Origin of the sequence: Salinicola salarius (assembly GCF_003206135.1) — a bacterium.
Lineage (GTDB): Bacteria > Pseudomonadota > Gammaproteobacteria > Pseudomonadales > Halomonadaceae > Salinicola > Salinicola salarius.
In genome coordinates, this window is the sequence record NZ_PZJT01000004.1 from 1 (window position 1) to 42,423 (window position 42,423).

Consider the following 42,423-nt stretch of genomic DNA (forward strand, 5'->3'; position numbering starts at 1 on the left):
AAACATGCCAGCGACGATATGGTCCGTCGCTGGCATGTTTCGTTCGAAGATTTCGACCTTTCTTTCAGTCAATCTCTTCCAGTCACGCCGTGCCGCTCTTCAAACTCCGGGCGCAGCCCGGCTTACAAATCGTCCAGGAACCGCTCCGCATCGAGCGCCGCCATGCAACCGCTGCCCGCGGAAGTGATGGCCTGACGATAGACGTGGTCCATGACATCCCCCGCCGCGAATACGCCGGGTACGCTCGTCGCCGTGGCGTTACCTTCCAGACCGGACTGAACGCGAATGTATCCGTTGGCCATATCGAGCTGGCCTTCGAAGATGCCGGTATTCGGCGTATGGCCAATGGCGATGAACACACCCATGGCATCGAGCTGCTTGGTTTCGCCGCTCAGCGTGGAACGCAACCGGACACCGGTAACGCCGCTGCCGTCACCCAGCACCTCGTCGAGGGTGTGATTCCACTCGATCGCCATGTTGCCGTTCTCGACCTTTTCGTGCAGACGATCCTGCAGGATCTTCTCGCCGCGAAGGCTATCGCGTCGATGAACCAGCGTGACTTTCGACGCGATATTGGAAAGATAGAGCGCCTCTTCCATTGCCGTGTTGCCGCCACCGATCACGACGACATGCTGGTTACGGTAGAAGAAACCATCACAGGTCGCGCAGGCGGAAACGCCCTGCCCCATGAACTGCTGTTCCGAAGGCAGCCCCAGATATCGGGCGCTGGCACCGGTGGCAATGATCAGCGCGTCACAGGTGTAGGTGCCGTTGTCCCCCTTTAGCGTGAACGGCTTCTCGCGCAGCTCGACCTCATTGATGTGATCGAATAGCACTTCCGTCTGGAAACGCTCCGCATGCTTGCGCATGCGTTCCATCAGCTCGGGGCCCTGGACACCTTCCTCGTCGCCCGGCCAGTTGTCGACGTCAGTGGTCGTGGTCAACTGCCCGCCAGCCTGCATGCCCGTGATCAGCAACGGCTTGAGATTCGCCCGCGCGGCATAGACGGCAGCCGTGTAACCGGCCGGCCCGGAGCCCAGGATAATCAAACGTTCGTGGCGCGCGTCGCTCATGACTACCTCGATTCAATCAACGATTTGGTTGGCGTGTATCGATACTCAACGTCCTGTGGCATGGCCCGGCTTCGAGTCTTGCCAAGAGCCGGGTCATGCCACAGGACACTGCAATCGGCGGCAATGATACCAGAAACGACAAAGGCGGCCCGTCGGGCCGCCTTCGATGATCACGCCGCTTACAGGTTGCCGGCGTGAGTGCCCAGGTACTTGGCCACGCCTTCGGCAGTGTCCTTCATACCTTCCTGGCCTTCTTCCCAGCCTGCCGGGCAGACTTCGCCGTGAGTCTGGTGATACTTGAGCGCCTTGACCATGCGCAGCATCTCGTCGACGTTACGGCCCAGCGGCAGGTTGTTGACGGTCTGATGCTGGACGACGCCATCTTCGTCGATCAGGAAAGAGGCGCGCAGTGCGACACCGGCTTCCGGATGTTCGATGCCGTAGGCCTGGCAGATCTCGTGCTTGACGTCGGCCACGACCGGGAAGCCGACTTCACCGATGCCGCCAGCGTCCGGAGACGTCTTGCGCCATGCGTGGTGCGTGTACTGCGAATCGATGGAGGCACCGATCACTTCGACGCCAAGTTCCTTGAACTTCGCCAGACGATTGTCATGGGCGATGATTTCGGACGGGCAGACGAAGGTGAAATCCAGCGGCCAGAAGAACAGCACGCGCAGCTTGCCGTTGCTGTCGGACAGACGGAAGTCATCCTTGATGGAGCCATCCGGCATCACGGCTGCGGTTTCGAAATCCGGGGCTTGGCGTCCTACGAGTACGCTCATGAGTATCTCCTGTCGTGGTTTATCGTGAGGCTACGAATTTTGAGCGACTAGACTAATGGCTAATCACCCATACTCCAATTTAATTGCCGCAATTGAATGCATAGCAATTGACTATCAATGCTTTGCAATATCGCTATCAAGACCTTTCACACTGTATCGTCGTCTCACGCTACATCTCGTCTCACACTACATCGTCGTCACTGGCCAGGGTGACGGCTGCCAGCTCGCCCGTGTGCGTCGTTTCCACCACGACATGAATCGGCTGGCAGCAGACCACGCAATCCTCCCAGGTGTCATAGCCACCCGCACTCACATCCAGCAACAGCGAAAAAGGCGCGTCGCAATACGGACAGTGAACCGGCCAATCAATGATCGTCTCCTGTGGCATGAGCAACCTTTCGAAACGTGGGTGACGTCCACAGACTCCCGGACAGGCAGCGCTGCAGAGTGTGTCGGCACGGACTACGCTAAAAGCTGGTGGCAACGACAGGCATTTTCAAGGCCGTACCGGACGAGCATACCGGACGATAGTCGCGAAGCCTCCGATTGAAAATGCATGTTATCGTGCCCATGATTATTGTCGACAACCCAATTCGCCCGGCAATGCTGTGCAATCGCTTGCCGGATCGCCGAATGACCGAGCGATTTCGCTGGGCATGGCGAAACGGATTGGCAGCGATCCGATAGAAGAGCGGTGTACCGACACCCCATCGACAGGCGCCGGCGGCCAAAAAGCAGAAAAGGCCGACGTATCGCCGTTAAGGAACCGGACAGGCTCGCTGGCGCCGAGTATCGGGCCCAGCCGCCGCCATGAGGAGGACCACCCTGATGTCTACAGACTCGAGTCATACGCTGGCGACGCTCGACGTCAAAGGCACGACCTTTCACTACTACAGCCTGCCCAAGGCGGCCGAGACGCTAGGCAACATCGACAAGCTGCCGATGACGCTCAAGGTGCTGCTGGAAAACCAGCTGCGCTACGCCGACGACCCCACCGTGGCGAAGGAAGACATCCAGGCGTTGGCTGACTGGCTCAAGGAAGGCAGGTCGACTCGCGAGATCGGCTATCGCCCGGCGCGCGTGCTGATGCAGGACTTCACCGGCGTCCCCGGCGTGGTCGATCTGGCCGCCATGCGTGACGCGGTCAAGAAGCTGGGCGCCAAGGCCGATCGCATCAACCCGCTTTCGCCGGTCGATCTGGTCATCGACCACTCGGTGATGGTCGACCACTTCGGCGACGCCTCCGCGTTCAAGGACAACGTCGCCATGGAAATGGAACGTAACCGCGAGCGCTACGAATTCCTGCGCTGGGGCCAGAACGCATTCGACAACTTCCGCGTCGTGCCGCCGGGCACCGGCATCTGCCACCAGGTCAACCTGGAATATCTCGGCAAGACGGTGTGGACCAAGGAAGTCGACGGCAAGACCTACGCCTTCCCGGACACGCTGGTCGGCACCGACTCCCACACCACCATGATCAACGGCCTGGGCATTCTCGGCTGGGGCGTTGGCGGCATCGAAGCCGAAGCGGCAATGCTCGGCCAGCCCGTCTCGATGCTGATCCCGGAAGTGATCGGCTTCAAGCTGACCGGCAAGCTCAACGAAGGCATCACCGCCACCGACCTGGTGCTGACCGTCACCCAGATGCTGCGCAAGAAAGGCGTCGTGGGTAAATTCGTCGAATTCTACGGCGATGGCCTCGACGACCTGCCGCTGGCAGACCGCGCCACCATCGCCAACATGGCGCCCGAATACGGCGCGACCTGCGGCTTCTTCCCGGTCGACGACGAGACGCTCAACTACCTGCGCCTGACCGGCCGCGACGAAGACCAGATCGAACTGGTCAAGGCTTACACCCAGGCTCAGGGCCTGTGGCGCCAGCCGGGCGCCGAGCCGACTTTCACCGATGCGCTCCATCTCGACATGGGCGAGGTCGAAGCCTCTCTGGCCGGCCCCAAGCGCCCCCAGGATCGCGTCGCCCTGACCGACCTGAAAGCCACGTTCGAAAGCTTGATGAACGGCGACAAGCCGGACGCTTCCAGGGAAGAGCAAGGCAAGTGGATGTCCGAAGGCGGCGATACCGCGGTAGGTGCCCCGCCTGCCGACGGCGAAGCCTACCGGACCGGCCACGATTATCGCACCGGCGACAGCCAGGAAGTCGAGTACGAGGGCGAGACGTTCTCTCTCAACCATGGCGCCGTGGTGATCGCCGCCATCACCTCCTGCACCAACACCTCCAACCCCAGCGTGATGATGGCTGCGGGGCTACTGGCACGGAAGGCTCATGAGAAAGGGCTGACGACCAAGCCCTGGGTCAAGACCTCGCTCGCCCCTGGCTCCAAGGTAGTGACCGACTACCTGGCCGCCGGTGGCGTTCAGGACGATCTCGACGCGCTGGGCTTCAACCTGGTCGGCTACGGTTGCACGACCTGTATCGGCAACTCCGGCCCGCTGCCCGAGCCAATCGAGAAGGCCGTCAATGCCGGCGATCTTACCGTCGCCTCGGTGCTCTCCGGCAACCGCAACTTCGAAGGTCGCGTCCATCCGCTGGTGAAGACCAACTGGCTCGCATCGCCGCCCCTGGTGGTCGCCTATGCGCTGGCCGGCAACGTGCGCAAGGATCTCACCAAGGAACCGCTGGGCAAGGACCCGCAGGGCAACGATGTCTATCTGAAGGACATCTGGCCCTCCCAGGCCGAGATCGCCGAGGCGGTCGAGAAGGTCAAGACCGAGATGTACCGCAAGGAGTATGCCGAGGTCTTCGACGGCGACGAGATCTGGCAGTCGATCGAGTTCCCCGAGAGCGAGGTCTATGCCTGGTCCAAGGACTCCACCTACATCCAGCACCCGCCGTTCTTCGAAGGCATGGACAAGGAGCCGAAGCCGGTCAAGGACATACAGAATGCCCGTGTTCTGGCCAAGCTCGGCGACTCCGTCACCACCGACCATATCTCGCCGGCCGGCTCGATCAAGCCGGACAGCCCCGCAGGCAAGTATCTGCAGGAGCACGGCGTGGCGGTCAAGGATTTCAACTCCTACGGCTCGCGTCGCGGCAACCATGAAGTGATGATGCGCGGCACCTTCGCCAACGTGCGGATCCGCAACGAGATGCTGGAGAACGTCGAAGGCGGCTACACCCGTCACGTGCCCAGCGGCGAGCAGATGTCGATCTACGATGCGGCGATGAAGTATGCCGAAGACGACACGCCGCTGGTGGTGATCGCCGGCAAGGAGTACGGCACCGGCTCCTCCCGCGACTGGGCGGCCAAGGGTACGCGCCTGCTCGGCGTTCGCGCCGTACTGACCGAGTCCTACGAGCGTATCCACCGCTCCAACCTGATCGGCATGGGCGTGCTGCCGCTGCAGTTCCCCGAAGGCGAGAGCCGCGAAACGCTGGGCCTGACCGGCGACGAGACCATATCTATCGAGGGCCTGAAGGATCTCGCGCCAGGCAGCACGGTCAAGGTGACCATTGCCAGCGACAAGGGCGAGAAGAAGATCGACGCGCTCTGCCGCATCGATACCGCCAACGAGCTGGAGTACTACCGCCACGGCGGCATCCTCCACTACGTGCTGCGCAGCATGCTGTAAACCCGCTTCAAGCGGTCAAGCAAGTCGCGAACGAAGCCCCACCGGTCGGTGGGGCTTTTTCGTGTCGGGTCACAGGCAAGCCGCTTTGTCGCCATTGACGTTGCGATACCTCGACCGAACGCCGGGGTCCGGTTCGACGCATTGCCAACGGCTCGCTTGCCATAAAAAAACACCCCGAAGGCGGGATTGGCATCCAGCTTTCGGGGTGCAGTTCATCGAGGCGGGCTCGATAGGTCTTTCAGCGACGCTGACCTAGAACTCGCTCCATTCCTCCTCGGTCGCAACAGGGCGTGCGCTCGTCTTCGGCTTGCGCGACGGAGCCGGCAAAGAAGACTGCGGGATATCGTTGGTCAGACTGGCCGTCGTGGCCGGAGCGGCAGCACCGTTGACCCGGAACGTGGCAATCAGCTTCGCCAAATGCCTGGCCTGGCTCTCGAGCGAGGCAGCCGCGGCACTCGTCTGCTCGACGAGAGACGCGTTCTGCTGGGTCACCGAGTCCATCTGTGTCACTGCCACGTTGATCTGGTCGATACCGCTATTCTGCTCGCGCGTCGCCGTAGCGATCTCGTTCATCAGCGCGGATACCTGGCGAATCGCATCCACGGTCTCGTTGATGGTCTGTCCGCTGCGCTCTGCCTGCTCGGCGCCGACTTCGATCTTGGATGTGGTCTCCTCGATCATGGCGCGGATCTCTTTGGCGGAATCAGCGCTACGGCTGGCCAGCAACCGCACTTCGCTGGCGACCACCGCGAAGCCACGCCCCTGCTCGCCGGCGCGAGCCGCTTCGACGGAAGCATTCAGCGCCAGAATGTTGGTCTGGAACGCGATGGAGTCGATGACGCCGATGATTTCCTGAATCTTGCGGGAACTCGCCGCGATTTCACGCATCAGGTCCGCCGTGCGCTGAACTTCCTTGCCCCCGGTTTCGGCGGCCTGCGAAGCACTGGAGGAGAGGCGGTCGGCTTCAATGGCCGAATCGGTATTCTGGCGCACGGTGGAGGCCATCTGTTCCATGCTCGAGGCCGTTTCCTGGAGTGCGGAGGCCTGCTCTTCGGTGCGAGTCGATAGATTCTGACTGCCGCTGGCAATCTCGCCTGCACCGGTGAAGACACTATCGCTGCTGCTACGCAGGGACAGCACCAACTCGCTAAGCTTGACCTGCATGTTCTTCAGCGCACCGAACAGCTTGCCGATCTCGTTGGTTCCGCGATTCTCGATCTCGGCGGTCAGGTCGCCCTTGGCTATACGGTCGAAGTGATCGACGGCCTCCTGCAGCGGGTTCACGACGGTTCGAATCATCGCGATACGCACGAGCAATGCGGCGACCAGCGCCAGCAGGAGCAGCGCGATAGATACGATTTCCACGATCAGGGTCGACTGGGCATCGTTGGCGATCAGTTCGTCGCCACGTTCCTCGACATAGCGGACGAACGCACGGGACGCCTCATCGAAAGCGGCGAACTTATCGTCGAGACGTTGCTCTTCACGTCTGATCTCGTCCGGATCGCTGTTTGTCAGCAGAGGCTGCAACGTCTGGGGAACCAGATCGGTATACGCGGCCTTGATCGCATCGACATAAGGGTCGCGGCGGCTGTCCTGGCTCGTAGGGACTCGCTGGAACTCAGCGTACCGCTGCGTCGCTCTGTCCAATGCCTCCTGAGCACGCTGCTGCATCGCCAGGGCATCGTCATCTTCTGACTGCCGGCTGAGAGCAGCGGCTTTCTCCAGCATGACCCGTACGCTGAGCAGATTGACCTGTGTGCGGTTCAGTGTATTGGTCTGCTCGATATTGATTTCTGTTAGCTCGTCTATCACGCTCGAACTGATGCTGTTGGAGTAGAACCCTACTCCACTGATGGCTCCAATCATTGCCACCAGCACGGCTAGAGCCAGCGTCAGGCTTCTTCTGACAGATAGGTTCTTCATTTTTGCCTCGTCTCACCATGCATGCACGCAAGCGCCAATCGCATGCTTGAGTTACTCCTATCGGCATCCGTACTGGAAAAATGAGTCCCATCCCAAAATAATTCAGCATGCATCGGGTGGACCGTTCCTGATTCCTACGCCCCTCGCTTGCCGTCTGTCTTGGACTGCTCTTCGTGTCTGCTTCTCATGAAAACACCCCGAAGGTCGGACTGAGTGTCCGACTTTCGGGGTGTAATCGTCAGCGGCCCGACTTCTGAAGGGCGCTACTATCAGATCGAGCGACGACGATACTGACGGTAACGTGGATACCAGAAATGGCCGTGGATCGCGTCCCACAGGACTTCGTCGCTGGAGGAGAGCGCGACGCCATCCTTTTGGGCCTGCTTGCCGACGGCGAAGGCGATCGCCTGGCTGATCTCGCGGATATCGCCCAGCGCCGGCAGCAGTGCACCTTCCCCGGTCTTGACGATCGGTGCGCTGTCGGCGAGCGCATTGGAGGCCGCCATCAGCATGTTGTCGGTGACGCGTGTCGCATTGGCTGCAATCACACCGAGGCCGATACCCGGGAAGATATACGAGTTGTTGCACTGGGCGATAGGAATCGTGCGCCCATTGATCTCCACCGGCGGGAACGGGCTGCCCGTCGCCACCATCGCCTGGCCGTTGGTCCATTCCAGCACGTCCTGCGGGACCGCTTCGACCTTGGAGGTCGGATTGGAGAGCGGCATGACCAGCGGGTTCTCGCAGTTGGCGTTGAGGGTCCTGATCACCTCCTCGGTGAACAGCCCGCGCTGGCCGGAGACACCGATCAGGATCGTCGGTTTGACGTTGCGAATCACGTCGATCAACTGCCGCGCATCGCCATCGAAGCTCAACTCGGCGGGATCGTGTGCCAACCGCTGCTGGAAGCTGTGAAGCCCTTCCATGTCGGTGGTCAGCAGGCCGTCCTTGTCGACCATGAAGATCCGCTTGCGCGCCTCGGCTTCCGATAGCCCTTCGCGGGTCATCGCCACCACGATCTGCTCGGCGATCCCGCAACCGGCTGAGCCCGCGCCGGCAAAGGTGATCGTCTGCTCGCTGAGCTTGGCATTCTTGGCCTTGCAAGAGGCCAGCAATGTCGCCACGCAGACCGAGGCCGTACCCTGGATATCGTCGTTGAAGCAGCACAGCTCGTCACGGTAACGCTCCAGCAACGGCATGGCATTGGTCAGGGCGAAGTCCTCGAACTGCAGCAGCACGTTCGGCCAGCGACGCTTGAGCGCTTCCATGAATAGCGTGATGAACTCCGCATATTCGTCCGGCGATACACGCTTGTGGCGCCAGCCCATGTACATCGGATCATCGAGCAGCTTCTGATTGTTGGTACCCACATCCAGCGTGATTGGCAGCGTGTAGGCCGGACTGATACCGCCACAGGCGGTGTAGAGCGACAGCTTGCCGATCGGAATGCCCATGCCGCCGATACCCTGGTCGCCCAGGCCGAGGATACGCTCGCCGTCGGTCACGACGATCACCCGCACCTTGTCCTTGGTCGCGCTACGCAGGATGTCGTCCATGCGATGACGATCGGGGTAGGAGATGAACAGGCCGCGGTGGTTGCGATAGATGTTGGAGAACTCCTCGCACGCCTCCCCCACCGTCGGGGTGTAGATGATCGGCAGCATCTCTTCGAGATGTTCTTCCAGCAGGCGGAAGAACAGCGTCTCGTTGTCATCCTGAATCGCCCGTAGATAGATGTGCTTGTCGAGGTTGTTCTGACACAGCGTGTACTGATGGTAGGCGCGCTCGAGCTGCTCTTCGATGCTCTCGACGTTCTGCGGCAACAGCCCCACCAGGTTGAACTCGACTCGCTCTTCGTTGGTGAAGGCACTGCCCTTGTTGAGCAGCGGGGTTTCCAGCAGCGAAGGTCCAGCGTAAGGAATGTAAAGCGGGCGCTTGGCGTGATCGGACATGAATCGACTCTCGCGGTAACCAACGAATGAAACGCGCCTGTCGGACGGGCGAGCTCACCGGTCGTTGGTGCAGGCCCGATGGCGCATTGTCGTTATCGCTCACACGGCTGCCACGCAACCATATGAACGCCGAGCCAGCTCGCGGCTGGCCAAGGGTCGACCAGTATGCCATCTGCCGCCGCCGATGGCATGTCCGCCAGGGAACCCTCTGACCAAAAGACTACCCGCCAATAGAAAAGCCCCGCGCTGGCGGGGCTTTCGTCACGGCATCCGTGGGCCGTCAGCAACTGGCCGCGACGGGTTTGGCCGGGCCGGGAAAGAACAGCGGACGTAGCTTGACGCCAAACATGTTGCCGGCGAAGGCTGCCACCAGCCACAACCAGCCATGCAGGCTGCCGGACGCAATGCCGCTGAAGTAGGCGCCGATATTGCAGCCGAAGGCCAGGCGAGCACCGTAGCCGAGGAACAGGCCGCCGATCACCGCCGCCGCCACGGAACGCAGCGGAATGCGGAAATTCGGGGCGAACCGGCCCGCCAGTGTCGCCGCCAGTCCGGCACCCAGAATGATGCCGATATTCATTACCGTGGTGATATCGCTGAAGACACTGCCACTCAACGCCTGGGCATTGCCCGGATTCTGCCAGTATCCCCAGCCGGTGACGTCGCCGCCGACAGCCTGAAACACCTTGGCGCCCCACAGCGCGAACGCCGAGGTGATCCCCCACGGACGCCCGGCCAGCGACAGCGTCAGGAAGTTGAGCAGCGCCAGGCCGATTGCCCCTGCCAGGATCGGCCACGGCCCGGTCAGCCAGCGGCCGGGGCCGGCGGAGACCGAAGGTGCTTGTTCCAGCTGACCGTGACGTCGCTTTTCCATGGCAATGGTTAATGCCGCGATAGCCGCGAACAGCACCAGACTGGCTGCGATACCGCCGCCCGTACCGAAGAGATCGATCATCGAGGTCGGCTGGAAGGCCGGCAAACTCTGCCACCAGGCAAAATGCGCCGTACCGATCACCGAACCGACGATGAAGAAGAGCAGCGTGATGATCATGCGGGCATTGCCGCCGCCTACGGTGAACAGCGTCCCCGATGCACAGCCCCCGCCCAGTTGCATGCCGATTCCGAACAGAAAGGCACCGACGATCACCGACACACCGATCGGCGAGACGAAGCCCTGCACCGGATGGCCGAACAGCGTGCCGGCGCCCAGCGCCGGAAAGAACAGCACCACGGCCAGCGCCAGCATCACCATCTGTGCCCGCAGGCCGCGTCCGCGGCGTTCAGTGATGAACACGCGCCAAGCGGAAGTGAAACCGAACGAGGCGTGATAGAGCACGATCCCCAACGCACCGCCGACCAGCATCAGCCAGCCCTGATTACCACCGAACGCCAGGCCAACGGCCAGTGAACCCACCGCGAGCAATACCGCCGCGATCCACGCCTTGGGCGAAAGCCGTCCAATGCCCGGAGGCGCCGTACGTGTCAGCGTCGTCATAAGCGAAGCCCCTTTTTAGACTCAAATCGAATGGGCAATACTTTAGTCTTTTAGTCAGGAATACGAAAACGACAAAAAGTGCTTTTCTTAGACATTATGGCTATATAGAGAGATCCAAAAAAGCCGGCCCGAAGGCCGGCCTGTAGGTCACGAAAGGGGCTTACTGGAAGCGCCCCAGCCCTACCGCGACGCGCAGCTTTTCCATCAGCGCATTGGCCTCAGCGCGGGCTCGCTCGGCCCCTTTTATCAACACCTGCTCGATGTGAGCGGGGTCGTTCATCAACGCCTCGTAACGCTCCCGCGGTTCGCGCAGGTGGGCATTCAAGTACTCGAAGACCTCGTTCTTGGCATCGCCCCAACCGATGCCTTCCGCATAGCGCCGACGCATGTCCAGGCTCTCTTCTTCCGTGGCGAAGGCAGAGTAGATCTGGAACAGCGTGCAGGTATCCGGATCCTTGGGTTCGCCCGGCTCCAGCGAGTTGGTCTTGATCTTGCGCACCAGCTTGAGCAGCTTCTTCTCGCTGACGAACAGCGGAATGGTGTTGTCGTAACTCTTCGACATCTTGCGGCCGTCGAGACCACGCAGCACTTCGACCTTCTCGTCGACGATCGCCTCGGGCAGGGTGAAATAGTCGCCCTTGTAGATATGGTTGAAGCGCCCCGCCATGTCGCGGGCCATCTCGATATGCTGGATCTGGTCGCGTCCCACCGGCACCTTGTGGGCGTTGAACATCAGGATATCGGCGGCCATCAGCACCGGATAGCCGAACAGCCCCATGGTGATACCGCGATCGGCATCGCTCTGTCCATCGGCCTCGTTGTCGGCCACCGCTGCCTTGTAGGCGTGCGCCCGGTTCATCAGGCCCTTGGCGCAGACGCAGGAGAGCAGCCAGGTCAGCTCGGGAATTTCATGGATATCGGACTGGCGATAGAAGATCGCGTTGTCGGTATCCAGCCCCAGCGCAAGCCACGTGGCCGCGATCTCGAGCCGCGACTGCTGCACTCGCTGCGGATCCTGCGCCTTGATCAGCGCATGCAGGTCGGCAAGAAAGTAGTAGGACTGGACGTCGGGATTCTGGCTCTCGGCGATGGCCGGCTTGATCGCGCCGACATAATTGCCCAGATGCGGCGTACCCGTGGTGGTGATACCGGTAAGAACGCGTCGCTTGCTCATGAACTCTTCGAATCGCTAGGGGAAAGTGACAGTGCGGGCAGTTTACCTTGCCACCCTCCCCATAGCGAACACCCCCGACCCGACGGGGGTCGGTTCTCAGTCTTTCAGGAGCTGCTCCGGCGACACCACCTCGAGCCCGAAAGCTTCGCCCACGGCGGCGTAGGTCACCTGGCCGGCATGGACATTGAGCCCGCCCCGGAAATGGGGATCGTCGGTGAGCGCCCGCTTCCAGCCCTTGTCGGCCAGTGCGATCACGAACGGCAGCGTCGCATTGGTCAGCGCCTGGGTCGACGTTCGCGCAACGGCACCGGGCATGTTGGCGACACAGTAGTGGACGATGCCATCGACCACGTAGCTGGGCTCGGCATGGGTGGTCGGCTTGCTGGTCTCGAAGCAGCCGCCCTGGTCGATCGCCACGTCCACCAGCACGCTTCCCGGCTTCATCTCGGCGAGCATCGCACGGGTGATCAGCTTGGGCGCGGCGGCACCGGGCACCAGTACCGCGCCGATGATCATGTCCGACTCGCGCACGGCGGCTTCCAGCGTCTCGGTGGTCGAATAGACGGTACGGATCTGGCCCTGATAACGGTGATCGAGCACTTCCAGCCGAGGCAGAAACTTGTCGAGAATCGTCACCTCGGCACCCAGCCCCAGCGCCATCCGCGCGGCGTTCTCGCCGACCACGCCGCCACCGATCACGGCCACCTTGGCCGGCGCTACACCCGGCACGCCCGGCAGCAGAATGCCGGCACCGCCCTGGGCTTTCTCCAGGCTGTGCGCGCCCGCCTGAACGGCCATACGGCCCGCCACGCGACTCATCGGCGCCAGCAGCGGCAAGCCACCCAGATCGTCGGTGATGGTCTCGTAGGCGATGCAGGTCGCGCCGCTGTCGATCAGGCCGCGAGTCAGCTTCTCCTCGGCCGCCAGATGAAGGTAGGTGAACAGCGTCTGCGCCGGCCGTAGCCGGGCGACCTCTTCCGCCTGGGGCTCCTTGACCTTGAGGATCAGATCGGTGGAAGCCCACAGCGCCTCGACATCGGCCAACACCTCGGCGCCGGCCTCCCGGTAGGCATCGTCCGGATAGCCGCAGCCACTGCCCGCTTCCGCCTGTACCGAAACACGGTGGCCTCGCGCCACCAGTTCACGCGCGCCACCCGGTGTCAGGGCGACGCGATATTCATGGTTCTTGATTTCCTTGGGAACGCCGATGTGCATGGCCATCTCCTCGATCGCTGGTTGTCATTGAAGGGATCGAGCGAATTACAGCACAACAGCAATAAAGGCGGGATAGGGGAAGAAAAAAGACGAACAAGACCTGAATGACGAACGCTTTTTGAAAGAAAATCTGGATTTGCACCGATAGGTAGAAATATTTTCTATTTCGCCACTACAGCCCCGCCGTAGACCTCGGCGAATCGCGGCGGCATTCGCTTGGGCCGCCCGCTGGAGAGTTCAATGCAGGCGAAACGCGTCTGGGCGCGAAGCAGCGTTCGTGCACTGGCGACATGGCACAGTTGAAACCGCCGCGTCAGCGTCAAGCGGCCATCGCAGGCGACGATCCAGGTGGCAAGCTGGAGCGAGTCGCCCTCGAAGGCAGGTGCCAGATAATCCAGTTCGTGACGATGGACGACCATGCCGCGATCGAGCGCTCGATAGTCGTCGAGACTCAGCCCGAGCTGGCGGGAGTGGGTCCAGCTGGCGCGCTCGACCCAGCGCAGATATTCGGCGTTGTTGACGTGACCGTAATGGTCGATGTTCGACGCCTCGACCTGAATGTCGATCACGAACGGGCTGGGCAGATCCCATGTCATATGGACCTCCGAACTGTCAGCGGTAATTTCGACAATGTTTGGCGAGACTCGTGGCCGACCGGAAGCGATCCCGGAACGTCTCGCTTCCCCGAATAAACGTCTCGCTCCTTGAACGTCATGCCGGATCGTCGGCCGGGCGAGCTCGACCACATTGCCAGCAGCGATCGAAGACCCCTTCCAGCCGCTCACCGCAGCCGAGGCAATGCCACGGTGGCGCGACCACGACCGGTCCGTCGAGCGCTTCCCTGACCAGTCGGCTCGCCTGCGCTTCGGCCGCGGCGGCCACCCAGACCTCCGCCTCGCACTGATCGGGCGGCAACTCTCCCGCCCCGCCAGCCAGGGTCATGTTGCGCAACGTGGCGGAGATACCGGCGCTCTCGATCACGTTACGAACATGACTGACCAACAAGACATTGGGATGACGGAATACGCAGATCCGTTTGGCAGACATGTCAGCGGTATCGCGCCATTGCGATCATCAGTTGCGGAAGACCCGCACGCCGAGGGCTTTCAGGTAAGCCGTCTCGGGAATCGACGGGTGGATCGGGTGATCGCCAGCCTGACCGCCACGGTAGATGATCTGACCGTGGCGATCCTGATGACGCACCGCGCCACGCACGCACTCCACCAGACGCTCCTCGTACAGATGCATGGAGCAGGACGCCGACATCAGCAGCCCGTCACGACCCAGCAGCCGCATCGCTTCACGATTGAGGCGTGCATAGGCGCGTTCGCCATTGGCCAGATCCTTGCGCTTCTTGATGAAGGCCGGCGGATCGAGCACGATCACATCGAACTTTTCGCCCTCGGCGCGCAGCGCGGTCATGGCTTCGAACACGTCGCCGTGACCGACCGCCACCTGCTCGTGGAGCCCGTTGAGCGCGGCGTTCTCGGCAACCCGGTCCAACGCGACCTCGGAAGCGTCCACGCACAGTACCTCGCTGGCGCCATGCGCCGCGGCCTGCACGCCCCAGCCGCCGATATAGCTGAACAGATCCAGCACTCGCTTGCCGGCGACCAGGCCGTTGAGCCAGGCGCGGTTGGCGCGGTGATCGTAGAACCAGCCGGTCTTCTGGCCATCCAGCACCGGGGCGACGAAGCGCACGCCGTTCTCTTCCAGTAGCACTTCGTCGGGCAGTTCGCCGTGGACTACCGCGACTTCGGATTCGAGCTGCTCCAGGCGCCGTCCGCTGGAATCGTTCTTGAACACGATGGCGCGGGGCGACAGTACCTTGTCCAGCGCCGCGATCACCTCGTCGCGTACCGTTTCCATGCCGAGCGTGTTGAGCTGAACCACGAGCACGTCATCGAACCGGTCGACGATCAGTCCCGGCAGCAGATCGCCCTCGCCATGGATCAGCCGGTAGAACGGCTTGGCGAACAGGCGATCGCGCAGTGCCAGCGCCTGATTGAAGCGGTGCACCAGCAGAGAACGGTCCAGCCGGACATCGGCATCGCGGGAGACGATGCGGGCACAGATCAGCGAATGCGGATTGACGTAGGCGACACCCAGCGCCTTGCCATTGGCGGCCTCGATGGTCACCTGGGCGCCGGGCTCGAGCCCTTTGAGCGGCGTCGCCTGGATATCGATCTCGTTGGAGTAGAGCCACAGATGGCCCGCCTTCAGACGTCGATCGGCGTTCTTCTTGAGGCGCAGGGTCTGGGTCACGGTTGACTCCATGTGCAAGGCTCCATCGGCAAGGGAAATCAGGAAAAGCGTATTGAAGCAACGTTTCGAACGAGCGTCGCCGAACAGCAATCTCGGCGCATTCTAACCCGCATGCAGCCATCCATTGACCCGTCGGGGCAAATCGTACGCCGCCCCGGTCGGATTTCGAGCCCGATCGGGCAAAACATTCAGGTCTGGCAAAGGGTACAGTAAACCGTGGCGCGCTGGCCGAGCACCATATGGCGCAACGCCATGCCACAGTGACGACAGGGCTCGCCGGCTCGACCGTAGACGTTGAGCCGCTGGGCAAAGTACCCCGGCTCGCCGGTGCCACTGACGAAGTCCCGCAGTGTGGTGCCGCCCTGGGTAATCGCCGCCGCCAGCACCGTCTTGATCGCTTCGGCGAGACGCTCGAAACGCTCGAGCGAGACACGACCCGCCGCGCGACGCGGATCGATGCCGGCCATGAACAGCGCTTCCGTGGCGTAGATATTGCCCACCCCCACGACCACGGCATTGTCCATGATGAAGGTCTTCATCGCCGCACGGCGGCCGCGAGATAACCGATAGAGCCGCTGACCGTCGAAATCCGGCGACAGCGGCTCCGGCCCCAGACGGGAAAGCCGGATATCCGTCGCGGCATCCCCTTTCAGCCAATCGACGAACCCGAAGCGGCGCGGATCGTGATAGCGCAGGATCTGGCCGCTCTCGAAGACGAGATCGATATGATCGTGCTTCTTGGGCGGATCGCCGATACGTGCAATGCGCAGACTGCCGGACATTCCCAGATGCCACAGCAGGGTACGCTCGCCCAATGGCAGCAGCAGATACTTGGCGCGACGGGAGAGCTCACCGAACCTGGCACCGATCAGCGTGGATTCCAGGTCGTCGGGCACCGGCACGCGCATGCGGCGCTGACGTACGATGACCTCGACGATCTCTTGGCCTTCGACGTGAGGCGCGATACCGCGGCGGGTCGTTTCGACTTCGGGAAGCTCGGGCATACGTCGGACTCTCGCGATTCTTCCATCACAAACGAGAAAACCCGGTCGAGGACCGGGTTTTCCGTACTGTCATTTCAGCGCCGGCATTTCAGCGCTATCGGAAAGCTAGATCACTTGATCTTGGCTTCCTTGTAGATGACGTGCTTGCGAACGACCGGATCGTACTTCTTGAATTCGAGCTTGTCCGGAGTGTTACGCTTGTTCTTTGCCGTGGTGTAGAAGTGGCCGGTACCGGCGCTGGACACCAACTTGATCTTGTCACGCATCTCTCGACTCCTTAAAGACTAACGCCGCGCTTGCGAATGTCGCTGAGCACCGCTTCGATGCCCTTCTTGTCGATGATACGCATGCCCTTGGAGGACAGGCGCAGCTTGACGAAACGCTTCTCGGATTCGACCCAGAAACGATGCGTATGCAGGTTCGGGACGAAACGACGACGTGTCTTGCGCTGTGAGTGCGAGACGTTATTACCAGTCACCGGACGCTTACCGGTAACCTGACAAACTTGGGACATGGAAGCCTCCGACCACTGGCGGGTTGGGTTGTTCGGTTTATCTCGGACACGCAGTTCGGGAAGAGTCCGTCCATTTCGATTCCCTCATGGAAATGGCGGGTATTCATTCGCTCGACTGCCATGGTCCAACGCCTTGATTCACTGGATCAATGCGCCGACTCAAAGGTGCCCCGATTCAAAGGGCGTACTTTATACCAGACGCCTCCGTGCTTCGCAACAATCGACGACAACTGCCGCCGTTCCAGCGAAGCGTTGGCCGATCGTTTCCGACAGGCCATCGAAGGGCGTCACCCCAGAACATGGCGCGGTATGTTACCCGAATCCGACACGCGTTCCCATCCGAATCTCGAAACACTGTCCATTACCACAGTCCATTCACTGCCCATACCGCCAATCTGGCGCCGCGTCGCCTGCTCATAACCAGCCGCGCTCGGCGAACGAGATTACCTCGCCGTCGCCGATCACGAAATGATCCAGCACCCGGATATCGAACAGCCCCAGCGCCTCGCGCAGGCGTTCGGTGATCCGACGATCGGCATCGCTCGGCTCGGCCACGCCGGAAGGATGGTTGTGCGCAAAGATGACGGCGCCGGCATTGTGCGCCAGCGCGCGCCGGGCGACTTCACGCGGATAGACGGAGGCGCTGTCCAGCGTGCCCTCGGACAGGATCTCGAAGCGGATCACGCGATGCTGCGTGTCCAGAAACAGGGCCGCGAACGCCTCGTGATCGAGATGGCGCAGCTGTGCACTCAGGAACCGACGCACCAGCGTCGGCGAGGTCAACGCCGCGTCACGCTCGAGCAGGCTGCCGAGATGACGACGCGACAGCTCCAGCGTCGCCTGAAGCTGCACGAAAGTCGCCTCGCCCAGGCCATGCTCGGCACAGAATCGCTGGCGATCCGCTTCCAGCAGCTGACGCAGCCCGCCGAAGCTGCTCAACAGATCACGCGCCAGATCCACCGCCGAGCGCCCCTTGACGCCGACCCGCAGGAAGATCGCCAGCAGCTCGGCATCGGAAAGTGCCGCGGACCCTAGCGTTAGCAGTTTCTCCCGTGGCCGCTCCCCTTCCGGCCAGTCGCGTATTGCCATGCCCTTCCCGTCCATTCACCGTGAATTATCAGAACCTCTGAATCAGGACATCGGCCAGCTCCGCCAAAACCTGACCGATTTTCATCGGCGATGACGCTCTACCTTTCATCGGCGATGACGCTCTACTCCCAAAGTCGAATCGTCAATTTCCGGCAACCCACTACCATACTAGTCAGACAAGAACACCGGAGCTCTCGTGACCTCAACGACCCTGCAAACCCTATGGAACGAGTCGGATGCCGGCCATGTACGCCAACGCCTCTATCACGTGTTGCGTCACGCCATCATTCGTCTCGTGCTGGCGCCGGGCCAGGCACTGTCGGAGAAAGAGATCGCCGACACATTCAAGGTCAGCCGTCAGCCGGTGCGCGAGGCCTTCATCCGCCTTTCGGAAGCGGGACTGGTCGAGGTGCGCCCCCAGCGCGGCACCTTCGTGGTCAAGATCTCCCCTCAGGCGGTCTACAGTGCGCGCTTCGTGCGCGAGGCGATCGAAGTGGCGGTGGCCAAGTCCGCCGCGGAAGAAGGCCTGTCTTCACGCGGGCTGGATGACCTGTTCGAACTGGTCGAGCGCCAGCGAAGGACGATCGTCGGCGGCGACTACGACCGTTTCTACGTGCTCGACGAGGAGTTCCACCAGACGCTGTCGCGGGAAGCCGGACACGAATCGGCCTGGCGATTCACCGAAGAGGTCAAGGCGCACTTCGACCGCGTGCGCTACATCAGCGTGCCCGACGGCACGCCGCTGGAGACGCTGGTCGAGCAGCACGCCCGAATCGTCGAAGCGATCAGAGACCGCGAACCGGATGCTGCCGAACGCGCGGTACAGGCCCACCTGCGCGAACTGCTCGTTTCACTACCACGTCTGATCGAGCGTTTTCCCGATCTGTTCGACAACCATTGAATCTGCCGTTTTCCTAGCCGGAGACTCCATGAAAATCATCGACGCCCGCGTCATCGTCACCAGCCCCGGACGCAATTTCGTCACCCTCAAGCTGATTACCGAATCCGGCATCTACGGGATCGGCGATGCCACGCTCAACGGTCGTGAAATGGCCGTCGCCGCCTATCTCGAAGAGCACGTCGTGCCGGCGTTGATCGGGCGCGACGCCAGCCGCATCGAGGACACCTGGCAGTATCTCTACCGTGGCGCCTACTGGCGTCGTGGCCCGGTGACCATGAGCGCGATCGGCGCGGTCGACATGGCCCTGTGGGACATCAAGGCCAAGGCCGCCAACATGCCGCTCTACCAGTTGCTGGGCGGCAAGAGTCGCGAACGGGTAATGACCTACGCCCACTGCACCGGCAAGGACATCGACAGCTGCCTCGAGGAAGTCGCCCGTCACGTCGAGCTGGGTTACAAGGCGGTGCGCGTTCAGGCCGGCGTCCCCGGCATCAAGACGATCTACGGCGTCGCCAAGCGGGAAGGCGAGCGCTACGAGCCGGCCGATGCCGAACTGCCTGCCGAGCACGTCTGGAGCACGGAGAAGTACCTCAACCACGTGCCGCAGCTGTTCGCCGCCGTGCGCGAGCGCTTCGGTCACGACCTGCACCTGCTGCATGACGTCCACCACCGGCTAACGCCGATCGAGGCCGCGCGGCTGGGCAAAGCGGTGGAGCCCTACCACCTGTTCTGGCTGGAGGACTGCGTTCCCGCCGAGAACCAGGAGAGTCTGCGCCTGATCCGCGAGCACACCACCACGCCACTGGCGATCGGCGAAGTGTTCAACTCGATCCACGATTGCCGCGAGATGATCCAGAACCAGTGGATCGACTACATCCGCACGCCGCTGACCCACGGCGGCGGCATCACCCACGTGCGTCGCATTGCCGACCTGGCTTCGCTCTATCACGTGCGCACCGGTTTCCACGGGCCGACGGATCTATCGCCAGTCTGTCTCGGCGCCGCGATCCACTTCGATACCTGGGTGCCCAACTTCGGCATTCAGGAACACATGCCCCACGACGAGCTGACGGACAGCGTCTTCCCCCACGATTACCGCTTCGAGGACGGCCATTTCCTGGTCGGCGAGAACCCGGGGCACGGTGTCGACATCGACGAGGAAGCCGCCGCCCGCTATCCGTTCAAGCGCGCCAGTCTGCCGGTCAACCGGCTCGAGGACGGCACCCTTTGGCATTGGTAAGCGCGGCACGGATGAACAAGCGATACCGGCAACCGTGAGAATTTCAGGAGAGTCATCGATGCAAGCCTTTGAAGTCAGCGCACCGCATGCGTTCGCCGTCGGCGACCAGCCCGCACCGAGCGCGGCACCGGGAGAAGTGGTCGTCGACGTTGCATTCGCCGGCATCTGCGGCTCGGACATGCACATCATCCACGGCGACAACGCTTTCGTGCGATTCCCCCGCATTACCGGGCACGAGTTCGCTGGCGTCATCCGCGCCGTGGGCGATGGCGTCGACGCGGCCCGCGTCGGCGAGCGGGTCTGTATCGACCCGGTCGTCAACTGCGGCCAGTGCTATCCCTGCCGGATTGGCCGTCCCAACGTCTGCAGCGCGATGCAGGTGATCGGCGTTCACAGAAATGGCGGCTTTGCCGAACAGGTCAACGTGCCGGCCGCCAACGCCCACCGCATTCCCGACGATCTCGACCTCGATGCCGCCGCCCTGGTCGAGCCCTATTCGATCGCCGCCAACGTGCTGTCGCGCATGGAGCCGCACCCGGGCGATCGCCTGCTGGTGATCGGTGCCGGCGTGATCGGGTTGACCGTGCTGCAGATGGCGCGCGCCATCGGGCTCGAGGAGGTGATCGTCACCGACATCCTCGACGAACGCCTGGCAACGGCGCGAGAACTGGGTGCCAGCCACGTGATCAATGGGCGCAGCGAAGATCTCGAGCAGGCCGTGCTGGCCGCCACGAACGGCGAAGGCATCCCGTTGATCGCCGATGCCGCCTGCGTACCGGCCATGCTGCCCGCCATGCTGCGGATGGCCTGCCCCGCCGGACGCATCGGTCTGCTCGGCTTCAGCCCGACGCCGAGCGATCTGATCCAGCTGGAAGTGATCAAGAAGGAGCTGACGCTGGTCGGCTCCCGCCTGAACAACCGCAAATTCCCGGAGGTGATCGACCATATCGCCGCGGGTCGTCTCGACCCCAAGGCGCTGATCAGCCATCGCGTCGCGCTGGCCGAGATGCCCGATGCCATCGATCTGCTCGAGAACCACCCGGAACAGGCGCGCAAGGTGCTGGTGAAAATCTCGCCCTGAACGCCCGATCGAGTCCGCCACCCATGCCGGAAAGAGACCCGGAACAGCGCTGGCCCGGACAACAAAACCGACGCGTACCAACGCGACAGGAGACTCACGCCATGTTGACGACGACAACCTTCAAGAACTTGCTCGCTGGCGCTGCCCTCGGCGCCACGCTACTGGGTAGCCAGGCGGTCATGGCCGCGGACTACACGCTGAAATTCGGCCACCTGGCCAACGAGCAGAACATCTGGAACAAGGCCGCGCTGAAGTTCAAGGAACTGGTCGAAACCAATTCCGATGGCCGGATCGAGATCCAGGTCTTCCCCAACGAGCAGCTCGGCAGCGAAATGGATGTGATCAACAGCATTCAGCTGGGCACCGCCGACATGACCATCACCGGCGAGAGTCTCCAGAACTGGGCACCCAAGGCGGCAATGATGGCCGTGCCCTACCTGTTCCGTGACGCGGACCACATGCGCAAGGCCGTGGAGGGCGACGTCGGCAAGCAGATCGAACAGCAGATCACCGAACGCACCGGCCTGGTCCCGCTGGCCTGGTTCGAGCGCGGCCCGCGCGAGCTGACCTCCAACCGTCCGATCAAGACGCCGGACGACCTCGACGGCCTGCGAATCCGCGTACCCAACGTGCCGCTGTTCGTCGATACCTGGGAAGCGCTGGGCGCCCGCCCGACGCCGATGGCTTTCAGCGAAGTCTTCACCTCGCTGCAGCAGAACACCATCGAGGCCCAGGAGAACCCGCTGAGCCTGATCGAAAGCGCCAGCTTCAACGAAGTCCAGCAGTACGTGGACATGACCGATCACGTGCGCAGCTGGATCTATGTCGTCATCGGCAAGCAGAAGCTCGAGTCGATGCCGGACGACCTGCAGACCGTCGTGCGGGATGCCGCCAGCGAGATGCAGTCCTATGAGGAAAAGCTGTTCGTCGAAGACCAGCAGCGTCTCGAACAGGCACTCAAGGACAAGGGCATGAAGTTCGTCGAGGTTGACCAGGCCGCCTTCGCCAAGAAAGCCGAACCTGCCGTGCTCGACGCTTTGAATGACGATCAGAAAGCGCTCTACAAAGCCATCCAGGATCTGTAATCCCCCGACGGATTACCGAGCCACGGCATTCGGGGGCGGCGCGACGATCGCCGCCCCCGTTTCTCATCTCGTTCGGAGACCGCCATGTCGGAACATGAAACGGACATTCACCAGGATATCCAGGAAAACCTCGAGATACTGACTCGCGTTCCGCGCCTGGGCGGGCCTATCGGCCGCCTGGCCGGCGCGCTCGACCGCGTTCTCCTGACGCTGGCCGTGATCGCGCTGGTGGGGCTGTCGCTGACGGTGCTGCTCCAGGTCGCCTCGCGCCTGTTCCTGCCCATCACGCTATCGTGGACCGAGGAACTGACCCGCTACCTCTTCATCTACATGGTGGCGATGGGTGCCGGCGTGGTGCAGCACCGCCACCGCCACGTCAACGTCGAGCTGTTCCACGGCTGGCTCGGTTTTCGCGGTCGGGCCGCCTATCTTGCGCTGATCTCGGCGATCACGTTCGCCTTCACGCTCATGGTGCTGCCCAACGCCTGGCAGTTCGCCCAGATCGGCGCGTTCCAGACCTCGCCGACGCTGCGCATTCCCATGCTCTACATCTTTTTCTCTTCGGTGGTGCTGTTCGGCACGCTGCTGCTCTACAGCCTGATCGGCCTTGCCGAGGGCATCATCGCCATGGTTCGTGGCGAACGCGTCGACACCGCTCGCCAGGAGGCGCTCTGATGGAAATCGCCGTTCTCTTCACCACCTTTCTGATACTGCTGCTGATCGGTCTACCGATCGCCTTCTGTCTGGGCGTGTCGTCACTCGCCTATCTGATGCTCGGTGGCATCTCGTTGACCATCGTGCCGCAGCGCATGTTTTCCGGCATCGACTCCTTCGTGCTGCTCTGCATCCCCGGTTTCGTGATGGCCGGTAACCTGATGAACGTGGGCAATATCACTCAGCATATCGTGCGCTTCTCCAATGCCCTGGTCGGCCATATCCGCGGCGGCCTGGGCCTGGCCAACGTCGGCGGCTCGATGATCTTCAGCGGCATCTCCGGCACCGCGGTGGCGGACGCCGCCAGCATCGGCTCGGTGATGATTCCGGGCATGTCCAGGGCTGGCTACGACAAGCCGTTCGCCGCCGCCGTGACCGCCGCCTCTTCCACCATCGGCCCGATCATTCCGCCCAGCGTGCCGATGATCATCGTCGGTTCGCTCTCCGGCATCTCCGTCGGCCGCATGTTCCTCGCCGGTGCGCTGCCCGGTCTGTTGCTGGGCGTGGCGATGATGATCACCGCCTACTGGCTGGCGGTGCGCCGCGGCTATCCCAAGGAGAAGCGCGCCTCCTTCAAGGAGTTGCTCAAGGAAGGCCGCAGCGCGTTCTGGGCACTGCTGATGACCTTCATCATTCTCTACGGCATCATCGGCGGCCTGTTCACACCGACGGAGGCCTCGATCGTCGCCAGCCTCTACGCGTTGCTGGTGGGCACCTTCGTCTACAAAGGCATCAACTGGCGCAATCTGGGCGGCATCCTGTCGGACACCGTGATCACCTCGGCCTCGCTGATGCTGCTCGTCGGCCTGGCCAACCTGTTCGGCTGGATCCTCACCAGCCAGCAGATTCCACAGATGCTCGCCGACGCCATTCTCGGCATCAGCAGCAATCCGATCGTGGTCATCCTGATCCTCAATCTGATCCTGCTGTTCGTCGGTGCGTTCATGGAGACCATCGCCGCGCTGATCATCCTGTTCCCGGCCCTGCTGGGCGTGGCGACGGGCGTCGGCATGGATCCGATCCACTTCGGCGTGATGGCGGTACTCAATCTGATGATCGGCCTGACCACGCCGCCAGTGGGCGTCTGCCTGTTCGTGGTGTCGAGCATCGGCAAGCTGCCCATGCTGCGCGTCGCCAGGGCCATCGTGCCCTTCCTGATCTGCAATCTGATCGTGCTGATGCTGGTCTCTTTCGTCCCGGCGCTGTCGCTGTGGTTGCCCAACCTGCTGATGGGGAAATAGCGTCATGGCCGAAACTCGAATCCAGATCGAGCGCCAGTCGGCCCGCCACGCGCCGAGCGGGATCGGCATCGTCCACCTGGGCCTGGGCGCCTTCCATCGCGCGCACCAGGCGGTCTATCTACAGCGCTGTCTCAACCGGGTGCAGGGAGATTGGGGCATCTGCAGCGCCAACATCCGCTCCAATCGGGCGCTGGTCGACCAGTTGCGAGCGGGAGACCTGCGCTACCACGTCGCCGAATACAGCGACAGCGAGCACGTCACGCTGCGCGAGATCACGGTGATCGCCGAGGCGCTTTACGCCGGCCCGGATGGCCCGGACCGGGAAGCGTTACTGGCGCGCATGAGTGATCCCGCTGTCCGCATCGTCACCCTCACCGTGACCGAGAAGGGCTATTTTCTGAGCCCGAGCAGCGGCGAACTGCTGACCGATGCCGCGCCGATCGCCTATGACATCGCAAATCCCGAATCGCCGGACACTGCCCCGGGCATGCTGGTGGAGGCGCTGGCTCGACGCCGAACGGCCGGGGTCGCACCCTTCACCGTGCTCTGTTGCGACAACATGCCCCACAACGGCCAGCGCACGCGTCGCGCCGTCATCTCGCTGGCCCGTCACCGCGAGGCCGCGCTGGCCGAGTGGATCGACGCCAACGTCGCGTTCCCCTCGAGCATGGTCGACCGTATCGTCCCGGCAATGACCGACGCCGATCGCCAGCGTCTGTCGGCGCTGGGGGTCGACGACCCCGCCGCCGTGGTCTGCGAAACCTTCAGCCAGTGGGTGGTCGAGGAGGATTTCCCGCTAGGCCGGCCGGACTGGGAAGCCGATGGCGTCGAGATGGTCGCCAATGTCGCTCCGTTCGAAACCATGAAGCTGCGTCTGCTCAACGGCGCCCACTCGCTGCTCGCCTATCTGGGCGCGCTGGCCGGCATCGAGACGGTGGATGCCGCCGTCGCCCGCCCCGCCTTTCGTCAGCTACTGCAGCACTACTGGCAGCAGGAAGCGATCCCGACACTGTCACTGCCGGCGGGCGCCGATGCCAATGTCTACACCGACAGCCTGCTGGCCCGCTTCGGCAATGACAGCCTGCGTCATCGGCTCCAACAGATCGCCATGGACGGCTCGCAGAAGCTGCCCCAGCGCTGGCTGGCCGGTAGCGTCGAGCGCCTGGCGACGGAGCACGACAGCGACATGGCCGCCACCGCGCTGGGCGTGGCCGGCTGGATCCGCTATACCGCGGGCACCGATCTCGCCGGCCGGTCGCATCCGGTCGACGACCCGATGGTCGGAACCTTCGTCGAGTTGCACCGCCGCCACGGCGACGACCTGCCGGCGCTGGCTGCGGCGTTCCTCGCACTCGATGCCGTCTTCCCCGCTGCGCTGCGCGAGAACCCCATGTTCGTCAAGGCCGTCACCACGGCACTAGAGCACCTGGAGGCGGGTGGCGTGGAGGCCGCCATCGCCGCCCTGGCTTCAGCCAATCCCGAACTCGGAAACTAGATCTATGGAATACACTTGGCGTTGGTTCGGCCCGGCCGACCCCATCACTCTCGGCGAGATTCGCCAGGCCGGCGCGACCGGCATCGTCACCGCGCTGCACGAGATTCCCAACGGCGAAGTCTGGCCGGTGGAAGCGATTGCCGAGCGCAAGCGGCTGATCGAAGCCGCCGGCCTGGTCTGGTCGGTCGTGGAAAGCGTGCCGGTACACGAGGCGATCAAGCAGGGGCTGCCGGAAGCCGAGCACTACATCGACAACTACTGCCAGACGCTGGCCAATCTCGGCGAGTGCGGCATCGACGTGGTCTGCTACAACTTCATGCCGGTCCTCGACTGGACCCGCACCGATCTTGCATGGCCGCTGCCCAGCGGCGGCACCGCGCTGCGCTTCGACCAGACGGCATTCGCGGCCTTTGATCTCTATCTGCTCGAACGCGACGGCGCGCAGGACGATTACAGCGATGCCGAGCGCGACGCTGCCAGCGCTTATCTGGAAACGCTCGATGCGTCGGCGCGATCGCGACTGATCGACACCGTGATCGCCGGCCTTCCCGGCACCGAAGAGCACTACACCCTCGAGAATTTCCGCCAGGCGCTGGATGCCTATCGCGGTATCGATGGCGAACGGCTGCGCACCAACCTGGCGACGTTCCTGCGCGCCATCGTCCCCGCGGCGGAAGAAGCCGGCATCCGGCTCGCGATCCACCCGGACGATCCGCCCCGAGAAATGCTGGGACTGCCCCGCGTGGTCTCGACGGCGGCGGACGCCCAGGCCATTCTCGAGTGCGCCCCCAGCCCCGCCAACGGCCTGACCTTCTGCACCGGCTCCTACGGGGTACGCGCCGACAACGACCTGGTCGCCATGGCCCGCCGGTTCGCGCCCCACATCCACTTCGTCCACCTGCGTGCGACTCGTCGGGAAGCCGATCCACTGACCTTCCACGAAGCCGAACATCTGGACGGCGACGTCGATATGGTCGGTGTCATCGGTGCTCTGGTCGAGGAGCAGCGCCGGCGCCAGCACGAAGGCGGTCACCGCCTGCCGATGCGGCCGGATCACGGTCATCATCTGCTCGACGACCTGACGCGGGACAGCCGCCCCGGCTATCCACTGATCGGCCGGCTCAAGGGGCTGGCCGAGCTGCGCGGCGTGGAGCTCGCCGTCCATCGTCTGTTGCCGCCGAACCCCGCCCACACCGGGGAGTCGTAAGCTACGCAATCCCCGGCGCCGGTGGTAAGGTGGAGGCCTGCTTTTTCAGGACGTCGACCATGGTTTCACCGCTCGGGCCGGGACTGGCCGGAACCCGCATTCTGCTCGGCATCAGCGCCGGTATCGCCGCCTACAAGAGCGCGCATCTCGCCCGTCTGTTGAAGAAGACGGGTGCCGAGGTGCGCGTGGTGATGACCGAAGGCGCTCAGGCCTTCATCACGCCGCTGACCCTGCAGGCGCTCACCGGTGAGCCGGTGCGGACCTCGCTGCTGGATCCGGAAGCGGAAGCTGGCATGGGCCACATCGAGCTGGCGAAATGGGCGGACATCATCCTGATCGCGCCGGCCACCGCCGACCTGATGGCGCGCCTGGCCCACGGTCACGCCGACGACCTGCTGACGACACTGTGCCTCGCCACCGAAGCCCGCTGCCTGATGGCGCCCGCCATGAACCAGGCGATGTGGCGCCACCCGGCAACGCTGGCCAATGCGGATCGACTTGGCGAGCTGGGCTGGACGCTGCTGGGCCCTGATGCCGGCGATCAGGCCTGCGGCGATGTCGGCCTGGGCCGCATGCTGGAACCGGAAACCATTCTCGCCCAGTTGCTGAGCGAGCTCGAACCGGCCCGCGACGAGTCGCCTCAGGTAATGCCCGTGCATCGGGATCTGGCTGGCAAGCGCGTGGTGATCACCGCTGGCCCTACTCGCGAGGCGCTGGACCCGGTGCGTTATCTCTCCAATCACAGCTCCGGCAAGATGGGCTATGCGCTGGCCGCCGCCTGTGCCGATCGCGGCGCCAGCGTCAGCCTGGTCAGCGGCCCGGTGACGCTCGCGACACCTCCCGGTGTCGAGCGGATCGACGTGACCTCGGCCATGGAGATGCTGGCCGCCGTCGAGTCCCGGCTGCCTTGCGACCTGTTCATCGGCTGTGCCGCCGTGGCGGACTATCGCGCCGCGTCCATCAGCGAGCACAAGTTGAAGAAAGCGAACGACGACAATGGCCTGACCCTCGAACTGGTGCGCAACCCGGACATCGTCGCCACGGTCGCCGCCCGCGAGGACCGCCCGTTCACCGTCGGTTTCGCCGCCGAGACGCAGACGCTGGAAACCCACGCCGGCAGCAAGCTCGAGCGCAAGCGGCTGGATCTGATCGTCGCCAACGACGTCTCCCGGGAGGGCATCGGTTTCGGCAGCGACGACAACGCCGTCACGCTGCTCTGGAAGACGCAGGACCAGACGCAGCGTCATTCGCTGCCGGTTCAGTCCAAGGCCGCGCTGGCCGGCGCGATCATCGACCATATCGTTCCCCGGCTGACCTAGAGCCTATTGCCGTTTCATGCACGACCGCGTCGGCATCCGGTTCGCGCTCGAGCAATGGTAAGCTAGGCCGCTCTCTGGCCTTTCATTTCATGCTCTTTCAGGAAGTCACTTTTCATGCCATCCAGCACTCCGTCCGCGGCACCCTCTTCGACAGCGACTGCCAGACCGAAGCTTTCGGTCAAGGTTCTCGACGAGCGCGTGCACGACTATCCGCTGCCGCACTACGCCACCACCGGCAGTGCCGGCATGGACCTGCGCGCGCTGCTCGACGAAGCGCTCACCCTCGCCCCGGGCGACAGCGCGCTGGTGCGCACCGGCCTGGCCATCCACATCGGCGATCCGGGGCTGGCCGGCGTGGTGTTGCCTCGTTCCGGCCTCGGCCACAAGCACGGCATCGTGCTGGGCAACCTGGTCGGGCTGATCGATTCCGATTATCAGGGCGAGTTGATGATCTCGGTGTGGAACCGTGGCCAGAACACCTTCGTGCTCGAACCCGGCGAACGACTGGCACAGTACGTGCTGGTGCCGGTGGTCCAGGCCGAGCTCGAGATCGTCGAGGATTTCATCGCCACCGAACGGGCGGGCGGCGGTTTTGGCCACTCTGGTCGAAAGTGAAGCGGCGAAACAACGCGCCGGCAATGATCACCGAACGCTCGCTGGTCTCGGTCAATCGAGCTCTCTGCAAGGAAATGTCGCGTGGCGCTAAGCGCAACCATCTATAAAGCGAAACTCAACGTCAGCGATCTCGATCGCCACTACTATGGCGATCACGCGTTGACCGTGGCCTGCCACCCTTCCGAGACGGCGACGCGCCTGATGGTGCGGCTGCTGGCGTTCATCGCCAATGTGCACGCCACCAGCGGCGACAACGATCTCGCCATGACTCGCGGACTGAGTACCGACGACGAGCCGGATCTGTGGCTCAAGGCGCCGGACGGCCGCATCCTTTCATGGATAGAATTGGGCGAACCGTCGCTGAAGCGCATCAAGCAGGGACTCTCCCGAGCCGAACGCGTGCTGATCTATCCCTACGCACCACGCAGCGCGACACAGTGGTGGAAAAAGCTGGAAAGCGACATCCGGGCACAGCCGCGGACCGAGGTCTGGAATCTGCCGGCGGAGCCGCTGGCGGCGCTGACCGCCCTCGTCGACCGCAACCTGAGCCTGGGCGCCACGCTGATGGAAGGCCAGTGGCTGATCACCGACGGTCAGGCGTCGGTGGAACTCGAATTCGAACGGTGGGCGTGACGCCGACCGGATGTGATCAATGACAAGGACTTGCCGATGAACGACCAATCCGGTGCCAACGTACCCGCCTCGATCTTTCGGGCCTACGATATTCGCGGCGTCGTCGACGACACGCTGACCGAGGAAACGGTGGAATGGATCGGCCGCGCAGTGGGCAGCGAAGCCGCCGCCCGCGGCCAGCAGTGCGTGATCGTCGCCCGTGACGGCCGCCATTCCGGCCCCCGCCTGCAGGCAGCGCTGATCCGCGGCCTGCGCGCGTCCGGTCGCGACGTGGTCGATATCGGCCGCGTACCGACGCCGGTGCTCTACTTCGCCACCGCCACGCTCGATGAAAGCCGCAGCGGCGTGATGGTGACCGGCAGCCACAATCCGCCGGACTACAACGGTTTCAAGATCGTGCTGGATAGCGTCGCGATCTCCGGAGACGCGATTACCGGGCTGCTCGAGCGCATCCGCAGCGGCAACCTCAGCGAAGGCAACGGTACGCTGACTCAGATCGATGTCGGCGAAGCCTATCTTCAGCGCATCCTGGGTGACGTATCCCTCGACCAGAGCCAGCGCGGGCGCCCGCTCAAGGTGGTGGTGGATTGCGGCAACGGCGTCGCCGGCGAACTGGGGCCCAGGCTGATCGAAGCGCTGGGGGCGGAGACCATTCCGCTGTTTGCCGAAATCGACGGGGACTTCCCCAACCATCATCCCGATCCCGGCAAGCCGGAAAACCTGGTCGACCTGATCGCCAAGGTCAAGGAGACCGGCGCCGATATCGGGCTGGCTTTCGACGGCGACGGCGATCGCCTGGGTGTGGTCACGCCCTCGGGGGAGATGATCTACCCGGATCGGTTGCTGATGGCGTTCGCCACCGACCTGCTCGAGCGCGACCCTGGCGCCCGCGTCATCTTCGACATCAAGTGCACCGGCAATCTGGCCCAGATCATCGAACGGGCCGGGGGCGAGCCCGAGATGTGGCGCACCGGTCACTCGCTGATCAAGGCGCGGATGAAGGAAACCGGGGCACAGCTGGGCGGCGAGATGAGTGGCCATATCTTCTTCGCCGAGCGCTGGTACGGCTTCGACGACGGGCTCTACTCGGCCGCCCGGCTGCTGGAGATCCTGTCGCGCCAGTCGGTCGACGCCGACCGCTATTTCAGCACGTTCCCGCAGGATGTCAGCACGCCGGAACTGAACGCGGCAGTCACCGACGAGGAGAAGTTCGCGATCGTCGAGCGGCTGGCCGAGAGCGGCGACTTCGGTCAGGATGGCATCAAGACGACGTTGGACGGCATCCGGGTCGACTATCCCGATGGCTGGGGCCTGTGCCGCGCCTCCAACACCACGCCGATGCTGGTGCTGCGCTTCGAGGGCAAGGACCAGGCGGCGTTGACACGCATCCAGCAACGGTTCGGTGCCGCGCTGCGCGCGGTGGCACCGGAAGTGGAACTGCCGTTTTAACCCTGCGTCACGACGTCTTCGTGTCGCTGGCGGCACGTGTGATCGATAACGCAACAGACAAGACCGTCCCGTGTACGGGCCAGCGCCTCGGCGGGAAAGCGCCATCAGCGGCGCGCAGATAGTGGAGACATGACGCCTCATGAACGAAAGCCCACGCGACCCACGTCAGGTGGTCGAGATCCTGTCCGAGGCGCTGCCTTACATCCAGCGCTATTCCGGCAAGACCGTCGTGGTCAAGTACGGCGGCAACGCCATGACCGAAGACAAGCTGATCGACTCCTTCGCTCGCGACATGGTGCTGATGAAGGAAGTCGGCATCAATCCAGTCGTGGTCCATGGCGGCGGCCCGCAGATCGGCCAGCTACTGGCACGGCTCAACATCGAGTCTCGCTTCGTCAACGGCATGCGCGTCACCGATGCGGAAACCATGGACGTGGTGGAAATGGTGCTGGGCGGGCTGGTCAACAAGAACATCGTGACCCAGATCAACCAGTGCGGCGGCAAGGCTATCGGCCTGACCGGCAAGGACAACGCGCAGATTCTGGCTCGTCAGCTCAAGGTAGAGCATCGCACGCCGGAGATGACGGCGTCCGAGATCATCGATATCGGTCACGTCGGCGAAGTGGAGCACATCTCCACCGACCTGATCGAGATGCTGGCCGAACGCGACTTCATCCCCGTCATCGCGCCGATCGGCGTCGATCGCGAGGGACAGAGCTACAACATCAATGCCGATCTGGTGGCAGGCAAGGTCGCCGAAGCACTGAAGGCCGAGAAGCTGATGCTGTTGACCAACGTCGCCGGCCTGCAGGATGCCGAAGGCAAGGTGATGACCGGACTCTCCACCGAGCAGGTCGATGCGCTGATCGCCGACGGCACGATCTACGGCGGCATGCTGCCGAAGATTCGCTGCGCGCTGGATGCCGTCAAGGGCGGTGTCGGCAGCGCCGTCATCGTCGATGGCCGCGTGGTGCACTCCACGCTGCTGGAGATCTTTACCGATGCCGGGGTCGGCACCCAGATCACCGACCATCGTGACTGATTCGCGCCATTCTGATTTCAATCACTGCGGGCCTGGAAGGCCCGCCCCGACCGCCGAACGGAAGACAGGCCGTCCGGGTCGCTCCAGGAGGGAGCTTCGACAACACCACCGATAAGAACCGTCATGACGCAGGCAACCCCACAGCTTTCCCGCCGCGAACAGATCCTTCAGGCACTCGCGTTGATGCTCGAGGAGGACAGCGGCAAACGCATCACCACCGCCGCGCTGGCCCGACAGGTCGGCGTCAGCGAAGCGGCGCTCTATCGCCATTTTCCCAGCAAGGCGCGCATGTTCGAAGGGCTGATCGAATTCATCGAAGCCAGCCTGTTCGAACGTATCCGGCGCATCCTGGACGACGAGCCCTCGGCGCTCGCCCGCTGCGAGACGATCGTCCAGCTCGTGCTGGCCTTCGCCGAGAAGAACCCCGGCCTCAGCCGGTTGATGGACGGCGATGTGCTCACGGGCGAGACAGCGCGTCTGCGCACGCGCATGTCCCAGCTGTTCGAGCGTCTGGAGACCCAGTTCAAGCAGGTTCTGCGCGAGGCGGAGCTGCGCGAGGGCTTGCGTCCCCAATTGCCGGTGCCGGCGGCGGCCAACCTGTTGTCGGCCTTCGTGGAGGGCCGGATCAGTCAGTACGTGCGCAGCGACTTCCGCCACCGCCCCACGTCACACTGGAACGATCAGTGGCGCCTGCTGGGCGACGGATTGCTGACCGTATCGCCACAGGCCGCCTCGATCTGACCCCTGCGGCAAGGCATTTCGCCCCAACGCAAAAAGCCCGGCTGATGCCGGGCTTTTCGTATCGTCCTTTCGTATCGTTCATCGGTCATCGCCGACCGCCTCGCGCCATGAGCGAGTATCTTCAGCCAGCCATCACGCGGCGATCGCGTCACCCAGCTGCTGCTTGATCTTCTTCATCGCGTTCTTCTCGAGCTGGCGAATGCGCTCGGCCGACACGCCGTAGACATCGGCCAGCTCATGGAGCGTGGACTTGTGCTCGGAAAGCCAGCGACGCTGCAGAATGTCGCGAGAACGCTCGTCCAGCTCGCCAAGCGCCTCTCGCAGACGACGCGTATAGTCGGCTTCCCAGTCATCCGCTTCGAGCTGCGCGGCAGGATCGAAGCTGTGGTCCTCAAGATACTGCGCCGGCGCCTGATAGCCCTGCTCTTCCTCTTCACCGGGGCTGGCATCGTAGCCCGCGTCATAGGAAGACAGACGACCTTCCATCTCGCGCACGACCTTCGGCTTGACGTCGAGATCCTTGGCGATCGCATCGACCTCGTCGTTGCTCAACCACGCCAGCCGCTTCTTGGCACTGCGCAGGTTGAAGAACAGCTTACGCTGCGCCTTGGTCGTGGCGATCTTGACGATGCGCCAGTTGCGCAGCACATATTCGTGGATCTCGGCCTTGATCCAGTGAACTGCGAAAGAGACCAGACGAACGCCCTGGTACGGATCGAAACGCTTGACCGCCTTCATCAGCCCGACGTTGCCTTCCTGGATCAGGTCGGCCTGGGGCAATCCGTAACCGGAGTAGCTTCGCGCGATATGCACGACGAAACGCAGGTGCGACATGATCAGCCGGCGGGCCGATTCGAGGTCGTCCTCTTCGTAAAGACGCACGCCCAGGTCATGCTCTTCTTCCGCCGTCAGAACGGGGATGCCGTTGACGGCCTGAATGTAACCGTTGAGATCATGACCCGGGGAAAGGTTCCCAATGGATTGAAGACTGGTGCTCATGTGCGTTGTCTCCATGCTAGGCGGCGTGTCGGAGCGAAGAGCCGGTATTGGCTCGATCCGCCTGGAACACGTCGCGACAGGTTGTTCTGCCTGTCTACGAGAGTGCCTGATGAGACCCTCAGTGTAGACAAAAGTTCAATAACCACGCCAACTTCAACGGGCCTGAAATCGGCCATTCGCTGGGCTGACCGATAATACGATGAATGGCGGCGAATGGCATCATGGCCGCATCTCGACACCGTTGACGACTTTTCGAAACCGCTGGTTAGCCTAGCGTGGCTTGATGTCCGATAGATGACGCCCCACGGCAAGCCATGCTCCCAACCAGCCCAACAGTGTACTAAAAAGCAGCAGAAAAACCGAATTCCTGCCACCCAGCGACGGCAGCGCGAAGTGGGCGCCGTAGCTTTCCGCCAGCGCCGCGACCGGCGACGCCAGCCAGTTCCCGCCAAGCATGAGAATCACCAGCGCCAGAACACCTCCGCCCAGCCCATACCAGGCGCCACTGTAGAGAAACGGGCGCCTCACGAAAGCATGCGTCGCACCGATCAGCGTCACGACCTCGATTTCCTGACGCCGACTCTCCACGGCCAGCCGTATCGTGTTGCCGACCACCAGCAGCACGCCCAGGCCAAACAGCAGCGCCAGCGCCAGCGCGACGCGCTGCCCCAAGTCCGCCAGCTGTTGCAGCCGGTCCAGCCAGGCCAGATCCAGCCGGACTTCATCGACTCCCTCGATCGTCTGCAGACGCTGGCTCAGCGACTGTACGGCAGCGGGCGCGGTATCGTCCGGCGTGACCACGACGCTAGCCGGCAGCGGATTGGCGTCGAGCTGGGAGAGCGCATCGTCGACGCCCAGTGTCTGCTGGAACGCCGCCAGCCCCTCGGCCGCCGTCACCAAGCGCGCGCCGGCCACGCCGGGCTGCCCGCCGACCTCGGCGGCCAGATCCATCGCCTCGGACTCATCGATATCCGCCTGGAAGTAGACCGTCAGCGTGGCGCTTTCGTCGAGCTCGGCATCGAGCAGCCGGGCGCTGTCCAGCACCAGCCACAGACCGGCCGGCAGAATCAGTGCAATGGCGATCGCCAGCATGGTCAACAGCGTCGAGATCGGGCGCCTGATCAACCGTAACGCGCTGTCGCCCATCATCGCGCGGTGATGGCGCATCCAGGCGCGACCGCCGCCCGCAGCTCGGCGTTGCGGCTTCTGCGCTCCGCGCCGCCCTTCGACACGACGCTCGGCGGAGGGTCGACGCTCGCTCATGCCGCCTCCTCGTCGCCGATGAGCCTGCCATCCCGCAGCTTCAGCACCCGATGGCGCAGGCGAGCGATCAAGGCCAGATCGTGGCTCGCCACCAGGACCGTGGTGCCGATACGGTTGAAGTCTTCGAACAGCCGCATGATGTCGGCGGAGAGCTGGGGGTCGAGATTACCGGTCGGCTCGTCGGCCAGCAGCAGCGCCGGCTTGTTGACCACGGCTCGTGCGATGCCCACGCGCTGCTGCTCGCCGGTGGAAAGCTCGATCGGCAGGGCCCGCTCACGATGCAGAAGCCCGACCTTGTCGAGCGCGGCGCGCACGCGTCGCGCGGCATCGCCTGGCTCGACGCCCTGTATCGTCAACGGTAATGCCACGTTGGCGAAGATGTCCCGATCGAACAGCAGTTGGTGATCCTGGAAGACCACGCCGATCTGGCGGCGATAGTAGGGAATCTGGCTGATATGCAGTTGATCGAGGTCGTGACCGGCGACCAGCACCCGGCCACGTGAAGGGCGTTCGAGACGCATGATCAAGCGCAGCAGCGAGCTCTTGCCGGCACCGGAGTGGCCGGTCAGGAACAGCATCTCGCCCCGCTCGACGCGAAAGTTGATATCGGCGAGTGCCTCGAAGCGTCCGCCGTAGCGCTTACCAACGTGCTCGAAGGCAATCATGAATCGGCATCGCCGTCCCGACCGAACAGCGCCTTGACGAAGGTCTGCGCATCGAACGGGCGCAAGTCCTCAAGCGACTCCCCGACCCCGATAAAGCGGATCGGTGTCCCCATCTTCTTGGCCAGAGCAAAGATGATGCCCCCCTTGGCGGTGCCATCGAGCTTGGTCAAGGTGATCCCGGTGATCGGAATGGCTTCATCGAAGGTGGTCGCCTGGGAGATCGCGTTCTGCCCCGTCCCCGCATCGAGCACCAGCATCACCTCATGCGGCGCGCTGGCGTCGAGCTTGGCCATGACACGCTGCACCTTCTTGAGCTCTTCCATCAGATGGCTCTTGTTGTGCAGCCGGCCAGCGGTGTCGGCGATCAGCACGTCGACCTTGCGCGCCCGGGCCGCAGCGACGGCATCGTAGATGACCGAGGCGCTGTCGGCACCGGTGTGCTGGGCGATCACCGGAACTCGGTTGCGATCGCCCCAGACCTTGAGCTGCTCGACCGCGGCGGCACGGAAGGTGTCGCCGGCTGCCAGCATCACGCTACGGCCTTCGTTCTGGAAACGCTGGGTGAGCTTGCCGATGGTCGTGGTCTTGCCGACTCCGTTGACGCCCACCATCAGGATCACGAACGGGCCCTCGCCCTTCGGCGGCAACTGCAACGGCTGGGAGACCGGTTCGAGCAGCGCTGCCAGCTCTTCCTGAAGCGCACGATAGAGCGCATCGGCGTCGGCCAGCTCCTTGCGCGAGACTCGCCCGGTCAGCCGCTCGATGATCTCGGTGGTCGCCTCGATCCCCACGTCGGCCAGCAGCAGTTGGGTCTCGAGGTCCTCCATCAGCTCGTCGTCGATCTGCTTCTTGCCCAGCAGCAGATCGGCGATGCCATCGGTCAGGTTGGCGCGAGTGCGCCCGAGCCCGGCACGAACGCGCGCCAGCCAGCCGCCCTTGGGCTTCTCTTTGGGGGCCGGTGCGGATACCGGTGATACGGCTGCAGGCGGCTCGGGTTCGGGTTCGGGTTCGGGTTCGGGTTCGGGTTCGGGCTCGGGCATCGAAGCGGGTTCCGGCGCCGGCGTCACGTCCCTCGCCAGATCGGTCGCGCGCGTTCCCTCGGCCTGGTCTTCCTGCAAGGCCGACTGCGGCGACTCCTGCGACAGCGGCTCGCTGAGCGCTTCCCTGGCGGCCGTTTCCTCGAGCGAAGAGGGCTCGTAATCCACGGTGGCCGGACGCTCGGGATCCTCGGCCTGGACGGAAGGCTCATCGGGCGTGACGGTGCCCGACACCGAGGCACGCTCCGGCTCGGCAGGCGCGTCACCCCGGCCGGAGTTCGCCTCGGCAGGGGTCTCGTCACCCTGCTCAACCGCTGGCTTCGGCTCGTCCGAAGGCGTGTCGTCACCCGGCTCTTCCTCGCCGCGCTCCGCTGCCGCCCTGGCCTCGGCTTCCTCGGCCTCACGCCGGCGGGCTTCCTCTTCCTGCTGCTGCTTTTTACGACTCTTGAATAGTCCGAACATGGATGGCTTCACTGATGAAAAAGCCGTGCTTGCGTCGCTGAATCAGCGCCGATCATTACGGCTTCGGAGAATATCGATAACGAGACATCATCCTATCACCGCGAGGGTTGCGGGGGTACAATTGCCCGCCATGAATCGACGTCGTTCCCGTCGGGCCGCCAACGGCGCTCGCAATCATGCTCACAGCCCTCGAGGCCACGCCAATGACGCCCGCGCTCTCCAGGGCGCTCGGCAGTCCGCGCACCGTGGCAGCGGCCAGTTGCGTCTGATCGGAGGCGATTTCCGCCGCCGCAAGTTACCGATCCCCGAGAGTCCGGGCTTGCGCCCGACACCGGACCGGGTTCGCGAAACCCTGTTCAACTGGCTGGCCTTCGATATTGCCGGTCGGCGTGTGCTGGATCTCTATGCCGGCACCGGCGCGCTGGGGCTGGAAGCGCTGTCGCGCGGCGCGGCGCAGGCCATGTTCGTCGAGTCGACCGCTCACGTGGCCGCCGCGCTGGAGGCGAACATCGCCATGCTGGGGGCAGCGGGCCAGGTGCATCGTACCGATGTGGAACGATTTCTGGCGGGCACGCCTGCCGCGTTCGATATCGTCTTTCTCGATCCGCCGTTTCGCCAAGGGCTCGCGCAGCGTACGTGCCAGGCGCTCGAATCGGGGGGCTGGCTGTCGCCCGGCGCCATGATCTACGTCGAGACGGAACACGAGCTTGACTGGCAGGCGCCGGGGCACTGGCAATTGCATCGCGACATCGTCGCCGGAGACAGCCATGGCCGGCTGTTCCGGCGCCAGCCAACGGCCAAATGACGTCGCCGCTTCGAGACGCTTGTCGTTGGCCCTGACGCCACGTACGCTGGCTCCCATCAGGTCACCAGTCGTTTTATGGTCATGGTATCGAGACCACCGCCACGAACTTTCAAGGCCCAAACTTTCGAGGCCGAACTTTCAAGGAGAGAGTGCAGATGAACGGAGAAATCTTCGCCAAGCTGGAACAGAAGATTCAGGATGCCGTCGACAGCATCGAAATGCTGAAAATGGAGAACGAAGAGCTCAAGGCAGAGAATGCCCGCTTCCAGCAGGAGCGCAAAGAGTGGGAACAGCGTCTCGGCGGCCTGCTGGACAAGCTGCAATCACTGGATAGTACTGGCGACAGCACCAACCAGAACGGCTGACGCGAATCGGCGGGGCGGACTCTCGCAGACTGCGCAGACTGCCCCGTCGAGCCACCTGTCCCGCCACACTGCCTGAGTTTCGCGCCTATCCAGCCTCCGATCCTGCCCTCGTTTCTTAAGCTGCCACAAGGTAACGCGCTACCGGCGAGACTTCACCCCAGCTCCCGCGACATCAACAGCGCATCCTCGCTGCCACCGTCATCGCGACGATAGTAGCCACGCCGCTGGCCGTCGACCGCGAATCCGGCACTCTCGTAGAGCCTTCGGGCCGCCACATTGGACGCGCGAAGTTCCAGCAGCAGGCGTTCGGCTCCCCGCTCGATGGCACACTGCGTGATCCACCCCAGCAGTTCACGCGCCAGCCCGTGGCGTCTGTCGCTCGGCCGGACACAGATCGACTGCAGCTCGGCATCGAAAGGCAGATAAGCCAGGACGGCAGCCGCTCGCAGCTCGACGCCTTCCACCGCCCAGATTCCCCAGACGTCGAAGTCATCGTCGAGCAGCGCCGCGCTCAGCAGCGCTTCCGACCAGGCGTCATCGTTGGCCTGACGCTCGAACGCCATCAAGGCCGGCAGGTTCTCGATCGCGAGCCGGGCCGGGGCCGTGCCGACCGGTGAACTCTTGGTTTTGCAAACGTTGATCGACATGGAAAGCGCTACTCGAGGAAAGCATTTGACGTCGACGCGTCGGTCATCGGCAGAAGCCGATCACTCCGGCGCGGCAAGCCCTTGCCGCCAGGCTTGCCCCATCGACTGCAACAGCGGCCAGCATTCACGCTTGGCCTTGGCGGAGGTCAGCAAATCGTCGGGGTGAGGCAGAGCGTGGCAGATCCAGCCGGCCTCGTCCGCCGGATCGCTCAACAGCGGCGACCAGATCTCGTCGCCGACGACGATGGCGCCATCGATGTGCATGCCGTGGCGCCGCGCCTGCCCGGCACAGAATACCTGAATGCCCTCGCGGGCCTCGTCGACCGGGTCACTGGCCGGCACGTTCATCAACGGCCAGGTCAGGCTCGATAACGGCGCGCCGTTGACGGGAATACCGACGCTTTTCAACATCTGCCCGAGTAGCGCCTGGCCAGCGGCGGAAAGCGGCCGTTCGCCGGGCAGCAGCAGCCACCAGCGCTCGCCGATGACGGACAACGACAGCGTGAAACGCAACGGTTCGGTCGGCACCGGGGCAGCGGACTGGGCAAGGGGTTGGACAGCATCGTCCGTCCGGCTCTCGTCCGTCCAGCCCTCGTCCGCCGGGCGGGAGGCAGGCGCCTGGCGAGACGTGGACTCGGAGTTCGACGCTGATGCACGGGACTCCGTAGCGCCTCCGCCCGAGGCGCCGTCGAGCAGGGCTCGGGCTCGCGACAGCGGCGCATGGGGCTGTTGTGCGGTCTGCTGTGCAGGCGCCGTTTCTGCCGCGGGTCGGTCACGTTCGACCTCGACCGGCCGGGCCGGCGTTTCCAGCAGTGCATGCAGTCGCTGCCCGGGCGCGGGCTTCTCCGGTGTGGGTGCGGTTTCCCACTCGACCTGCTCGGTCGGCCTGGCATTGACGAAGCGGTACCGCGAGGTCCAGGTGGTGATACCCATGGCCTCGAGGTACTGAAGGCGTTGAGGATCGCCGATCACCGCCCGCCACCACCACGGCAGTTGGGCGAATCGGGGCGCGATTCACCGCGCGCCGACCACTGCTGCGGCGTGTAGAGATGCAGCGCCAGCGCGTGAACCGGCCCCGCGAGCTCGTCCGCCAGCAAGCTGTAGATCAGCTGATGCCGCTTGACGGGCATCAGCCCCGCGAACCGCTCGGAGACCAGCGTCACCTTGAAGTGGGTTTCCGAATCCGGTGGCACATGGTGCATGTGGCTCTCGTTCTCGACCACCATCTGGACCGGCTCGAGCGTCGCGAGTTTCTCTTCGATACGGGTCTGAACACTCATGACAGTTTCTCCTGTGCCAACCGAATCATTGTAACGTCTCCCCGGCCCATCGAGCGACGACCGGGGATGGGCGCTGTCGCCAGAGGCGAAACTCAGCGCCGTCGTCCCTTGGCGGCCATCGGCGTGCGATAGAGGCTCAGTGCCAGCGCAATCATGGCAGAGACACACCCTACCCACAGCGATAGCGTCAACGATCCGAACGAAAGACCGAGAATCAGCCCGACCAGCGCCGTTCCCAGCGACTGCCCGAAGGTGCGCACCGAGGCCAGCACGCCGGAGGCGTTGGCGCTCAACTCCACCGATACGCTGCCGATCATCTCGCGATTGTTCGGCGCCTGGAACAGCCCGTACCCCACGCCGCACAGCGCGGTTCGCCAGATCACGTCGAGGTAGCTCGAGCCGCCGTCCAGGCCGGTCAGTGCCAGCATGCCCAGCAGGAAAAGGCCCAGCCCGGTCGAACTGATCAGCGCCGGATTGCCCTTGTCCGCCAGACGTCCCGCCAATGGCCCGATGACCATGATTACCAGCGGCCAGGGCGTGAACAGTACCGCCGACATGATCGGCGACACGCCCATGACGGTCTGGTAGAGGAACGGCAGCCCCACGAAAGCCACGCCCTGGGCCAGAAACGCAAACATCGACACCACCGCGGCGAACGAGAAGCGCGGTTCGGTGAAGAGTGCCAACGGCACCAGCGGCCTGACGGCGTGACGTTGGCGGTAGATGAACCCCAGCAGACAGACCACGCTGAGCGCCAGCGTCGACAGCGCCAGCACGCCGCCATTGCCATGGCCGAACTGATCCAGAGCAAAGACGCTGCCACTGAGCATGACGATCGACATCAACGCGCCCCAGATATCGATTCGTCCGGGGATGGGCGCTTCCCGCGGCAGCGCGCGCACTCCCAGCGTCAGCGCCAGCAGCCCGATCGGCACGTTGATGGCGAACAGCCACGGCCAGCTCGCCACGTGCAGGATCAAGCCGCCCAGCGACGGCCCCGCGGCGATGCCGAACGCGACCGTCAGCGCGCTGAGCCCGATGGCCGAGCCGAGCAGACGCGTGGGAAAGATGATGCGATAGAGCGACGGCCCGATACTCAACATCGCGGCGGCACCGACCGCCTGCAGGCCTCGCATCGCGAGCAGGAACTCGAACGAACGCGCCAGCGCACAGCCCAGCGATGCCACGGTAAAGACCAGCAGGCCACCGATATAGAGCCGATGACGCCCTACCCGACGGCTCACCGCGGCAAAGGTCAGCAGCAAGGCGGCGGTCACCAGCTGATAGACGTTGGCGATCCAGATCGACTCGGAACCGCTGATCGACAGTTCCTGGGCCAGGGTGGGAAGGGCGATATTGACGATGCCATTGTCCAGCACCGCCAGCTGGGTACCGGTGATCATCGCCAGCAGCGCCAACTTGCGTTCGCGCCCGGGTAGACCGTCGTCCCCCGGGCGCTCCTCGAACAGGCGCTTCAGCATGTCTTCGGGTAGCGGCAAGCACCGCCGTCATGCAACATCCGACCCATCACTCCTCGTCGGTCTCCATCAGCAGTTCGTCGTCGACTTCGGACGTTTCCAGCTCGGCCTCGTCGTCGAGGTCCACCGCCAGATAGCTGTGCTCGAGGGTGAGGAACGCCTGGAACAGCGACCAGTCGAGGTTTTCCGGCCACTGGCGCTCATCCTCTTCCCACGCCCGCAGTTCGGTTTCGAGAATGTCGTAATAGCGCTCCCCGACATAGGCATGCAACGCCTCCGGGGTATCCATCTCGGGGATCAGATAAACGGTGTTTTCGCCAGCGATGTCGTCGAGCGTCAGGTCGTCTTCACCGACGGTCGGCTCCAACGAGTTGACCCAGTCGACGAACGCCTGGGTCGGCTTGACGCTCAGCGCGGAACGATTGAGCAGCTTCATCGGTGTCACCTCTTCTTGGGAACCGCACGGGGTCGGCGGAATTCGAACCGCAGCCATTATGGGCGCTAGACACGCCCCTGACCAACAACTCTTGCCCGGCTACGCCGGGAGTTATAAGCCGTAAGCTTTAAGCTGTAAGAAAA

General features: G+C 63.5%; 41 protein-coding genes. 17 read left to right on the forward strand and 24 right to left on the reverse strand.

From position 1 onward, the window contains the following. Window positions 1-122 precede the first annotated feature (122 nt). The 3 genes from trxB to DOM32_RS05190 form a co-directional block, all read right to left on the reverse strand. Entirely contained in the window at window positions 123-1,073 is a 951-nt protein-coding gene (trxB, locus tag DOM32_RS05180) for a thioredoxin-disulfide reductase (RefSeq protein WP_110631901.1), read from the reverse strand. Window positions 1,074-1,252: 179 nt separating this feature from the next. Then, window positions 1,253-1,855: a peroxiredoxin gene (locus tag DOM32_RS05185; protein WP_087717624.1), complete on the reverse strand. Its 603-nt coding sequence runs from the start codon at window positions 1,853-1,855 to the stop codon at window positions 1,253-1,255. Between the two features lie 181 nt (window positions 1,856-2,036). Beyond that, a complete protein-coding gene (locus DOM32_RS05190; RefSeq protein WP_110631904.1) occupies window positions 2,037-2,243 on the reverse strand; it encodes a zinc ribbon domain-containing protein in 207 nt (68 codons plus the stop codon). A 440-nt stretch (window positions 2,244-2,683) separates the two neighbouring features. Between DOM32_RS05190 and acnA the strand changes: the two genes are divergently transcribed. Continuing rightward, window positions 2,684-5,446: an aconitate hydratase AcnA gene (gene acnA / locus DOM32_RS05195; protein WP_110631906.1), complete on the forward strand. Its 2,763-nt coding sequence runs from the start codon at window positions 2,684-2,686 to the stop codon at window positions 5,444-5,446. A 252-nt stretch (window positions 5,447-5,698) separates the two neighbouring features. Here acnA and DOM32_RS05200 read toward each other — a convergent pair whose 3' ends face one another. The 12 genes from DOM32_RS05200 to radC all read right to left on the reverse strand — a co-directional run bounded on the left by DOM32_RS05200 (window position 5,699) and on the right by radC (window position 18,080). Next, complete coding sequence (locus tag DOM32_RS05200; protein WP_110631908.1) at window positions 5,699-7,372, reverse strand: methyl-accepting chemotaxis protein; 1,674 nt, start codon at window positions 7,370-7,372, stop codon at window positions 5,699-5,701. Between the two features lie 269 nt (window positions 7,373-7,641). Further along, entirely contained in the window at window positions 7,642-9,324 is a 1,683-nt protein-coding gene (locus DOM32_RS05205) for an NAD-dependent malic enzyme (protein ID WP_110631911.1), read from the reverse strand. Between the two features lie 280 nt (window positions 9,325-9,604). Then, window positions 9,605-10,819 (reverse strand): YeeE/YedE family protein, encoded by a 1,215-nt coding sequence (locus DOM32_RS05210; RefSeq protein WP_110631914.1) that lies wholly within the window; start codon window positions 10,817-10,819, stop codon window positions 9,605-9,607. Window positions 10,820-10,979: 160 nt separating this feature from the next. Next, on the reverse strand, window positions 10,980-11,993 hold the full coding sequence (locus DOM32_RS05215) for a tryptophan--tRNA ligase (RefSeq protein ID WP_110631917.1): 1,014 nt from the start codon (window positions 11,991-11,993) through the stop codon (window positions 10,980-10,982). 96 nt (window positions 11,994-12,089) lie between these two features. Next, window positions 12,090-13,208 carry an alanine dehydrogenase gene (ald, locus tag DOM32_RS05220; RefSeq protein ID WP_110631920.1) on the reverse strand — a complete coding sequence of 373 codons (1,119 nt, stop codon included), beginning with the start codon at window positions 13,206-13,208 and terminating at the stop codon, window positions 12,090-12,092. A 161-nt stretch (window positions 13,209-13,369) separates the two neighbouring features. After that, window positions 13,370-13,804, reverse strand: coding sequence for an acyl-CoA thioesterase (locus DOM32_RS05225; protein ID WP_110631923.1), 435 nt, complete (start codon window positions 13,802-13,804; stop codon window positions 13,370-13,372). A 115-nt stretch (window positions 13,805-13,919) separates the two neighbouring features. Next, window positions 13,920-14,255 (reverse strand): putative signal transducing protein, encoded by a 336-nt coding sequence (locus DOM32_RS05230; RefSeq protein WP_110631925.1) that lies wholly within the window; start codon window positions 14,253-14,255, stop codon window positions 13,920-13,922. Window positions 14,256-14,282: 27 nt separating this feature from the next. Beyond that, window positions 14,283-15,473 carry a class I SAM-dependent rRNA methyltransferase gene (locus tag DOM32_RS05235; protein WP_110631978.1) on the reverse strand — a complete coding sequence of 397 codons (1,191 nt, stop codon included), beginning with the start codon at window positions 15,471-15,473 and terminating at the stop codon, window positions 14,283-14,285. 188 nt (window positions 15,474-15,661) lie between these two features. Then, a complete protein-coding gene (mutM, locus tag DOM32_RS05240) occupies window positions 15,662-16,477 on the reverse strand; it encodes a bifunctional DNA-formamidopyrimidine glycosylase/DNA-(apurinic or apyrimidinic site) lyase (RefSeq protein ID WP_110631928.1) in 816 nt (271 codons plus the stop codon). Window positions 16,478-16,587: 110 nt separating this feature from the next. Further along, a complete protein-coding gene (gene rpmG, locus DOM32_RS05245; protein ID WP_035472447.1) occupies window positions 16,588-16,743 on the reverse strand; it encodes a 50S ribosomal protein L33 in 156 nt (51 codons plus the stop codon). A gap of 11 nt (window positions 16,744-16,754) precedes the next feature. After that, window positions 16,755-16,991 (reverse strand): 50S ribosomal protein L28, encoded by a 237-nt coding sequence (rpmB, locus tag DOM32_RS05250; RefSeq protein WP_071231789.1) that lies wholly within the window; start codon window positions 16,989-16,991, stop codon window positions 16,755-16,757. A gap of 414 nt (window positions 16,992-17,405) precedes the next feature. Then, window positions 17,406-18,080, reverse strand: a complete 675-nt coding sequence (radC, locus tag DOM32_RS05255) for a RadC family protein (RefSeq protein WP_071231788.1) — start codon at window positions 18,078-18,080, stop codon at window positions 17,406-17,408. A 196-nt stretch (window positions 18,081-18,276) separates the two neighbouring features. Here radC and DOM32_RS05260 point away from each other — a divergent pair, with 196 nt between their 5' ends. From DOM32_RS05260 to slmA, 14 genes are all read left to right on the forward strand, one after another. Beyond that, the gene (locus DOM32_RS05260) at window positions 18,277-18,981 is read left to right on the forward strand and encodes a GntR family transcriptional regulator (protein ID WP_110631930.1); all 705 of its coding nucleotides are present in this window, start codon (window positions 18,277-18,279) and stop codon (window positions 18,979-18,981) included. Between the two features lie 28 nt (window positions 18,982-19,009). Beyond that, window positions 19,010-20,221 (forward strand): D-mannonate dehydratase ManD, encoded by a 1,212-nt coding sequence (gene manD, locus DOM32_RS05265; protein WP_110631933.1) that lies wholly within the window; start codon window positions 19,010-19,012, stop codon window positions 20,219-20,221. Between the two features lie 58 nt (window positions 20,222-20,279). Then, the gene (locus DOM32_RS05270) at window positions 20,280-21,302 is read left to right on the forward strand and encodes a Zn-dependent oxidoreductase (protein ID WP_110631936.1); all 1,023 of its coding nucleotides are present in this window, start codon (window positions 20,280-20,282) and stop codon (window positions 21,300-21,302) included. A gap of 101 nt (window positions 21,303-21,403) precedes the next feature. Then, window positions 21,404-22,387 (forward strand): TRAP transporter substrate-binding protein, encoded by a 984-nt coding sequence (locus tag DOM32_RS05275; RefSeq protein WP_110631938.1) that lies wholly within the window; start codon window positions 21,404-21,406, stop codon window positions 22,385-22,387. An 84-nt stretch (window positions 22,388-22,471) separates the two neighbouring features. Then, window positions 22,472-23,062, forward strand: a complete 591-nt coding sequence (locus tag DOM32_RS05280) for a TRAP transporter small permease (RefSeq protein WP_110631941.1) — start codon at window positions 22,472-22,474, stop codon at window positions 23,060-23,062. Further along, window positions 23,062-24,342 (forward strand): TRAP transporter large permease, encoded by a 1,281-nt coding sequence (locus DOM32_RS05285; RefSeq protein ID WP_110631944.1) that lies wholly within the window; start codon window positions 23,062-23,064, stop codon window positions 24,340-24,342. Before DOM32_RS05280 ends, DOM32_RS05285 begins: the two co-directional genes overlap by 1 nt. 4 nt (window positions 24,343-24,346) lie before the next feature. Next, complete coding sequence (locus tag DOM32_RS05290) at window positions 24,347-25,837, forward strand: mannitol dehydrogenase family protein (protein WP_110631947.1); 1,491 nt, start codon at window positions 24,347-24,349, stop codon at window positions 25,835-25,837. Window positions 25,838-25,841: 4 nt separating this feature from the next. Then, window positions 25,842-27,044, forward strand: coding sequence for a mannonate dehydratase (gene uxuA, locus DOM32_RS05295; RefSeq protein ID WP_110631950.1), 1,203 nt, complete (start codon window positions 25,842-25,844; stop codon window positions 27,042-27,044). A gap of 59 nt (window positions 27,045-27,103) precedes the next feature. Beyond that, the gene (gene coaBC / locus DOM32_RS05300; RefSeq protein WP_110631953.1) at window positions 27,104-28,363 is read left to right on the forward strand and encodes a bifunctional phosphopantothenoylcysteine decarboxylase/phosphopantothenate--cysteine ligase CoaBC; all 1,260 of its coding nucleotides are present in this window, start codon (window positions 27,104-27,106) and stop codon (window positions 28,361-28,363) included. Between the two features lie 114 nt (window positions 28,364-28,477). Continuing rightward, window positions 28,478-28,978, forward strand: coding sequence for a dUTP diphosphatase (dut, locus tag DOM32_RS05305; protein ID WP_071231786.1), 501 nt, complete (start codon window positions 28,478-28,480; stop codon window positions 28,976-28,978). A gap of 81 nt (window positions 28,979-29,059) precedes the next feature. Beyond that, window positions 29,060-29,611, forward strand: coding sequence for a YaeQ family protein (locus DOM32_RS05310; protein WP_110631956.1), 552 nt, complete (start codon window positions 29,060-29,062; stop codon window positions 29,609-29,611). Window positions 29,612-29,647: 36 nt separating this feature from the next. After that, complete coding sequence (locus tag DOM32_RS05315) at window positions 29,648-31,060, forward strand: phosphomannomutase/phosphoglucomutase (protein ID WP_110631959.1); 1,413 nt, start codon at window positions 29,648-29,650, stop codon at window positions 31,058-31,060. A gap of 139 nt (window positions 31,061-31,199) precedes the next feature. After that, complete coding sequence (gene argB / locus DOM32_RS05320) at window positions 31,200-32,102, forward strand: acetylglutamate kinase (protein ID WP_110631961.1); 903 nt, start codon at window positions 31,200-31,202, stop codon at window positions 32,100-32,102. A 123-nt stretch (window positions 32,103-32,225) separates the two neighbouring features. Next, complete coding sequence (gene slmA / locus DOM32_RS05325) at window positions 32,226-32,843, forward strand: nucleoid occlusion factor SlmA (RefSeq protein ID WP_071231782.1); 618 nt, start codon at window positions 32,226-32,228, stop codon at window positions 32,841-32,843. Between the two features lie 132 nt (window positions 32,844-32,975). Here slmA and rpoH read toward each other — a convergent pair whose 3' ends face one another. From rpoH to ftsY, 4 genes are all read right to left on the reverse strand, one after another. Further along, window positions 32,976-33,842, reverse strand: coding sequence for an RNA polymerase sigma factor RpoH (gene rpoH, locus DOM32_RS05330; protein ID WP_087717610.1), 867 nt, complete (start codon window positions 33,840-33,842; stop codon window positions 32,976-32,978). A gap of 270 nt (window positions 33,843-34,112) precedes the next feature. Further along, window positions 34,113-35,105, reverse strand: coding sequence for a permease-like cell division protein FtsX (ftsX, locus tag DOM32_RS05335; RefSeq protein ID WP_110631964.1), 993 nt, complete (start codon window positions 35,103-35,105; stop codon window positions 34,113-34,115). After that, a complete protein-coding gene (ftsE, locus tag DOM32_RS05340) occupies window positions 35,102-35,770 on the reverse strand; it encodes a cell division ATP-binding protein FtsE (protein WP_110631966.1) in 669 nt (222 codons plus the stop codon). The genes ftsX and ftsE overlap by 4 nt, the downstream gene beginning before the upstream one ends. Next, a complete protein-coding gene (gene ftsY / locus DOM32_RS05345) occupies window positions 35,767-37,269 on the reverse strand; it encodes a signal recognition particle-docking protein FtsY (RefSeq protein WP_110631968.1) in 1,503 nt (500 codons plus the stop codon). The genes ftsE and ftsY overlap by 4 nt, the downstream gene beginning before the upstream one ends. Window positions 37,270-37,399: 130 nt before the next feature. Between ftsY and rsmD the strand changes: the two genes are divergently transcribed. Together rsmD and DOM32_RS05355 are read left to right on the forward strand one after the other, a co-directional pair. After that, on the forward strand, window positions 37,400-38,074 hold the full coding sequence (gene rsmD / locus DOM32_RS05350; protein ID WP_071231777.1) for a 16S rRNA (guanine(966)-N(2))-methyltransferase RsmD: 675 nt from the start codon (window positions 37,400-37,402) through the stop codon (window positions 38,072-38,074). Between the two features lie 155 nt (window positions 38,075-38,229). After that, window positions 38,230-38,439 (forward strand): cell division protein ZapB, encoded by a 210-nt coding sequence (locus DOM32_RS05355; RefSeq protein ID WP_110631970.1) that lies wholly within the window; start codon window positions 38,230-38,232, stop codon window positions 38,437-38,439. A 152-nt stretch (window positions 38,440-38,591) separates the two neighbouring features. Here DOM32_RS05355 and DOM32_RS05360 read toward each other — a convergent pair whose 3' ends face one another. From DOM32_RS05360 to DOM32_RS05380, 5 genes are all read right to left on the reverse strand, one after another. Then, complete coding sequence (locus DOM32_RS05360) at window positions 38,592-39,086, reverse strand: GNAT family N-acetyltransferase (RefSeq protein WP_110631972.1); 495 nt, start codon at window positions 39,084-39,086, stop codon at window positions 38,592-38,594. A gap of 60 nt (window positions 39,087-39,146) precedes the next feature. Continuing rightward, window positions 39,147-40,058: a hypothetical protein gene (locus DOM32_RS05365; RefSeq protein ID WP_110631974.1), complete on the reverse strand. Its 912-nt coding sequence runs from the start codon at window positions 40,056-40,058 to the stop codon at window positions 39,147-39,149. Next, the gene (locus DOM32_RS05370; RefSeq protein WP_110631976.1) at window positions 40,055-40,366 is read right to left on the reverse strand and encodes a BolA family protein; all 312 of its coding nucleotides are present in this window, start codon (window positions 40,364-40,366) and stop codon (window positions 40,055-40,057) included. The genes DOM32_RS05365 and DOM32_RS05370 overlap by 4 nt, the downstream gene beginning before the upstream one ends. 92 nt (window positions 40,367-40,458) lie before the next feature. After that, window positions 40,459-41,865, reverse strand: a complete 1,407-nt coding sequence (locus DOM32_RS05375) for an MFS transporter (protein WP_322528867.1) — start codon at window positions 41,863-41,865, stop codon at window positions 40,459-40,461. A 28-nt stretch (window positions 41,866-41,893) separates the two neighbouring features. Beyond that, window positions 41,894-42,280 (reverse strand): hypothetical protein, encoded by a 387-nt coding sequence (locus tag DOM32_RS05380; protein ID WP_071231773.1) that lies wholly within the window; start codon window positions 42,278-42,280, stop codon window positions 41,894-41,896. Window positions 42,281-42,423 lie beyond the last annotated feature (143 nt).

Bases quoted from the DNA above. Each gene is read 5' to 3' on its own strand.
- trxB (WP_110631901.1), bottom strand. From the start codon at position 1,073: ATGAGCGACGCGCGCCACGAACGTTTGATTATCCTGGGCTCCGGGCCG.
- DOM32_RS05185 (WP_087717624.1), bottom strand. From the start codon at position 1,855: ATGAGCGTACTCGTAGGACGCCAAGCCCCGGATTTCGAAACCGCAGCC.
- DOM32_RS05190 (WP_110631904.1), bottom strand. From the start codon at position 2,243: ATGCCACAGGAGACGATCATTGATTGGCCGGTTCACTGTCCGTATTGC.
- acnA (WP_110631906.1), top strand. From the start codon at position 2,684: ATGTCTACAGACTCGAGTCATACGCTGGCGACGCTCGACGTCAAAGGC.
- DOM32_RS05200 (WP_110631908.1), bottom strand. From the start codon at position 7,372: ATGAAGAACCTATCTGTCAGAAGAAGCCTGACGCTGGCTCTAGCCGTG.
- DOM32_RS05205 (WP_110631911.1), bottom strand. From the start codon at position 9,324: ATGTCCGATCACGCCAAGCGCCCGCTTTACATTCCTTACGCTGGACCT.
- DOM32_RS05210 (WP_110631914.1), bottom strand. From the start codon at position 10,819: ATGACGACGCTGACACGTACGGCGCCTCCGGGCATTGGACGGCTTTCG.
- DOM32_RS05215 (WP_110631917.1), bottom strand. From the start codon at position 11,993: ATGAGCAAGCGACGCGTTCTTACCGGTATCACCACCACGGGTACGCCG.
- ald (WP_110631920.1), bottom strand. From the start codon at position 13,208: ATGCACATCGGCGTTCCCAAGGAAATCAAGAACCATGAATATCGCGTC.
- DOM32_RS05225 (WP_110631923.1), bottom strand. From the start codon at position 13,804: ATGACATGGGATCTGCCCAGCCCGTTCGTGATCGACATTCAGGTCGAG.
- DOM32_RS05230 (WP_110631925.1), bottom strand. From the start codon at position 14,255: ATGTCTGCCAAACGGATCTGCGTATTCCGTCATCCCAATGTCTTGTTG.
- mutM (WP_110631928.1), bottom strand. From the start codon at position 16,477: ATGCCCGAGCTTCCCGAAGTCGAAACGACCCGCCGCGGTATCGCGCCT.
- rpmG (WP_035472447.1), bottom strand. From the start codon at position 16,743: ATGCGTGACAAGATCAAGTTGGTGTCCAGCGCCGGTACCGGCCACTTC.
- rpmB (WP_071231789.1), bottom strand. From the start codon at position 16,991: ATGTCCCAAGTTTGTCAGGTTACCGGTAAGCGTCCGGTGACTGGTAAT.
- radC (WP_071231788.1), bottom strand. From the start codon at position 18,080: ATGGCAATACGCGACTGGCCGGAAGGGGAGCGGCCACGGGAGAAACTG.
- manD (WP_110631933.1), top strand. From the start codon at position 19,010: ATGAAAATCATCGACGCCCGCGTCATCGTCACCAGCCCCGGACGCAAT.
- DOM32_RS05270 (WP_110631936.1), top strand. From the start codon at position 20,280: ATGCAAGCCTTTGAAGTCAGCGCACCGCATGCGTTCGCCGTCGGCGAC.
- DOM32_RS05275 (WP_110631938.1), top strand. From the start codon at position 21,404: ATGTTGACGACGACAACCTTCAAGAACTTGCTCGCTGGCGCTGCCCTC.
- DOM32_RS05280 (WP_110631941.1), top strand. From the start codon at position 22,472: ATGTCGGAACATGAAACGGACATTCACCAGGATATCCAGGAAAACCTC.
- DOM32_RS05285 (WP_110631944.1), top strand. From the start codon at position 23,062: ATGGAAATCGCCGTTCTCTTCACCACCTTTCTGATACTGCTGCTGATC.
- DOM32_RS05290 (WP_110631947.1), top strand. From the start codon at position 24,347: ATGGCCGAAACTCGAATCCAGATCGAGCGCCAGTCGGCCCGCCACGCG.
- uxuA (WP_110631950.1), top strand. From the start codon at position 25,842: ATGGAATACACTTGGCGTTGGTTCGGCCCGGCCGACCCCATCACTCTC.
- coaBC (WP_110631953.1), top strand. From the start codon at position 27,104: ATGGTTTCACCGCTCGGGCCGGGACTGGCCGGAACCCGCATTCTGCTC.
- dut (WP_071231786.1), top strand. From the start codon at position 28,478: ATGCCATCCAGCACTCCGTCCGCGGCACCCTCTTCGACAGCGACTGCC.
- DOM32_RS05315 (WP_110631959.1), top strand. From the start codon at position 29,648: ATGAACGACCAATCCGGTGCCAACGTACCCGCCTCGATCTTTCGGGCC.
- argB (WP_110631961.1), top strand. From the start codon at position 31,200: ATGAACGAAAGCCCACGCGACCCACGTCAGGTGGTCGAGATCCTGTCC.
- slmA (WP_071231782.1), top strand. From the start codon at position 32,226: ATGACGCAGGCAACCCCACAGCTTTCCCGCCGCGAACAGATCCTTCAG.
- rpoH (WP_087717610.1), bottom strand. From the start codon at position 33,842: ATGAGCACCAGTCTTCAATCCATTGGGAACCTTTCCCCGGGTCATGAT.
- ftsX (WP_110631964.1), bottom strand. From the start codon at position 35,105: ATGAGCGAGCGTCGACCCTCCGCCGAGCGTCGTGTCGAAGGGCGGCGC.
- ftsE (WP_110631966.1), bottom strand. From the start codon at position 35,770: ATGATTGCCTTCGAGCACGTTGGTAAGCGCTACGGCGGACGCTTCGAG.
- ftsY (WP_110631968.1), bottom strand. From the start codon at position 37,269: ATGTTCGGACTATTCAAGAGTCGTAAAAAGCAGCAGCAGGAAGAGGAA.
- rsmD (WP_071231777.1), top strand. From the start codon at position 37,400: ATGAATCGACGTCGTTCCCGTCGGGCCGCCAACGGCGCTCGCAATCAT.
- DOM32_RS05355 (WP_110631970.1), top strand. From the start codon at position 38,230: ATGAACGGAGAAATCTTCGCCAAGCTGGAACAGAAGATTCAGGATGCC.
- DOM32_RS05360 (WP_110631972.1), bottom strand. From the start codon at position 39,086: ATGTCGATCAACGTTTGCAAAACCAAGAGTTCACCGGTCGGCACGGCC.
- DOM32_RS05370 (WP_110631976.1), bottom strand. From the start codon at position 40,366: ATGAGTGTTCAGACCCGTATCGAAGAGAAACTCGCGACGCTCGAGCCG.
- DOM32_RS05380 (WP_071231773.1), bottom strand. From the start codon at position 42,280: ATGAAGCTGCTCAATCGTTCCGCGCTGAGCGTCAAGCCGACCCAGGCG.